The organism is Kitasatospora sp. NPDC033851, from assembly GCF_055576085.1.
Window position 1 is genome coordinate 230,687 of record NZ_JBVIRL010000010.1, and the last position, 55,139, is coordinate 285,825.

A 55,139-nucleotide genomic window follows, 5' to 3' on the forward strand; every position below is an offset into this window, starting at 1 on the left:
CCTTGCCCTTGTGGTCGGCCAGCGAGGTGGGCTCGCCGGCGAGGGTGCGCAGCGGGATGTCGTACAGGCTCACGGTGGTGGTCCTTTCGGCAGGTCGGCAGCGGATTCGCGCCCGGGCACACGGTAGCGGCCCCGGACGGGTCAACCGTGCCGGCGCCGCCGGTGTTCCGGGCGCGAGGGGGCGTACGGAGCGGCTCGTACGCCCCCTCGCGACAGGTCGGAGCGCTACGTCAGAGCGCGAGCGGCTTGACGGCCGTCGGCGCGTGCTCCGGGAGGGTGGCGAGCTCCTCGAACTCGTTGACCTTGTCGATGTCGCTGCCGCTCATCGAGATGTTGGTGACCCGCTCCAGGATCGCCTCGACCACGACCGGGACGCGGAACTCGGCGGCCAGCTTCTTGGCCTCCTCGAACGCGGGCAGCAGGCCCTCCGGCTCGGTGACCCGGATCGCCTTGCAGCCCAGGCCCTCGGCGACCTTGACGTGGTCCACGCCGTAGACGCCCAGCTCCGGCGCGTTGATGTTCTCGAACTCCAGCTTGACCTGGAAGTCGATGTCGAAGTTGCGCTGCGCCTGGCGGATCAGGCCCAGGTAGGAGTTGTTGACCAGCACGTGGACGTACGGGATCCGGTGCTGGGCGCCGACCGCCAGCTCCTCGATCATGAACTGGAAGTCGTAGTCGCCGGAGAGCGCGACGACCTGGCCCTCGGGGTCGGCGGTGGCGACGCCCAGCGCGGCCGGGATGGTCCAGCCGAGCGGGCCGGCCTGGCCGCAGTTGATCCAGTGCCGCGGCTTGTAGACGTGCAGCATCTGCGCGCCGGCGATCTGGGAGAGGCCGATGGTGGTGACGTAGCGGGTCTCCGGCCCGAAGGCCCGGTTCATCTCCTCGTAGACGCGCTGCGGCTTGAGCGGCACGTTGTCGAAGTGGGTGCGGCGCTGCAGCGTGGCCTTGCGCTCCTGGGTGGAGGCGGCCCACGCGCCGCGGTCCTTGAGCTGCCCGGCGGCCTTGAGCTCCTCGGCGACCTGGACGAAGAGCTCCAGCGCGGCCTTGGCGTCGGAGGCGATGCCGAGGTCCGGGGCGAAGATCTTGCCGATCTGGGTGGGCTCGACGTCGACGTGGACGAACTTGCGGCCCGCGGTGTAGACGTCCAGGCCGCCGGTGTGGCGGTTGGCCCAGCGGTTGCCGATGCCGAGGACGAAGTCGGAGGCGAGGAAGTTCTCGTTGCCGTAGCGGTGCGAGGTCTGCAGGCCGACCATGCCGGCGTTCAGCTCGTGGTCGTCCGGGACGATGCCCCAGCCCATCAGGGTCGGGATCACCGGGACGCCGGTGAGTTCGGCGAACTCCAGCAGCAGCGCGGAGGCGTCGGCGTTGATGACGCCGCCGCCGGCCACGATCAGCGGGCGCTCCGACTCCTGGAGCAGCGCGATGGCCTTCTCGATCTGGATGCGGTTGGCGGTCGGCTTGTAGACCGGGAGCGGTTGGTAGGCCTCGGGGTCGAAGTCGATCTCGGTCAGCTGGACGTCGATCGGCAGGTCGATCAGGACCGGGCCGGGGCGCCCGGAGCGCATCAGGTGGAAGGCCTGCTGGAACATGCCGGGGACCTGCGCGGCCTCCAGCACGGTGGTCGCGGCCTTGGTGACCGGCTTGGCGATCGAGGCGATGTCGACGGCCTGGAAGTCCTCCTTGTGCAGCCGGGCGACGGGCGCCTGGCCGGTGATGCACAGGATCGGGATGGAGTCGGCGATCGCCGAGTACAGGCCGGTGATCATGTCGGTGCCGGCCGGGCCGGAGGTGCCGATGCAGACTCCGATGTTGCCGGCCTTGGCACGGGTGTAGCCCTCGGCCATGTGGGAGGCGCCCTCGACGTGCCGGGCGAGCGTGTGCCGGATCCCGCCGGAGGCCTGGAGGGCGGCGTAGAACGGGTTGATGGCGGCACCGGGCACGCCGAACGCGACCTCAACGCCTTCGAGCTTGAGGATCTCCACGGCCGCGCGGGCGGCTGTCATACGAGGCATCGGGTTTCTCCTGCGTCGGCCCGCAGTGGCTCGGAGGGCTCATCTCCTGAATTCCACCATACGGAAGAGCGGTTTCTGTATGTGGAAACAAGGTAGGGCGGGCCTCGTCGGGGCGTCAAGGGGGCTTCAACAGAATGTGTCAGTCCGCGCCCGAGGGGAATTGGCGGGTCGACCAGGAAGATTCCGTACGAACGGGCGACGATCGTGCGGGCGTACGGAGGGAAGCGATCGTTCCGCGCGGGAAAGCGTGCCCGGTGTGCAGCTCACGTGAAGGGGCGGTGACCGAGGTGGGTCCGCCCCGACCCCCTGGGTACCGTCGGTGGCACGCCGGGCCCGTGACGTCCAACTGAGGCCGCGGCAGGGGGGTTCGGGAGCGCCGGGGAGCGGGGGAAGTCCGCCGGCGGCCCCGTCCAGGACCAGCGCGCCCGGTCCGCCGCACCCGAGCGAGGGACGCACCCCCCGGCCGCACCGTGGTCCTCCGCCCTTCCTCTCCCGCCTTCCCTCGTCTCCCGCTGCGACCAACCGCTGCGGCCTTCTTCTGCTGAGACCTGCTCCCGCACGGCACCTTTCTCCCGCACGGCACCTTTCTCCCGCACGGCAACCGGCGTGCCCGCAGCGGCGGGCGCGCGGAAGGAACGTCCCCATGCGCTGCTGTACCCCTGCCCGACCCCCGGCGGTGACCGGGTGAACCGACCGCCGCACCGGAGCGAGAGCCCGCCGGGCCGCCCCCGGAAGAACGCCCCGCCGGGCCGGACCCGGCTCTCGATCGCCGCGCTGCGCGCCGTGCCCTGGCGCCGGGACCTGCCCGCCTCGCTGGTGGTGTTCCTGGTCGCCCTCCCGCTCTGCGTCGGAGTGGCCGTCGCCTCCGGCGTCCCGGCCGAGCTCGGCCTGGTCACCGGCATCGTCGGCGGCCTGGTGGTCGGCGCCCTGCCCGGCAGCAGCCTCCAGGTCAGCGGGCCCGCCGCCGGGCTGACCGTCCTGGTCGCCGACGCCGTCCGGCAGTACGGCACCGGCGCCCTCGGCCTGCTGGTGCTCGGCACCGGCCTGCTCCAGCTGGCGATGGGCGCCCTGCGGCTCGGCCGCTGGTTCCGGGCGATGTCCGCCTCGGTGGTGCACGGCATGCTGGCCGGCATCGGACTGACCCTGGTGTTCGGCCAGCTCTACGCGCTCGCCGACCGCCGCTCCCCCGCCACCGGACCGGAGAAGATCGCCGGACTGCCCGGCCTGCTGAAGGACGTCATCACCGCCGCGGCCGAACCGAGCGCGGTCGCCCTCGGCCTCGGCACCCTGCTGGTGCTGGTCGGCTGGAGGTACCTGCCGGAGCGGGTCGCCCGCGCCGTCCCCGCGCCGCTGGCCGCCGTCGGCCTCGCCGCCGCCGTCACCGCCGCCGCCGACCTGCCGGTCGCCCGGATCCGGGTGGCCGGCCTGCTCGACGTCGTCCGGCTGCCCGACCGTGACTCCCTGGGCGCGCTGGCCGGCACCGCCGGCATCGGCACGGTCGTCGCCTTCACCCTGATCGCCTCCGCCGAGACGCTGTTCAGCGCCGCCGCCGTCGACCGGATGCACCACGGCCCGCGCACCGACTACGACCGCGAACTCACCGCCCAGGGCGTCGGCAACACCGTCTGCGGCCTGCTCGGCGCGCTGCCGATGACCGCGGTGATCGTCCGCAGCGCCACCAATGTCCAGGCCGGCGCCAAGACCAAGGCCTCCCGTTTCCTGCACGGCTGCTGGCTGCTGCTGTTCACCGCGCTGCTGCCCGGTGCGCTCGGGCTCGTCCCGCTCACCGCGCTCGCCGCCGTGCTCGTCCACGCCGGCGCCAAGCTCGTGCCGCTGCGCCGGATCGTCGCGCTCTGGCGCGGCCACCGGGGCGAGGCGCTGGTGCTCGTGGTGACGGCGGTCTCGATCATCGCCACCGACCTGTTCGAGGGGGTGCTGATCGGCATCGGCCTGGCGGTGGTCAAGTCCGCCTGGCAGACCTCCCACCTGCAGATCGCGGTGGAGGAACTGGTGCTGCCGAGCGGCCAGGCGCTGCACCGGGTCCGGCTGAGCGGCAACGCCACCTTCCTGCGGCTGCCCCGGCTGCTGGACACCCTGGAACGGCTGCCGGACGACCGGCCGGTCGAGCTGGACTGGTCCGGGCTGCGCCACCTGGACCACGCCTGCACGGTCGCCCTCACCTCCTGGGCCGCCCAGCACCGGGCCCGCTCCACCGCACCGCTGGCCGTCGAACCGCCGCTGCCTTCGGTGGCCTGACGGGCTGTCCGGCTAGCCTGGTCGCCGGTTCGGGAGGGTCCGAACCGGCGACCAGTGCCGTCGACACAAGGAGCGCAGAGCCGTGATCGCAGCCTTTTCGGTGACCCCGCTGGGGATCGGCGAGGACGTGGGGGAGGCGGTCGCCGCCGCCGTCCGGGTGGTCCGCGCGAGCGGGCTCCCGAACCGGACGGACGCGATGTTCACCAGCATCGAGGGCGAGTGGGACGAGGTGATGCCGGTGATCCGGGAGGCGATCGAGGCGGTGAAGGCCCACAGCAACCGGGTGAGCACGGTCATCAAGATCGACGACCGGGCCGGGGTCACCGACGGCCTCACCGCCAAGGTCGCCTCCGTGGAACGCCACCTCGCCGAGGGTTAGCGCGTGCCCCGTTCGGCGACCGGCTCCGGCCGGCGCCGGGCACCACGCGGGAGCGGCCTCAGTCCAGGACCAGCACTGCTTCCCGCTGCACGGGGATGCCAGTGGCCTGCGCGGCCTTCGCCTCCACCGTCCACACGCCCGGCGGGGGCGAGAAGGTGGCACTGTAGCCGCCGTCGCCGTCGGGGCGCAGCCGCCGCCGCTCGACGGTCTCCCCGCCGGCCGCCGAGACGAGGCGGGCCTCCAGGAGGAGGCCGGGGTCCTCGGACACCGCGGTCACCGGCAGCGGGGTGCCGGCGGCCACAGCCTCCGGGACGTCGATGCCGAACCCGGTGCCGAGTGTCTGGTACGGGCGGTGGTCCAGCGCTTCGTATCGGTCGTACAGCTGGCGGTGGAGCATGGCGTCATTGGGCAGGGCCGTGTGCCCGAGACGGAACCAGTCGACCCGGGCGGCGTCCTCCCACTCGGGTGGCGTGGCCGACAGGCACGGCACGGTGCCGTCCCCCTGCCAGCGGTCCTGGTCCCCGAAGCGGTCCGCGTAGGTGACGGTCCCCCCGCTCACGCCGAGCGCGACGTCGGTCGGCTCCCCCTTGCCACCCGAGGCGAACACCCGGTACGCGGCGGGGCGGCCCGCCATCAGGTCGGCCGCGGCGTTCCGGCGCACCGCCTCGTCCAGCTCGCGGCGGAAGGCGAAGGCGTCGTCGACTATGGCGCTGTCGAGGTCGGGAAGGGGCACCGCGTTCAGCCGCGTCCCCGAGGCGTGGTCCGTCACGCACTGGTAGGTGGGCAGGAGTTGGTGGACGGACGGCATGGTGCGGGCAGCTGTCACGAGGGCTTCGCGCAGCCTGGTCCCGATCCCGAGGAGCTTCCTGCCGGACAGGGTCCCGGTGAGGATCCGTACGGCTTTCACCGCACCCGAGTACGGCGTTCCGATGGTCACCAGTGACCGGGCGGTCTCCCGCCCGCCCAGTACCTCGAGGTAGTAGCGGGTGACCAGGCCCCCCATGGAATGGCAGACGAAGACCACGCGGGGTTCCTCCTCGTCGCCCGCCGCCCGTCGTTCCTCGCGCCACCGCGCGAGTTCGCGGCCGGTGAACTCCTTCAGCAGGGCCGCGGAGTGCCGGTTGGACAGCCGCCAGTCGTAGGGGAACACGGCGACCCGCCCCTCGGCCAGCTCCCCCAGGTGCCGGGCCAGCTCCCGGTACGCCACGTGGGGCAGCAGCCCCGGGTAGATGCGCGGTTCCCGCAACAGGCCGGCGGGCGTCAAGGCGTACGGCCCGTCGGGCGCCTCGTCGCCCAGTCCGGGAGGCAGTGTCAGACGTTCGAAGAACCGTTCGGCGCCCAGGGCCAGTCTGCCGCCGACGCCGAACGACAGGTTCCACACGTCGCGACCGTCTCCGTCGCGCAGAACGCTTCCCATCACCCCGGGGACGAACACCACAAGATCGTGTGCCACCTGCTGATCCTCCTTCACTTCGCCGGTTCGCTGTCGGTGCCGACGTTCAGGCCGGAACGGCGCCGCCGGGCGGGGACACCGTCAGGACGTCCATGCGTTCCAGGCCCACGGACGCCACGACGAGCTCGGATCCCCCCGGCGCGGCCTGTGCCATCACCTGGTAGACGGCGAAGCCGCGATCGGGTACGCCCGGCGCGGGCCGATCCGCGTGCACGTCCCACAGGTGCAGCACGTGCGAGGCGTCGGCGGCCAGGACCACCACGCGGTTGCCCGGCAGGCTCCGGCAGACCAGGGAACGCACCGCCGTCACCGTCGTGCTCAACGGGCGCAGTTCCACGGCGCCGCGCGCCGCCTCCAGTGCCGCCGGCTGTGCGACGAAGACACCCTTGTCCGTCGCCACGGCGACATGCCTGCGCCCGTTGTCGTCGTGCGTGCCGGACAGGGCGCGGACGGGTGCACGGTCCGACGGCCTCAGCGGCACCGGGGTGCCGGGCTCCTCCCCGTCCCACAACCACACGGTGTCGCCCGCACCGGCGATCAGGAAGGAGCGGCCCAGCGGCGACTCGACGAAGGAGAGGCTGCGCACCATGTCGTTGGGCACGTGCAGGGGCGGCAGGGCCGTGGCGGACCGTACGTCCCAGCGCCGGACATGGCGGTTGTCGGCGGCGAACACCCGGACGGCCCGGCGGGCGGCCAGAGTCACGGCCCTCACCGTGCCGTCCTCACCGGGCGCGACGGGCAGGGCGGTCGCCGCGCCGGCCCCGAGCCGGCGGACCACGACGGTGGGCCCGTGCGCCGTGCTCCGCCCGGCTGCCGCCAGCCACAACGCACCCGAGGTGTCAGCGCGCAGATCCACGGCCTTGTAGGCGGCGAGCTCCGACTCGTCGTGGACGACCCGCCCCCGCAGGTCCCACACCCGCACGGCTCCCCGGGCGGCGACGACCACGGCACCCTCGCCGGGAGCGGTGCACACCAGGGCCCCGGCGTGCTCCAGGCCCGGTGCGGGCAGCCCCGTGCGGCCGCTCGGGGAGCCCGCGTCCGCGGCGGGCCCGTGCTCCCACACCCGTACCCGGCTCCCGTCGGCCACGGCCACCCGGCCGCGCTCGCCGCGCAGTACCGTGACGGAGGTCGGCCGCGACCGGAGTCCGGTCAGCGGGGCGAGCTCACGGCGGGCTGCCACGTCCCACTGGCGGATCCGCCCGCCGTCCACCGCGAAGAGCAGCGGGTTCGTGGAGTCGGTCAGGGCGGCGGTCGCTCCCGAGGGGTGCCGGAGACGGGCGCTGAAGACGGACTCCGCCCGCAGCTGCCGGCCCTCCTCGTCGAGCCGCCACACGCGAACCTGCGGGCTCGACGTGGTGACCGCGGCCACCCAGGGACGGTCGCCCGCCGTGGTGACGGCGAGGCATTCCACCCGGCCGGCGTCGGAGCCGAACGCGCCGCGCCCCACGCCGACCCACGGATCCAGGGCGACCACCCCCCGCTCGCCGCCGACCAACAGGCAGGGCGAGCCCCCGACGGTGGTGACGGCCGTGGCGTACACCTCGCTTACTTGGCTCCGCCAGAACCCGAGATGCCGAAGCCGGCCTTCCCGCCAGTCCCAGACGGCCACATGGGTGCCGAAAGCGGCCGCGACGATCTCCCGGCCGGCCACGATCCCCACGGCGACGGCGCTGATGGGCGCCGCCCAGCCGAGCATGTGGACGAGTCCCGGCCCGCGCCGCGGCCAGACCAGGACGCGTTCGGCGGCTGCCGCCACCGCTGCGATCCCGCATTCGTGGGAGGGAGCGGCCAGTGCCGTCAGCCGAGGGGTCGCCGCGCCGAGTGCGGCGGGTACGTGGCCCCGTACGAGGTCGGGCCGACCACCGAGGGTGCTCCAGTGCCACAGGCGTTCGGCGGCGGCGTAGAGTCCTCCGTCCGGGCTTGCCGACACGACGAGGACGTCTCCGAACGGCAGGCCCAGGCTGCGTTCGGGGGCGGACCGCTCAGCGGTGGTCCACTCGTCCGTCCAGTGCAGGTGTGCGGCGGAACGCGCCCAGGGCATGAGTTCCGGCTGCTGACGCAGGGCCTCCGCCTGCAGCAGGGCGGCGCGTTCGTCCGGCGACCTGCGCGCCAGGTCCTCGGCGATCGGCCGGTACAGGTCCACCTCCGCCGAGGCGGCCGCGCCGGGCTGGTCGAGTTGGGCCACGAGCCGCTCGGGATCGAGCCGGACGAGCAGTTCGGCGTCCTGGAGGAGACCGGCCAGCCGACCGGCCCGGGCGGCGTGCGCGGCCGCGTACCGCGCGATGTAGGAGTTGGTGGCGCCGCGGCCTCGGTACAGCTCGTGGTGGACCTGGTGGAGCACCGCGGCCATCGTGGCGTGCGTCTCGGCGTCCGGGAGGCCGGCGGCGCGCAGCACGTGGCTGACGAGCGCCTCGTGGTTCAGCCGGAAGACCGGCTGGCCGGCCTCACCGTGCGCCACGATGTGCGCGCCGCCGAACTTGCGCATCGCGACGATGTCGTGGGCCTCGTAGTGATGGCTCTCTCCTCGCGCCTCGGCCAGTGCCCGGGCCGCCAGGAGCCAGATCCTGTCGTCCTCCGGCAGACCGGCTCCGAAGGAGAGCGCCAGCGGGATCAGGAGTCCAAGAGCCCAGCCGGCGGCGCAGGTTGCGCCCGGTGCGGCCGTGTCCAGCGCCCGGATCTCGTGGTCCAGGGCCTCGTCCAGTCCCGAGGCCAGCACCTGCCGGAACTCCTCGTCCTCCGGTCCCACCGCCCGGTTCAGCCGCAGCAGGGCGGAGCAGTGCAGCTTCGCCACCAGGAAGGTGCCCGCGCTCCGGTGCCCCAGGGCGCGGCACACCGCGTCGAGTGTCCCCTCGGCGTCGCGGTACAGCCCTTCCGGGCCGCCGAGGCGGGCGCGCACATAGCCGAGGATGTCGTCGTCCCGGTCCGGCGCGCGGTCGAGGTCGAACCTGAGTGCGCCGTCCAGGAGCGCGGCGGCACCCCCTTCGGGCAGGGGTCGCGTGCCGATCAGGACGCGGACGGTCGGCTCGTGGGAGAGCGGGATCAGGACCTCGACGATGAGCGAGTCCAGGTGGGCCGGGTCGGTCTCGTCGAGCCCGTCGACCAGGAAGGTCGTCGACGCGGCGTCACGGCACTTCGTCAGCAGGGCGTCCATCAGCGCCCGCAGATCCGGCCAGCCGTCCCCGGGTTCCTCGAGTTGCAGGCCCTCGGCCAGCTCACGCGCGCATTCGAGGGCGCTGCGGCCGCGGCACTGGATGCCGGCGTCGATGGCGCTGAGCATCGCCCGTCGGCGGATCGGCGAAAGCCCTCTGAACTGCGGGGTGTTCGCGATGGTCATCAGGGCCAGCTGGGCGAGTAGAGCCGACTTGCCGCTGCCCGGGCCCCCGGTGACGATCAGCGCGCCGTTGCGGCCGGATGAACCGATCCAGTCGACGAGGCGGCCGAGGTAGTTCCGCCGTCCGGTGAAGAAGCCGGCGTCGTCCTCCACGAGCAGCCCGGTGAAGCGGCTGCGCAGCATCGTCTGCACGTGGGCGTCGAGCAGCTCCTGCCGACGCGACCGGGCAGCCGTGGACAACGGCCGGGCGAGCGCGTCGTAGTACGGGTTGACGATCAGGCCGACGAGCCTGCTGCCGCCGTGGAACTGCGGGAACACCAACTCGTCGGCGAGCACACTGCTGACTGCCTCGACCACCTCGGACGCGTGCAGTGCCTGGGCGTACGGCGTCCACAGCAGCCGCTCGCGGAACTCGAAGCGGGGATCGTCGCAGACGCGGCGGAACGCGTTCAGCCAGGCGCCGAGCTGCGCCCGCTGGTCGCCGTGCACCGTGCCGAGGACGCCCACCCCGCGGAAGTCGGGTGAGCCCTTGGCGGCCGGCCGCGGGCCGAGGTGGTCGTCCTCTCGGTCGAAGAAGCCCGCGTGCACCTCGCGGGCGGCGTCCGAGGCGTGGCAGGTGTCGAGGACCACCAGGATGTCGCCGCTCGCCTGTCTGAGCAGTTCGGCCATGTCCTCGGTGGTCAGGCTGCCGTCGTACTGGTCCGGATCGAGGTCCCGGCAGGGCAGGACGACCGCCCTGCTCCGGCCCTTCTTGATCCCGTGACCGATCCAGTAGAGGATCTTCCGCCTGGCGGGCGAGGCCGCGAAGCGGCGCAGCCCCTGAAGGACCTCGTGCCTCGTGCCCGTGACGGGCGGGGCGTCGGTCGTGAAGCCCAGCCGACGCGCCAGTGAGCGGAACTCCTCGGCGTGCTTGCGGGCGCCGGGCAGGTCGAAGTGCGGGTGGTGATCGTAGGTGTCCAGGCACACCACAACGGCCTCGCCGTGGTCCCCGCCCATCCCCACTCGACCTCCCCCGTCCGTGGCAGATCATGTTGCCGCTCGTCACACCGGTGTGCAACTGTCATGTATCAGAAGCGGATTGACGGATGGGGGAACCCTTGCACGACCGGGAGCACTTCCGTATCGGGCCACTGCGCACCACCTGTTACGTCTACGAAGGGGACGGCACCCGGCCCATCAGCGAGCGGAACCTCAGGATCTACTACGAGGCCGACGATCCCGTGTTCGTGCCGGAGGAGGTGCGGCGCTGGCGCCAGGAGATCGAGGACGAGCAGCGCACCCGTGCGGTGGCGGGCCGTGACCGGCGCTGGAACCATCCGCTGTTCGCGGTGGAGACGGTGGCCGTCACCCGCAGCGACGACCGCGAGGACCCGATCGTGGAGATCAGGTTCTCGTCGGCCGACTACTTCACCTTCCTCGCCGCCCAGCAGCTGGATCGGGCCCTGGAGGACGGCGAGGGCGCGGGAAGGACGCTGCGGGAGCACTACCTGGACGGCCAGGACCCCATCCTCGTCAACGGCTTCCTCTCCGCCAGCTTCGGCGCCAATGTGGCCGTCGTGACGGGCCGCGACCAGAAGATGCTGTTCTCCCGGCGCAGCGCGACCGTCGGCATGAACGCCGGGAACTGGAACTCCTCGGCCAACGAGGGGCTGTCCGGGCGGCACGACCTCAAGGACGGGGTGCCCGACCTCTTCGGTGCCGCCCGCCGTGCCCTGCGTGAGGAGCTGGCCGTCCACGAGGACGACCGCTGCGAGCTGGAGCTGCTCTCCTTCGCGATGGACACCGAGCTGCACCAGTGGGCCGCGTTCTTCCTGGCCGTGCTGCCGGATCTCAGCGAGGAGCAGCTGCGCGACCGGTGGAGCAGGGGCATCGACGACAAGTGGGAGCACAGCGAGTTCCGCTTCGTCCCGGCCGAGCCCGACGACGTGCTGGCGTTCATGCTCAGTCCCGAGGTCCGGGGCCGTTGGACGGCCTGCGGCCCGGCCCTGTTCCACCACGGGCTGGTCCGCCTGATGACGCGGCGGCTCGGCGACGCGGGCAAGGGGCGGATAGGGGTGGAGAAGGCCATTGACCGCGCCGTGGCCGCACTCGCCGACACGGGGGGAGCAAGCGGGCCCGCCTGATCGGTGCGCCGTCTCGGCCGGCCGGGGCCGCGGCCGGCCGAAAGCAGCCGCGGCCGCCGGGGGGTTGTGCGGCTCGGGACCAGGGGCGGTCGTCCTCCCGTGCGGGTGACTTCCGCACCGTCGGGGCTGGGCTCAGGTCGTGGTGCTCGGGGCTTCGGCCGGGGCCGGTTCGGCCGGTGCGCCGGCGGCGGAGCGGCGGGTCAGGGCGCGGTCCAGGGCGTACGGGCCGGAGCCGAGCACGGCGATGGTGAGGAACGCCCAGCAGAACATGACCGAGGCCTCGCCCCCGTTCTGCAGCGGCAGCAGCGCGTGTTCCTGGTGGACGGTGAAGTAGGCGTAGGCCATGGAGCCGGAGCAGAGCAGGGCGGCCGACCGGGTGCCGGCGCCGAGCAGGACCAGGGCGCCGCCGACGAGTTGGATCAGGGCAGCCCACCAGCCGGGCCACTGGCCGAGCGGGAGGGTGCCGCCGCCCTTGGCGCCGCCCAGGACGCCGAAGAGCGAGGCGGCGCCGTGGCAGGCGAAGAGCAGGCCGACGACGATCCGAAAGGCCGTCAGCACCACGGGTCTGGCGGCCTCGGCGGCCTGGCGGGGGGTGGTGGGGAAGTGTGCGGACATGCCGGAACGCCTCCTGTGGGGAGGAGGGATGGGGCGGTAAGGCTAGCCTTGGTCTAGTCCACTTGGCAATGCCCTGTCAGATGTTCGGCGCGGGTCGGAGCTCGGCTTTTCTTGACCGATCATTCTTGAACTGGCTAGGGTGTGCGACATGGCCAGAACGAAGGAATTCGACCCGGACGCGGTACTGCAGGCGGCCCTCGAGCTGTTCTGGCAGCGCGGCTACGAGGCCACCTCGATGGCCGACCTGGTCGAGCGCCTCGGCATCGCCCGAGCCAGCATCTACGCCACCTTCGGCAGTAAGCACGAGCTCTACCTGCGGGCGCTGGAGCGGTACGCCGAGCAGACCGACCCGGTGCTGCTGGCGGAGCTGTCCCAGCCCGGTCCGGTGCTGCCGGCCGTCCGGGCGCTGGTGCGGCGGTACGCGGCGGAGTCGGCCGGGGGCCGGCGGGAGCGCGGCTGCTTCGTCATCAACACCGCCGTCGAACTCGCCCCGCACGACCCCTCGGCGGCCCGCCGGGTGGGAGCCAGCCTCGCCCACCTGGAGACGGTGCTGACCGCCGCCCTGGTGCGGGCCGAGGCGCAGGGCGAACTGCCCGCTGGGCGGGAGCCCCGGGCGCTCGCCCGGATGCTGATGGTGCTGATGCAGGGCATGCGGGTGATGGGCAAGACCGCCGACGGCGCGGCCCGGGTGGGGGACGCCGCCGAGCAGGCGCTCACGCTGCTGGACCCGAGGTGACGGCCGGCGACTGACGACCGGCGGCCGAGGCCTGACCGGTCGCGTCCCCTGCTGTCCATAATCTGGACCGAACGGTCTTTATAGAGAAAGGGGGTTCTCATGAGTGCCGCTACGGCGGGTCGGTTCGGATTCGCACTGCTGGGCGTCGTACAGGCGGTGCTGATCTTCACGATCACGATCCTCACCGTTCCGCTGCCACTGGTGGCCCGGGAGTTCGGGCTCGGCCCGTCCGGAGTGCTGCTGCTCAGCGCCTCCTACGGGCTCACCTTCAGCTCCCTGCTCCTCCTCGGCGGTCGGCTGGCCGACCGTCACGGCGGGCGCCGGATCCTCCGAGCGGGCCTGCTCCTGCTCGGCGCCACCTCGATCGCCTGCGCCCTCGCGCCCGGCTACCCCGTCCTGCTCGCGAGCCGCCTCGTCCAGGGCGCCGGCGCGGCCCTCACCGCCCCGGCGGCGGTCGCGGTGGTCCGCGTGCTCCACCCCGAACCCGCCGCCTACCGACGGGCGATGGCCACCTGGGGCGGCCTGTCGGTGCTCGGCGCCACCGTCGGCAGTGTGCTGTCCGGCGCGGTCGCCGCCGCGGTCTCCTGGCGCTGGCTGTTCGCGGTGCCCGTCCTGGTCGCCCTCACCGGACTCGCCCGCTCCGGCACGCTGCCCGCCGCCACCCCCGCCGGGCGCCGCCCGGCCCTGGACCTGCGCGGCGCGGCCCTCGCCACCGCCGGTGTCTGCGCGGCGAGCTACGCCCTGGTCGCGTCCACCGAGCGCGGCTGGGCCGACCCCGAGGTGTACGGGCCACTGCTCGCCGGACTCGCCCTGCTGCTCGCCTTCGCCGCCGCCGAACGCCGCACCGCCGACCCGCTGCTGCCGCCCGGTTTCCTGGCCGACCGGCGCCGCGCCGTCGCGCTCGCCGCCGTCATGGTGACCGCCGCCGGCACCACGCTGACCTTCGTCCTGCTCTCGCTTTACCTCCAGCAGCAGCGCGGCTGGAGCGCCGCCGCCACCTCCGCGGCCTTCCTGCCGTACGCGGCCGCCCTGCTGCTGTCCGGCCGCCTGGCCGGCCCGCTGACCGTCCGGTACGGCCCGGCGTCGGTCACCGCCGGCGGGCTCGCCGTGGCGGGTGCCGGACTCGCCCTGCTCGCGGGCCTCGCTCCCGGCAGCGGGTACACCCTCGGGCTGCTGCCCGGACTGCTCCTGCTGCCCGCCGGAGCCGCCGCGGCCTTCGCCGGAGCGGCCGTCCTCGCCACCGGCGGGGTGGCCCCCGAGCGGACCGGCCTGGCCGCGGGCGTGTACAACACGGCCATGGAGCTCGGCCCCACCGCCGGGTTGGCCGCCCTGATGGCGCTCGCCGCCACCCGCGCGAGCGTCGTCGGCGGATACGCCACGGCCTTCGCGGCGGCCGCCGCCGGGCTGGCACTCACCGCCGTCGCGGTCGCCGCCCTGTCCCGAACCACCAGCGCGCCGGAACCAAGCACCACCGCACCGGATCGCATCACCACCGGACCGGAACCAAGCACCACCGCGCCGGAGCCAAGCACCAGCGCGCCGGAGCCAAGCACCACCGCACCGGAGCCAAGCACCACCGCACCGGAACGAACCAGCACCGCGTCAGAACGCACCACTCGGATCAAGGAGTTCACCTCATGACCACGCGTTTCGCCGACAAGTCCGTCCTCGTCACCGGTGGCGGCAGCGGCATCGGACGGGCCATCGCGCTCGCCTTCGCCCAGGAGGGCGCCCGGGTCGCGGTCGCCGGCCGCTCCGCGGGCCCGCTCGCCGAGACCGTCGAGCTGATCGAGCAAGCCGGCGGCAAGGCGGTCGCGCTGACCGGCGACGTGACGAACAGTGAGGACGCCGCTCGGCTGGTCCGCGAGACGGTCGAGCGGTTCGGCGGGCTGGACGTCGCCGTCAACAACGCCGGGGTGCTCGGCGCCCTCGGCCCGGTCGCCGACATCGACGAGGCCGAGTGGCAGCGGGTGATCGACATCAACGTCACCGGCACGCTGCTCGCGATGCAGCACCAGATCGGCCACCTGCGGGCCCACGGCGGCGGCGCGATCGTCAACGTCTCCTCCAATGTCGGTGCCCACCGGCGGATCGCCGGCATCGGCGCCTACGCCGCCAGCAAGGCCGCCGTCACCGCACTGACCCGCGCCGCCGCCCTCGACCACATCGCCGAGGGCGTGCGGATCAACCTGGTGAGCCCCGGCCCGGTGGACACCCCCATGTCCTCCCGCCCCGGCGAGAGCGCCGCCGACAAGGGTGAGCGGATGAAGGCCCAGGTCCCGCTCGGCCGGGCCGGCGCGGTCGAGGAGATCGCCGCCGCCGTGCTCTACCTCGCCTCGCCCGAGGCGGGCTACACCGTCGGCGCCGACCTGGTGCTGGACGGCGGCGCCACCGCCTGACCGCCGCCGGGCCTACTCGCCCAGCCAGTCCCCGGGCACCGCCTCGTACAGCGCCTCCAGCGCCTGCGGGGTGCGTGCCCGGGCCGTCATCCAGGCGTCCTCGACCACCCCGACCAGCACGTCCGGCCCCTGGTACCAGCGGCAGTTCCGGCCGAGTGCGGGCAACTCGCGGAAACCGGCGGGAAGTTCGTCCTCCGACTCGATGACGTCGGTCAGCTCGTGGTCCTCCAGTAGCTTCTCCGTCATCGCCATCACCGCGGCCGCCGTCGAGAAGCGCTCCTCCCAGGGCTCCCACCGCTCCGCCGACTTGTCGGCGAGGTCCGGCCGGATCACCGTCGGCGGGTCCTTGTGGTCGAGGCTGTCGCGGTCGGCGCCCTCCTGCTCGTGGCCGACGCCCTCCTGCTCGACGCCCTCCCGCTCGTGGCCGACGCCCTCCCGCTCGACGTCCTCCCGCTCGAGGTCGGTCAGCAGCACGCCCCAGTGCGCGCAGCCCTGGTTCTCCGCCCGGTAGACCAGCGCCCCATCGAGTACGAACAGTTCGTCCGGCGTCAGCAGCACGTCCTGGTTGCTGGTCAGGTCCGCCCGCCGGCCGAACAGCCGGTACGCCTCGCGCAGCGCCGTCGGCAGCCGCAGGCCCAGCCGCTGTTCGGCGGCGTCGAGTTCGGCGTCCGAGAAGCCGTCGTCCGGCCCGAGTGGCTCGCCCCAGTACGCGGCGAAGCCCCTGACGAGTGCCCAGGAGCCCGCGCGGCAGCGCAAACTTTCGGCCATTGCGGCCCGTATGTCGAATTCCGTTTCGTCCACCCGCGCACCGTACGACACCCCTCCGACAACGCGGTGAACCGCTCAACCGCCGTCCGGGAGCCCGTCCGGGCACGACCGGCCGAATCTGACGCGAACGCGTAATCCGGGTGACACCCGTTGATCACCACGAGGTTCCCGCCGCGTCGTGTGGGCAAGACACGGTTTCGGCCGGAACCGACATCACGAAAGGCGGACGCGCACCGCATGCCGACCGCACCGCACACCGCGCCCCGGGTGGGCCGCCGAAGCCGCTGGGGAGAACACGGGCTCGCCTGGGCCTTCCTGCTGCCCTCCCTGGTGGTCTTCGTCCTCTTCATCGGCTACCCGCTGGGACGGACGATCTACCTGAGCGGGCACGCCAACGACCTCTTCGGCGCGCCCTCCCGCTTCGTCGGGACGAAGCACTACACCGACCTGCTGACCTCGGCGGACTTCCGCCGCACCCTCGTCACCACGGGGCTGTTCACCGTGCTCACCGTGGTGCCCGGGGTGCTCGGCGCGCTGGCGCTGGTGCTGCTCCTGGAGAACCGGATCCGGGGCGTGCGACTGCTGCGCTCCGCCTTCGCGCTGCCCTTCGCCTTCTCGGTGGCCAGCGCGTCGGTGGTCTTCGCGGTGTTCTTCAACCCGGCCAGCGGGGTGCTCAACGGCCTGCTCTCGCACGTCGGCCTCGGCCCGATCGGCTGGCTGACCGACTCCCGGTACGCGCTGGTGTCGGTGGCCGTCACCACGGTCTGGATGAACCTCGGCTACAACGTGCTGGTGCTGTCCGCCGGCATCGGCTCGATCCCGGGCGAGATCGTGGAGGCGGCCCGCATCGACGGCGCGTCGGGCCTGCGGCTGGCCCGCTCGATCACCATCCCGATGCTCGGCCCGAACCTGTTCTTCCTGACCGTGGTCTCCACCGTCCACGCGCTGCAGAGCTTCGGCCAGATCCACATCCTCACCAAGGGCGGGCCGGACGGCTCCACCCGGACCCTCGTCTACTCCGTCTACGAGAAGGCCTTCGCCTACGGCTCCAGCGACTTCGGCACCGCGAGCGCCCAGGCCGTGGTGCTGCTCGTGGTCGTCCTCGCCTGCACGGCCGTCCAGTTCGGCGTCCTGGAGCGGAAGGTGCACTACGCATGACCACCATCGCCACCGGAGCCGAGGCGCCCGAGGCGTCGAAGGCGCCCCGCCCGCGCACCCGCCCCCTCGCCGGGCGCTCCCCGCGCGACCTGCTCGGCCGCGCCGCGGTCTACCTACTGCTCGCCGTCGCCGTCGTCACCGTGGCCTTCCCGGTGTACTACGCGATCGCCGGCGCCTTCATGGGCCCGTCCGAACTCTCCTCGTACCCGCCCGCGCTGGTACCGCACTCGGTCACCGGACGGAACTTCTCCGGCGCCGTGGACGCGATCCCGCTGGCCCGCCAGTACGCCAACTCGGCGATCGTGGCCACCGCCATCACCCTCGCCCAGCTGTTCACCTCGATCCTGGCCGCGTACGCCTTCGTCTTCCTGCCGCTGAAGGCCCGGGCCGCGGTGTTCGGGGTGTTCCTGGCGACGCTGATGGTCCCGTGGGAGGCCATCATCATCCCCAACTACCTGACGCTGTCCGGCTGGGGTCTCGGCAACACCTACTTCGGCCTGGTGCTACCCTTCCTGGCCTCCGGCTTCGGCACCTTCATGCTGCGCCAGGCCTTCCGCCAGCTGCCCGGCGAACTGCGCGACGCCGCCCGGATCGACGGCGCCGGCCACTGGCGGTTCCTGTGGCGGATCGTCGTCCCGCTCAACAAGCCCGCGCTCGCGGCGCTGTCGATCTACGTCTTCCTCTCCGCCTGGAACCAGTACTTCTGGCCGCTGATCATCACCCGCACGGCGAACATGCAGACCCTGCAGATCGGCCTCACCTCGCTGCGCGACTCCGAGATGGCCGACCCCGGGCTGATCCTGGCCGGCGTCGTGCTCTCCCTGCTGCCCACCCTCGCCCTGGTGGTCTTCGGCCAGCGCTTCATCGTCCGCGGCCTCACCGCGGGCGCGGTGCGCTGACCCTCCGTCCCGCGCACGTCCGTCCTGCCCGCGTCCGTCCCGCCCGCGTCCGTCCTGCCCGCGTCCGTCCTGTCGACGTGCGCCCCCTCCTACCAGAGAGAGAACCCTCGTGAAGAAGAGTGCACGCGCGCTCGCGGCCCTGCTGGTGGCCGGCCTGTCCCTGACCGCCTGCAGTTCCTCCGGTGGCTCCGGCTCCGGCGGCTCCAACGACGCCGCCGCGCCCGGCGCCCAGGCCCTCGACCAGGCCTCCGGCGTCACCAGCGTCGAGTTCTGGCACTCGATGACCGGCAAGAACGCCGAGGTGCTCACCGGGCTGGTCGACCAGTTCAACGCCGCGCACCAGGGCAAGATCGAGGTCAAGGCGCAGTTCCAGGGCAAGTACGACGAGCTGGTCACCAAGTACAAGGCCTCGGTGCAGCAGAAGGGCACGCCCGCCCTGGTGCAGGTCTACGACATCGGCACCCGGTTCATGATCGACTCCAAGCAGACCGTCCCCGCCCAGGCCTTCGCCGACAAGGACGGCTACGCGCTGGACGACCTGGACGCCAACATCCGCAACTACTACTCGGTCGGCGGCAAGCTCCAGTCGATGCCGTTCAACTCCTCGATGCCGCTGCTCTACCTGAACACCGACGCCTTCAAGGAGGCCGGCCTCGACCCGGCCCAGCCGCCCAAGGACCTCAACGAGCTGGGCGAGCTGGCGAAGAAGCTGACCAAGAAGGACGCCGACGGCAAGACCGTCCGCTACGGTTTCGGCGCCGCCATCTACGGCTGGTTCGTCGAGCAGCTGCTGGCCGAGTCCGGCTCCATGTACTGCGACAACGACAACGGCCGCAGCAACAAGGCCGGCAAGGTCGTGTTCGACTCCGCGCAGGGCGCCCGGATCGTCCAGTGGTGGGCCGACCTGGTCAAGGGCGGCTACGCGGCCAACACCGGCCGCACCACCGACGACGCCCAGGCCGCCTTCAAGGCCGGCACCGTCGCGATGCACCTGGAGTCCACCGGCGTGCTGCGCGGCTACACCGAGGCGGCGAAGTTCGGCGTCGGCACCGCGGCCTTCCCGAAGGTCACCGCCGCCGACCAGGGCGGCCCGGCGATCGGCGGCGCCTCGCTGTGGATCAGCGGCCCCGGCCACTCGGACGCCGAGAAGCGCGCCGCCTGGGAGTTCGAGAAGTTCGTGACGGCTCCCGAGCAGCAGGCCGTCTGGCACACCGGCACCGGCTACTTCCCGGTCAACACGAAGTCCCTGGACGACCCCAAGGACAAGGAGTGGGTGGCCAAGTACCCGCAGTTCCAGACCGCGATCGACCAGCTGAAGACCACCAAGCCCACCCCGGCCACCGCCGGCTGCCTGCTCGGCGTGATGCCGCAGGCCCGCAAGGGCGTGGAGACCGCGATCGAGCAGGCCATCTCGGGCAGCAAGTCGGCCCAGCAGGCGCTGGCCGACGCGGCCAAGGAGCTGCAGCCGGCGATCGAGAGCTACAACAGCTCGGTCGGCTGAACCAGCACCAAGGCCACGGCCAGGACGACGGCCCGCCCCGCGCACCACGCGCCGGGCGGGCCGTCGTCCGTCATGCCGAGAGCGCCTCGCCGTGCTCGCCGTCCGCCGGCACCGCGCAGGCGGAGGCGAGCTCGTCGAGCGACAGGTCGAGCGCGAAGGCCAGCGCCGCGATGGTGAAGAACGACGGGGTCGGCGCCCGCCCCGTCTCGATCTTGCGCAGCGTTTCCGCCGAGACACCGGCCACCGCCGCCACCTCGACCATGCTGCGCTCACCACGCGCTTCGCGCAGCAGCGCCCCGAAGCGCTCCCCACGCGCGTGCTCCCACGGGGTCAGCGGAGTCCTCACCATGCCCCAGAGTCTAGGGCCTGTGGCTCGGACTCAGGCCCGTGGCCGGACGACGGGGGCTCGAAGACGGACCCTAGGGCTTCGGCGCGGTGGAGTCGGCGGGCCAGTTGGGGAGGTCGGCCGGGCCGCCCGGCCGGTCGCGGTTCAGGGCCAGGCAGAGGATGACGACGGTGGTGTTGCGCTCCTCGGAGTAGGAGCCGAAGACGTCATCCGCCTCGGAGTCGCACGCGGCCTGGGCGCCACCGTCGTGGACGACCTTGGTGACCTTGTAGTCGGCGGTGGGCTTGGTGCAGGTCACGAGCTCCATCTTCGGCTTGGAACCGTGGCCGATGTCGTGCACGCAGTCCCCGGCCTGGGCGGCTTCCGGCTCGGACTTGCTGGCGAAGTTGGCGACGATCAGGCCGCCCGTGATCAGCGCGACCAGGAGGAGCGGGCCTCCCACGCGGCGGGTGATCCGGCGGAGCCGCGAGGGCTCGGCGGGGGCGGGGAGCTCGGCCGGGGCGGGGAGTTCGGCGCCCTCGGGCTGCTGGGGGAGCGGCTCGGCAGGCTGGGGGGTCTCGTCGACGGGGGCGGTCGGCGGGGTCGTCACGTGGGTTCCTCATGGTCAGATCATCGGATTGCGCGGCCGAACACTAGCGGATCGCGAGCCACCCGATCGCCACATATTCCCTGGCAGGCCGTCTGCGGCCGCCGCCCCGCCCCGCCGCCGGCTTCCTCGCGGCACGTGCCGGGTGGATGCTCGTCCACCATCGACCGTGATACAAATACCGGTATAAGAATTGGATCCAGGGGAGTGGTTCACCATGGTCGAAATCAAGTCGGACGCCGCCCTCGAGGCGATGCGCGAGGCCGGGCGGGTGGTGGCGGACGCGCTGGCCGCCGTGCGGGAGACGGCGGCAGTCGGCGTCAGCCTGCTGGAGCTGGACGAGGTCGCACGGGGCGTACTGAACGCGGCCGGGGCGAGTTCGCCGTTCCTCGGCTACCGTCCGTCCTTCGCGCCCGTCCCGTTCCCCGCCGTCATCTGCGCCTCCGTCAACGACGCCGTCGTGCACGGCATCCCGAACGGCTACCGGCTGTGCGACGGCGACCTGGTGAGCATCGACTGCGGTGCGGTGCTGGACGGTTGGGCCGGCGACTCCGCCGTCAGCTTCACCGTCGGCACCGCCCGCCCCGAGGACACCGCGCTGATCGACGCCACCCGGCGCGCCCTGGACGCCGGCATCGCCGCCGCCGTGGTCGGCAACCGGACCGGCGACATCTCCCACGCCATCGGCCGCGTCATCCGAGGCGGACGGTTCGGCACGCCGGAGGGCTTCGGCGGGCACGGCATCGGCCGCCGCATGCACGAGGACCCGCATGTGTCCAACGTCGGCCGCCCGGGCCGGGGTTACCCGTTGCGGCCGGGCCTGGTGCTGGCCATCGAGCCGATGCTGATCGCCGGCGGCCGGGACGACTACGACACCGACCCGGACGGCTGGACCCTGCGCACCACCGACGGCACGCGCGCCGCCCACATCGAGCACACCGTCGCCATCACCGAGGACGGCCCGCGCATCCTCACCCTGCGCTGAGTCCTCACGACCCCTCGCCGCGTCGAACACGCAGCTAGGCTCGACGCCATGACCAAAGGCGTGATGTTCGACTTCTCCGGCACCCTCTTCCGGGTCGTCTCCACCGCCGAGTGGCTGGCGGCCTTCACCGCCGCCACCGGCCTCGACCTGCCCGCCCGTGAGCAGGCCGAACTGGTGGACCGGCTGGAGGAGTTCGGGGCGCTACCCGGGGGTGTGCCGCCGCGCCGGATCCCGCCGGAGGTCCAGGAGGCATGGGACACCCGCGACTTGACCCCCGAGCTGCACCGCGCCGCGTACACCGCGCTGACCCGCGCGGCCGAACCGCCCGCCGGCCTCGACGCGGACGCCCTGTACGAGACCCACATGGCGCCCGCGAGCTGGCGCCCCTACCCGGACGCCGCCCCCGTGCTGCGCGAGCTGCGCCGCCGGGGCGTCCCGGTCGCCGTGGTGAGCAACATCGGCTGGGACCTGCGCCCGGTCTTCCGCGCCCACGGGCTGGACGAGCTGGTCGACACGTACGTCCTGTCCTACGAGATCGGCGCCCAGAAGCCCGACCCGATGATCTTCGAGACCGCCTGCGCCCGGCTCGGCCTGGCCCCGGCCGACGTGCTGATGGTCGGTGACGACCGGACGTGCGACGGCGGCGCGACCGCCCTCGGCTGCGGCTTCCACCCGGTCGAGCACCTGCCCGTCGACCAACGGCCGGACGCCCTGGCACCGCTGGCGGCGACCCTGCCGGACTGACGGGTCCGGATTGACGGGTCCCGATTGACGTGTCCGGGGTGACGGAAGACACGAGGTGGCACCCCTGCTGCCAGGAGTAGCGTGCGGGCATGACCGATCAGGACTTCACCACCCGCATCACCGTCCGCGGGTACGAGACCGACACCCAGGGCCACCTCAACCAGGCCGTCTACCTCCAGTACGCCGAGCACGCCCGCTGGGAGTACCTCCAGGCGGCCGGGATCCGCCAGGCCGACCTGGTCGCCAAGGGCGTCGGCCCGGTCGTCCTGGAGACCACGGTCAAGTACCTGCGGGAGCTGCGCGCGGGCGACTCGGTGGACGTGAGCTGCTCGTTTACCTGGCGGGACGGCAAGACCTTCCAGGTGGTGCAGCGCCTGATCCGCGAGGACGGCGTGCTGGCCGCCGAGATCACCGGCGTCGGCGGCATCCTCGACCTGGCCGGGCGCAGGCTGGTCGCCGACCCGCGCGAACCGCTGCGCGCCCTCGCCGCCGACCCGGCCCTGCTCGGTCTCTGACACACCCTCTGACGCATCCCGCTGCCGGCCCGCCGGAATCCTCTCTGAGGCACCCTCACCATCCGCCGGTCCCCGGCGTCGGAGGCCGCACCCGGTTGCGGCCTCCACCCGGTGGACGGGGGTTTCCCCTACCCCCGACCGGCCCGCTGCCCGGATGGGGCCAAGTGCGGTGCCGCAGCAGACTCTTGGGCATGCCGAAGAACACGATCACCGTCACCGCCGCCGCGACCGCGGCCGCCGCACTCGCCGTCACCGCGCTGACCGCCCTGCCCGCCTCCGCCGACGCCCCGAACGCCGGGAAGGACCGCCTCACCTGGACCACCTGCCAGGGCGACGCGGACCCGCGCCAGCGGTGCGCCACCGTCACCGTCCCGCTGGACTACCGCGACCCGTACGGCGAGCAGATCACCCTCGCGATCTCCCGCATCCCCGCTGCCCGGCCGGGCCAGCGCCACGGTGTCCTGCTGACCATCCCCGGCGGACCGGGCGGCTCCGGCCTGGACGTTCCGAGCAGCGCGGCCAAGCGCCTCCCGCAGTCCGTCCTGGACCGCTTCGACCTGGTCGGTTTCGACCCGCGCGGCGTCGGCCGCTCCACCCCGGTCAGCTGCGACCTGGACCGCTCCGACCTGACGATGGTCAAGCTGCGCTCCTGGCCCGCCGCCGACGGCTCGATCGACGGCAACGTCGGCTACGCGCGCCGCCTCGCCGAGGCCTGCGCCAGCAACGGCGGCCCGGTACTGCGCAGCATCTCCAGCGCGAACGAGGCCCGCGACATCGACGCCATCCGCGGGGCCCTCGGCGAGCGCAAGCTCTCCGCCTGGGGCGTCTCGTACGGCACCTACGCGGGTGCCGTCTACGCCACCATGTTCCCGCAGCGGACCGACCGGATCGTGCTGGACAGCAACGACGACCCGAACCCGACCCGGGTGGAGCGCGGCTGGCTCGCCGCCTTCGGCCAGGGTGCCGAGGACCGCTTCCCGGACTTCGCCAAGTGGGCGGCGTCGCCCGGCAATCCGGACCGGGTCGCGGACACCCCCGAGGAGGTCCGCCCGCTCTTCCTCGACCTCGCCGCCCGCCTGGACCGCGCTCCGCTGCCCTGGCCCGGGGCCGAGCCGGCCGAGCTGAACGGAAACGTGCTGCGCGAGACCATGATGCAGAGCCTGTCCGCGGACGCCGCCTTCCCGCACCTGGCCCGGCTGATGCTGGCCGGTCTCGGTCGCCGCCCGTTGCCCGCCCCGATGACGCCGCCGGAGCAGGTCATGCAGAACACCATCGCCGTCTCGGTCGGCACGCTGTGCAACGACGTCAACTGGCCCACCGACCCGGCCGCGTACGTGAAGGACGTCGCCGCCGAGCGTGCCGCCCGTCCGCTCACCGCGGGCATGCCGGCGAACGTGACGCCCTGCGCCTTCTGGCCGTCCGCGCCCGCCGAGCCGCCGGTGAAGGTGACCGACCGCGGCCCGGCGAACGTCCTGCTGGCCCAGAACCTGCGCGACCCCTACAGCCCGTACACCGGCGCGCTCAAGCTGCGCGCCGCGTTCGGGCAGCGGGCCCGGATGGTGGCGGTGGACTCGGGCGGCCACGAGACGTACGTGGCCCACGGGAACGCCTGCGGCGACGCGGTGGTGACGGACTACCTGGTGACGGGCCGCCGCCCGGCCGAGGACGTCTTCTGCCCGGCGGAGTGAGCGCGGGCGGAGTGGGCGTGCCCGGAGTGAGCGTGGGACCGGTGCGGGCCGGGTACCGGAAAGCCGGGCGCGGGCCGGGGAATTGCTGAGCGGGAGCCGGGCGCGGTCCGAGCCCGCCGGGTGGCACGCGGGGCCAACAGGCCGTGGACGAACGGCCCTTGTCCCTGCGTGCACGTCCGTTCGACTCTCGTGAATGAGTCGAATCTGTCGCGATTTTGTGACAATCCCTCGCCGACACCCCGCCCACGCGGGGTGTTCACGGCCTTAATGTTCGATCTATGTCACCGAAGAGCCGCCGCATATCTTCCCCGGACCCGGGCGACACCTGGGTGCCGCGCCCGAGGCGCCGTGAGACCCCGATCGGGATCCTGCGCCACGCGGCCAAGTTCCTCGGCGCCAGCGTCCTCGGCGGGGTGCTGCTGGCAGGCCTGATCCTCCCGGCGGCCGGCGCGGTCGGGCTCGGGGCGAAGAGCGGCGCCGAGGGCTTCGAGAGCATCCCCGACGACTTCAAGACGCCGCCGCTCACCCAGGCCACCCAGATCTTCGACGCCAACGGCGGTCTGATCGCCAAGGTCTACGAACGCGACCGCACCGTCCTCACCGCCGACCAGATGTCCCCGCTGATCCGCCAGGCCCAGGTGGACATCGAGGACGCCCGGTTCTACGAGCACGGCGCGGTGGACCTCAAGGGCGTCCTGCGGGCCGTCACCAAGAACGCCGAGAGCGGCGCCACCGTCCAGGGCGCCTCCACGCTGACCCAGCAGTACGTGAAGAACGTCAACGTGGAGAAGGCCGGGGACGATCCGGAGGCGGTGCGCGAGGCGCAGCGCAAGACGCTCGGCCGCAAGATCCAGGAACTCCGGTACGCCATCAAGCTGGAGGAGGACCTGAGCAAGGAACAGATCCTCACCAACTACCTGAACATCACCTTCTACGGCCACCAGGCGTACGGCATCCAGGCCGCCGCGCAGCGCTACTTCAGCAAGGACGCCAAGGACCTGAGCCTCCCCGAGGCGGCGATGCTCGCCGGGCTCGTGCAGAACCCCACCCAGTACGACCCGAAGCTGCACCCGGTGGCCGCCCAGAAGCGCCGCGACACCGTCATCGACAAGATGGTGGAGAACAAGCACATCACCGCGGACCAGGCCAAGGAGGCGAAGGCCGCCCCGCTGGGCCTCACCTACAAGGACCCGCAGAACGGTTGCATCACCGCCAAGGCCGGCATGGGCTTCTTCTGCGACTACGTGCGCCACGTCGTCAAGCAGGACCCGGCGTTCGGCAAGAGCGCGGCCGAGCGCACGAAGCTGTGGGACACCGGCGGCCTCAACATCTACACCACCCTGGACCCGGAGAAGCAGGCCGCCGCCCAGAACGCCGTCTCCACCAAGGTGTACGTCACCGACCCGGTCTCGGCCGCGATGACGATGGTCGAGCCCGGCACCGGCAAGATCCTGGCGATGGCGCAGACCCGCCCGTACGGCCTGGCCAAGGAGAAGAACGAGACCGTCGTCAACTACAACGTGGACGCGGCGATGGGCGGTGGCATCGGCTTCCAGCCCGGCTCCAACTTCAAGCCGATCGTGGCCGCCGCCGCCCTGGAGGCCGGACTGTCGTCGACCCAGCGGTACGACGCGCCGAACCGGATGGACTGGCCGACGATGAAGACCTGCGACGGCACCTGGAAGAACCTCAGCAAGGGCAAGAAGGAGGGGACGATCCCCAACGAGAGCGCCTCCGAGCAGGGCCCGTACGAGCTCAAGCAGGCCATGGCGCTCTCGGTCAACACCTACTTCGTGCAGATGGAGCAGGAGATCGGCCTCTGCGCGGTCAAGCAGATGGCCAACAAGCTGGGCGTGGCGGGCAAGGCGGACGGCTCGCCGCTGCAGGAGGTGCCCGCGCTCGGCCTCGGCACCCAGGAGGTCAGCCCGCTGACCATGGCCAACGTGTACGCGACCTTCGCCGCCCGGGGCAGCCACTGCGCGCCGATGGCGATCAACCGGATCACCACGGTCGACGGCAAGGACGTGCCGGTGCCGTCGGCCCAGTGCACCCAGGTGATGTCGGAGGACACCGCCGACGTGGTCAACAGCGTGCTGCTCGGGGTCACCGAGAAGGGCGGCACCGCCCGGGACCTGGGCCTGGACGACGGCCGCCAGATCGCCGGCAAGACCGGTACCACGGACGAGAAGAAGTCGGCCTGGTTCACCGGCTACACGGGCAACCTGGCCGGCTCGGTCTGGCTGGGCAGCCCGGGCACCAAGGTGCCGATGCGCAACATCCGGATCGGCGGCAAGTACCAGGCCGAGGTGTTCGGCGCGACCGGCCCGGGGCCGATCTGGCAGCAGGCGATGAGCGACGCGGTCCGGAACATGCCGGAGCAGCGGTTCACCACCGTCTACATCCCGGACCCGCCCAAGCGCGACACCGGCTGCAGCACCCCCAGCGGCTCGCCGAACCCGGTCACCTGCACCGGCGCCCCGGCCACCGGCAGCCCGGGGGCCAACGGGAACAACGGCAACAACGGGAACAACGGCAACAACGGGAACAACGGCAACAACGGGAACAACGGCGGCCAGGCCAAGCCGCGCGGCGCCAACCCGACCGGCCGCTCCGCGCCGTCCACCCCGCCGGACCCCGAGGACCAGTAGCCGAAGCCCGGTCCGCACCGGCCGGCCCCGCCTGAGTACCCGTACTCATGCGGGGCCGCGCCGCGTCGGCGGACGATGGCGCCATGCCGCACAGCATCCTCGGCGTCCCCGCCGTCTTCTGCCCCTCGATCGGCTACCTGGCCGGCTCCCTGGTGATCGGCCTCGCGGCCGCGCACGAACGGCGCGCCGCGACCGGCCCCGGCGCCGCCAAGGCGGTGCGGCAGTGGACGGCGGTGGTCTGGACGATGCCGGGCTTCCTGCTCGCGATGACCGTCAACCCGTTCCCGGACGGCACCGCGGCCCGCTTCCTCTCCGCCACCGCCCTGGGCGCGGCCGGCAACGCCGCGCTGCTGGCGCTCGCCGCCCACGCCCTGGGGCTCGGGTGAGCCGTTCTGGCATGCCTCGGGCCTACCGGGCCTCGACCGGCTCGCCGCTGTCCTCGTCGAGGTTGAACACCCGCCGGTAGGAGTCCGTCACCACGGTGATCTGCTCCCGCCCGGTCCAGCTCGCCTCCACCAGCCGGGCGTCGTCCGGGCCCCCGCCGATGTCGGCCAGTGACCAGCGCCGCGCCGTCCAGCCCTCGCCGGACTCCAGGAACACCTGCCAGTGCTCGCCCGGCGTCGGCCCGGTGGCGTACGAGCGGTGCACCACCACCAGCGCCTGCTCCGCCCCCGCCGGGGCGGCGTCCCGGCTGCGGGTCTCGGCCGCCGACACCTTGTGCGCGGCCAGCACGCCGAGCAGGAACACCACGCCGGCGGTCACCGTGACCGCCCGGGTGGCCGTCCGCAGGGCGGCGCCGCGCAGGTCGCCCAGCCAGGCGGCCGCGATCAGCGTGGCCAGCGCCGCGCCGAGCAGCAGTTCGGGCCGGTTGAGCAGGTCGGCGACCAGCATCCGGCCGCCCGAGCGGCTCTCCCACTGCCCCTCGGTGTACAGCAGTACGGCGGCCAGCCCGCCGGCCGCCAGCAGCCGGACCAGGACGCGCCTGGTCCGGGACGTCCGCTTGTCCATCGTCCCCCCGTTCACGGTGTCACAGCTCGGCGAGCAGTGTGCGGCCCTCCGGCCAATCGCCCAGTCCGGAGGCGGAGTTGAGGTGCCCGTACGCGCCCGGCTCGACGTACCGGGCGCCCCAGGCCGCGGCGAAGGCACGGGCCCGCTCGGGGGAGACCCACGGGTCGTCGGTCGAGGAGACCACCACGGTCGGGAACGGGAACGGCTCCAGCGCCACCGGCCGGAAGCCCACCAGCTCCGGCACCTCCGCGGCGTCGACGTCGGCCGGGGCGACCAGCAGCGCGCCCCGGACGGCCGCGGTCCGCTCGGCGGGCGCGGTGGCCACCCAGCGGGCCGCGGTGACGCAGCCCAGGCTGTGGGCGACCAGCACCACCGGGCCCTCGGCGGCTGCCGCCGCCACCGCCGCGTCCACCCGGGCCACCCAGTCCGCCCGCTCCGGCTGTTCCCAGTCCGCCTGCTCGACCCGGCGGAAGGACTCCGGCTCGGCGGCCTCCCAGTGGGTCTGCCAGTGCTCGGGGCCCGAATTCTGGTAGCCGGCGAGGACGAGGTAGGTGGTGCGTTCCGGCATGGGTTCCTCCGGCGAAGGTCGGTCGTGGGCAGCAGGATTCTAGGCCGCGCATCGCCGGGCGCCGCAGCCGGGCGGTCGCCCGGCGCGCAGTCTCCGCAATCGGCGCGCGCACCTCCGGATGCGCCGTCGTACGCCCGGTGCGTCCTGTTGCCAACGACGTGACGGGTGCGGCACGTTGGACCGGGCCCGGCCGGCCGCCACCGATCGGAGCCCGCACGAGACCTGACGACCGATCACATGAAGGGATGTCGGCGATGACATCGAAGATCCTGCTCGTCACCGGGGACGCCGCCGAATCGCTGGAGGTGTTCTACCCGTACCAGCGGCTGCGCGAGGAGGGCTACCAGGTCGACATCGCGGCCCCGACCAAGAAGCGCCTGCAGTTCGTGGTGCACGACTTCGTCGAGGGCTACGACACCTACACCGAGAAGCCCGGCTACAGCTGGCCCGCCGACATCGCCCTCGCCGACGTCGACCCGGCCGACTACGTGGCTCTGGTCATCCCGGGCGGCCGCGCCCCCGAATACCTGCGCAACGACCCCGACGTGCAGCGGATCGCCCGGCACTTCTTCACCGGGGACAAGCCCGTCGCGCAGATCTGCCACGGCCCGCTGATCAGTGCCGCCGCCGGGGTCCTGGAGGGCCGCCGCACCTCGGCCTACCCGGCGCTGGCCCCGGACATCAAGGCCGCGGGCGCCGAGTTCGTCGAGGGCGAGGCCGTGGTGGACGGCCTGGTCGTCTCGGCCCGCGCCTGGCCCGACCACCCGGCCTGGCTGCGGGCCTTCATCGAGGTCCTGCGCAAGCACGCCCCGGTCGCCTGAGCGGCCCCGCCTGACCGGCCCTACCTGACTCAACCCCGGAGCCGTACCCCGAGCCGTCTCGGGGTACGGCTCCGGGTCCGTTCCGGGTTCGTTCCGGGTCGGACTCCGTCCTGCGGCGCGACGACGGCCGACCGGATGCCTGGCAGGGTGTCAGGAGCCCCGGGCAGAAGCCCGGTTGAACACCTCCACGACCCAGACCAGGGAGGCCGGCATGACCGCCGCCCCGACAGTCGCCCAGACCGCTCCGACGACGGGCCGCCACCGTCCGGCCCTGCGCACCGTCGTCGTCGCGGCCGTCGGCGCGGGCCTGCTCGCCGCGCTCGCCCCGGCCGCCGTCGCCCGGCCCGCCACCGGTCCGGTCGCCGCCGGGTGCGGCGGCCGGCACACCGCCGCCACCCGCCCCGGCGCCGTGGACACCCCCGGGCGACACGCCGACTGGGCGGCCGCCGACGCCGCCCTCGCCGGGATGACCGACACCGGCTACTCGACCTCCGCCCTCGCCGCCGTCCGCGAGGACGGCCGGCTGGTCTGGCGCAACGCCACCGGCGTCGCCGAACTCGCCACCGGCGAACCCGCCGACCCCCGCGGCGCCTTCCGGATCGGCAGCGCCACCAAGACCTTCGTCGCCACCACGCTGCTGCAACTCGTCGGCGAGCACCGGCTGGACCTCGACGACCGGCTGGAGTGCCTCCTGCCGGGCATCGTCCCGAACAGCACCGCGATCACCGTCCGGCAGCTGCTCAACCACACCAGCGGCGTCGCCGACTACACCCAGGACCCGGCCTTCGACTACCGGCGGCCGGAGTGGCTCGACGGCGGACGCTTCACGCACTACGCCCTCCGGGACCTCGTCGACATCGCCGGCCGGTACCCGCCCGCCTTCCCGCCCGGCGCGGACTGGCAGTACTCCAACACCAACTACGTCCTGATCGGCATGATCATCGAGAAGCTCACCGGCCGCAGCTGGAACGAGGAGGTGACCCGCAGGATCATCCGCCCGCTCGGCCTCACCGGCACCCTGATGCCAGGCGACTCGCCCGTCATCCCCGCTCCCCACGCCCACGGCTACCACAAGGCGGACACCGGCCCGGTCGACGTCACCCTGCTCAACCCGACGATGGCGGGATCGTCCGGCGCCGGCATCTCCACCACCGCCGACCTGACCACCTTCCTCGCGGCCCTGCTCGGCGGCCGCCTGCTGCACCCGGCCGAACTCGCCGCCATGCAGCAGACCACCGCCCACGGCGAGGGCCGGTCCTACGGTCTCGGCCTGCAGAGGCTGGACACCCCCTGTGGCACCTTCTGGGGCCACGCCGGCGGCTTCCCCAGCTACGTCACGATGATGCTCGGCTCTGCGGACGGGAAGCGCCAGTTCGCCGGGAGCACCACCATCTACGACATCCCGGACCAGGACACCGCCAACGCCGCCTGGAACAGGGTGATCACGACCGCCCTGTGCGGCCCCCGGCCCGGCACGGCCGTTCCCGCACCCGGGCTCGCCCGCATGGCACCGTGACCGACCTCCTAGGCTGACCGGCGACACCACGGCCCACCGCCACCAGGAGGACGAGACATGGCAGAGCCGCTGATCGCCGCAGTCGGGGGCAAGGTGCCCGCCGTCGACCCGGGCGCCTTCGTCGCGCCGAACGCCGTCGTGGTCGGGGACGTGACCGTCGCCGCCGGCGCGAGCGTCTGGTACGGCGCGGTGCTGCGCGGCGACGCCGAGTCGATCCGTGTCGGCGCGGGCAGCAACATCCAGGACAACTGCACGCTGCACGCCGACCCCGGCTTCCCGTTGGTGGTCGGCGAGCGGATCTCGGTCGGCCACAACGCGGTGCTGCACGGCTGCACGGTCGAGGACGACGTCCTGGTGGGCATGAACGCCACCGTGCTGAACGGCGCCCGGATCGGGGCCGGTTCGCTGGTCGCGGCCGGCGCGGTCGTGCCGCAGGGCATGGTCGTCCCGCCGGGCTCGCTGGTCGCGGGCGTCCCGGCGAAGGTCCGCCGGGAGCTGAGCGAGGAGGAGCGGACGGGCATCAAGGCCAACGGCGAGGGCTACCGGCTGCTCGCCGGGGCCCACCGGGAGATCGAGGTCCTGTAGAGGTCCGTCAGGCGCCGGTCATCGCGGTAGCAGCACCGGCACCGGCACCAGCGGCAGGGGCGGTGGCGGCGGCGGCCGGTTCCGCGACGACGGGCGCCGGCCGAGGCCGGTCGGCCGCCCAGGCGAGTACCGCGACCAGCGCGCCCGAGGCGGCCAGGCCCGCGCCGACCAGGGTCGGCGAGGTCCAGCCGAGCCCGGCGTCCAGCGCCAGCCCGCCGAGCCAGGCGCCTTGCGCGTTGGCCAGGTTGAAGGCGCCCTGCACGGTCGCCGAGGCGACTGCTGGCAAAGGGATCTGTCGAATGGTACAATTCGGACATAATGAGGCATGTAATTATGCCAACTGTCCCAATTCTGGCAGTACAACAGGCTCTCCAACGGGTCGCTGACTACGCGCGGCTGTCGGACGACGACGCCAAAGATCCACAGCTTCGTGGCGAGAACGTCGCCATCCAGTTGGACGAGTGCGCGACGTTCCGCATGGGGAGGCCGGATTGGCTTCACGTCGCCAGCTTCAACGACAACGATGTCTCGGCCTCGTCCTACAGCAGCGAGGCACGGGAGGGCTTCGACAAGCTCATGGCGCTGGTGCGCGCCAGCGGGGTCGACGTCATCCTGTGCGTCGAGGTAACTCGTCTGTTTCGCAAGCCACTTGAAGCTGAAACCCTCATCGACCTCGTTTGGTCGAACAAGACCAGCCTCCACACCATCATCACCACCCGGGGCGGCTACTACGACCTGCGCACCAGCGTCGGTCGCAAGGCCATCCGCGACGCTGTGAATACGGCGGCCGGCGAGAGCGACAACATCTCGGACCGAGTCCGCAGCAAGAAGGCTGCCCAGGCTCGCAAGGGGCTGCCGAACGGCGGCTGCCGGGCGTATGGGTTCAAGTCGGACGGCATCACACATATCCCGCATGAGCGAGCGATCTGGCTGGAAGGGCGTCGACGGGTCATCCAGGGTGAGTCACTGCGGTCAATTGTGACCGACCTCAACGCCCGTGAGATCCCGACCGTCATGGGCAGACGGTGGGAGCGTCAGATCTTGGTCAGGATGCTGAGCTGGCCTCGCTATATGGGGAAGCGACAGCATCATGACGCGCTGTACAAAGCTTGCTGGGACGGATTCGTCACTCCAGAGGAGTGGGAAGAGCTCCAGATTGCCCTGGAGGCGTACCAACGCCTCATCCGTAGCCGGGGCGCTCCGTACAAGTATCTGCTAAGTGGCTTCGCCGTCTGCGGCGAATGCGGCAAAAGGATGTATGGGAAGCGGAAGCGTGACCCCGGAGGCGATGCTCCTAAGCCTCGCTATCAGTGCAAGAAGTTTGATAACGCCGGATCGCAGCGAGCGTGCGGCCATATACCCCGTCTAGCGGAACCGTTGGAAGACTTCGTCACCGAGGCGATGCTGTATCGCTTCGACAGCGAGGATTTTGCCCGGGCGCTGGCGGAGACGGCGGACACTGCCGACGGGCTGGGTGAGGCGCTCGCTGAGCACCAGGCGAAACGGCAGCGACTAGACTCCCTGATCGCGGACTACTACGGCGACAATCCCGACGGTCTCAGTCGGGCCCAGTTCATGCTGGCCAAGGAAGCTGCTGAGGCCAGCATGCGTGGTGTGGCGCAGCAAGTCGAGAAGCTGAGTGCCAAGCGTTCGCTCGTCGCAGTGCCAATTGGCGTGACGCTCCGAGAGGCTTGGAACAATAGGTCAGACCTCGGTTGGCGTCGCCAGATCATTGGGCTAGTCATCGACAAGGTGATCGTGAAAAAAGCCGGCGGAAAGTATCGCTGCAAGCGGTGGATTTTCGACACCAGCCGGATCGAGATTATCTGGAAGGTCTAGCGTCAGCCGCGGCCTTTGATGAGTCGGGCTGCTTCGCGCAGCGTCGCCTGATCGGTGATTTTATCCGGCAGGCCTTGCGCTGTCGTGGAGCGGCGAACCAGGGCTACGGCCGCTTCATGAGCCGCATCAGCCTTTCGGCGTAGTTCATGTATAGAGGGCTGCTTCATCGGGCGGGGCCTCGTTAATACATTACATTCTACGCCCGTTTATCGGCCCCGTGAATCCCACTCAACTGGTGGTAGGCGCCTTGCGCCACCTTCAGATGCTCGCCGCTGAGTCCAGTGGGATCACTCAAAGCCTCGTGGTTGCGACTTGAAGGTCGAATTGGCTCGCCTGAACGAATCCAGGCGGCCTGGGTGTAATCAGGTAGTTGCTCGTCAGGATGCTTGTGCCATACGCCAGGTAGAAGTCCAGCATGCGGAGTAGCTTTCCTTCATCTCGCGAAAACCGGCTAAGCGAGGACACCACCAGCAGCGGTAACTTGCCGGCTGCGGCCGCGGTCATGCGAGCGAGCGCGTCCTGGTCGAAGCGTCGGTCAATAGCACTCAGAAGGACGCCTCGGCCGTCCTGGGAACGCCAGACCGCGATTTGCTCAATCGGCCCAGGTAGGGCTGGACGGGTTCCCGCCGGCAGCTGGTAGTTAAACTTGCCGCCTTCGCCAAAGGGGCGAGCGAGTTGGTGCAGCACTGCCCAGGCGCGCGGGTAGCGGCTATCCAGGTCATCAAAGAGGCTATGGTCGTATGTGGCGGCCGGACTACCATGACGATGGCCGATGAGATGGGATAGCGGGCCTGTGGCGTAGGTCGTGATGTCCTCGATGCCCCCAGCATTGAGCTGGCGCTGCACATGGAGATCTTCCAGCAGGCTGTTGCGAACCACTACCGTCACTGCTGCTTTAAGGCGAGCCGGGGCATTATCCGGTTCATGGAAGTACGCCTCCTCCAGGAATGGCGCTGCGAGAAGCTCCTGATGATCGCGAGATTGAGCCGCAAACGCTTCAGCTCGGGTCTTGATGTCTTTGGCGATCCGCTGCCCGCGTTTGACCGTGCAGCCACTCACGTGCACAAGCAGATCCGGGAGCGTGTTGCAAAAGTCGGCCATGGCCTTGGGATCGGCGCGTTCCTGCATGTCGGTACCTATTTAGCTACCGATAGTTTGCAGGTTTAAGAAAAGATCGTCAAGGAAGAGGCCGGCAAGCCAGAGAAGCCGCTGAAATTGTGGTGTCCCTCTACGAGGCTTACTCTGCCGCGCGCGATCTTCGGCTAAAAGCAGCCTCACATTGCAGGGGCCATGGGGGTTGGCTCAGGAAGCAACAATGTAGTCGATCTTCTCTGAGCGGGTGGTCTTGAACTCCAGCCTGTATCGGTCGGCATACTTTAGGCCCGTCGCCAGGGTGACCCAGTCCCTGGAAAGGCCCTCCCAAGGCGTGCAGGAACGAGTTGTGGACCCGTCGGGCGTTTCAAAGCAGGCGTGGCCCTGGACGTCGGCCCCAGATTCTGTGGCTTTGAGAAGTAGCTTCACTTTGGTGCATTTGCCGGTAACAAAGTATGGACCAATTAGTTGAACGGGGGCCACGATCAAACTTGGTGGACCCTCCACAGCAAAGCACGGGTCTGCTGGCGCACTATCGCCGGAGGATCCTGCCGGCTGGGCAGCCCCTGGTGTGTGCTGTCCACTATCAATGCACGTGGACTCACCGCTACAGATGAATGTATTATTCCCCGCTCGCTGGTCAGTTCCAGAGCATGCGGCAAGGCTCGCCAGCGTGGCGAGAACAGCCGAAACCTGTTTCAGGGCGAGTGATCTCACTTAGTGCATTCCGAATGATTGCAAATAAAGCTGTCGCCGCCGGACTTCTGGGTTACGCCTCCAGCATGGAAGAGCCCCAGCCCCGCGGCGATGATGGTACCCAGGGCGCCGATGATCGCAACGAGCAGTGCGATCTTGTGGCCTGGTCTCATGATTCCCACCCTGGAGTTGAGATCGCGGTTCGCTCAAGACGTTAGATGATCCAGCCTCCTCGCGGGTTGCGCATGTGCGGGCATGAGCCGGAGCACGGGAGTGCAAGAGGCGCGACCGGATCCAAAGAGGGGCGCTTTTCCGGCGTCGCGCGCCGGGTATGCGAACGGAGTACGCGATGATCTGGGCACAGCCGCGGCTTTGGTACTGCTCTGAGCCTGCACTGCCGGCGTCTCGCGGGCCACCGGTCCTCTCGGAAGATCACCCAGAGGCCATGGCCCCATGATCACGCGAACCTGCAAGGCAGCCGGCGCCGCCTATTCACGCGAGTTCTGAGCCGTAGGGCCGTAAGGCGGTGTGCGACGCAAGCACGGAATCTGAGGGTGCGAATCGCACCGAGTGCCGCCACGATCCGACGGGTCGTCAACCTGGTCTGCCCCGGTGGCCTGGCCGACCTGACCGGCGCCGATCCCGGCGGCGCGGACTCGGTGGCCGTGGACGGCAAGGCCGCCCGTGGCTCCCGGCACGGCCAGACAGGCCGTCACCATGCGCGCCCTGGCCGACGACCTACTTCAGGGCGACGGCCGGAACCACGACGTCATCGTGCTGGGCGACCTCAACGACGAGTGGCAGGCCGCCACTACCCAGATCCTCTACGGCCCGCCCGGCTCGCAGATGGGCACCGGTGGCTTCGACCACCCCGACCAGGGCGACGCCAAGCGATTGTGGAACCTGGCCCCGAAGATCCTGGAGCAGGGCGGCTTCTCCCGCATCTTCGAGGGCCAGCCCGAGCTCATCGACCACATCCTGATCAGCCACTCGCTGCTGGCCAAGTTCCAGAAGGTCTCCATCGGCGTTGAGAAGCTGCCGAGCGTAGTGGCGGCCCGGCCAGCCGCACCGCACGACAAGCCGTCGGACCACTCACCGGTAGTGGCGACGTTCAACCTGTAGGAGCAAGCAGGGCCAGCGCCTCCAGGCCGTACCGGGCGACGTGGTCCGGATTGTTCAGGTCGATCGTGCGGATGCCGGCGGCGGCCAGCTGCTCGTTGATCACGTCCAGGTGCTGCTGGACGAGCTGCTTCTCGGCGTCGGTGGTTCGGCCCTTGTGAGGCTTGCCGGCGTGCTCCAGGCTGGCGTAGTTAACCCGCTCCTTGGCACTGACCGGCGCTGCCGGGCTGGGAATGGTGCGAGCCACCCGCTTGGCGCCGCGCAGCACCTCGGCCATCGGGGTGGCTGAGGCCAGTTGGTTGAACGCCGTGGCCTCCATGACCACCGTCTCAGCTTCGTCGGCGTCCGGGTAGTGGAGCTCAACCGTCACCAGGTCAAGCGCCAGTTCCTCCACCGCGGTCAGCTCGCTGCTGAGCGCCTCGATCTCGACCGGGCCGTCTTCCAGGTCGGGGTGCTGGCGAACCACGATGCGCACCAGGTCGTCGTCGTTCTCCACGTGCGTGCCGGTCAGGTCCGAGAACCGGATGATCTTCTGGCCCATCTCTACCTCTCTTGGCGGCTGCCATCAGGCGAGAGCCTACGCCCGGATGGATCACTACCGACGCACCGTCCGGACCTGCGGTCAGCAGCCTCAAGATGCGCCGACTCGGCTCTCACGGCAAGGACAGGCATATGAACAGCGTGATCGTCCTTCTGGGGTTGGGAGCCCTCCACCGTGACGCTTCCGGACGCGACGAGGCCAACATCGGCGCTTCGAGTTCGATGGGTCCATGCTGCCGGTGCCGACCCGGACGCCCCACAAGATCCGGTCCCTCAACCTTGTGCGGCCTGGAGAGCCCTGGTACTCGCGGCGACACGCCACGCGCAGGCGTCGAGAGTGCGACGCGATCTCGGCTACTCCATCTGATCGTCCCTAACAACAGGATCATGCCAGCTAGTTGACGCCCCGACATCCATGAACCGATCTATGTAGAAAGTGGTTGCGGACAACATCCGAGCTATGTAGATTCCTGCCCGTGAACTCACCACGAATGACGGTGAACACCCAGTCAGCGTTGCGCGCGCTGCTGGGGCGGATGTCCGACGGCACACGGCGACCCAGTGCGATCACTGAGGGCCTCTACGGTCTGGAGCTGGCTGAGCTGACCGGCATGCCGACCGGCACCCTCTTCCCGCTGCTGGAACGCCTGGTGAAGGCCGAGTGGGTGGAGCGGTACTGGGAGGAAGACGCACTGGCGGAAGCTGAAGGTAGACCGCGTCGGCGCTACTACCGGCTCACGCCGCGAGGGCGTGAGCTCGCTCCGCAAGCGCTCGCCGAAGCCTCCGAGAGACGTCCTCTCTATGGCCGCAGTCCGGCTGGTCGCCCCGGCCTGGCAGGTGGTCGCTGATGCGCACGAGGCGAACAGCGCTAGATGCCCACGGCAGCCGCGCCAAGCGGAGCGCCAGTGGCGGACTACCGTCAGGACGTGACCCAGGCGAGAGCAGGCCCCAGAGCGCCATAGCGATCACGCCCAGCGAGGTTTCCGTCGAGCCTGAACACGACGATGATGACCACCCTTGGGGAGACACGCGGACAAGGCTTCCCGTAGGCGAATACTCCCACTCGGCAGGGCCGCTCCCTCTCCTCGGTGACGAGCCGATGCCGGCACCGTTTGCGTCGCCTGTTCTCGGCCTTCTCTCGCGGGTGCTACCAACAGAAGCACGGCGAGACTGGCAAGAGGAGCACCTTTGCTACCTCCTGGACACGACCGGCCGATGGAAGCGGTTCCGGCTCCTGATCAGCTTGCTGCGGGGCCTCCCCGCCATGGCCTACCTGACACGTGACAGCGAATGGCGGAAGAACGCATGACAACTCAGCTGCCCCAGCGGCAAGAGTCTGAGGTGAGCCTCTCGGCGTTGCTGAGGAAGTGGTTCGACATCGCGACTGCTCGCGGTGTCATTCTCGCGACGGTGGTCGCAGGCGTGGTCCTCTGGTTCATCACGGACGTGCTTGCGACGCATCTCGTGGTCGGCTGGAAGTGATTTAGAGACTATGAGGATCACGTAATCCGCTGTGGAGGCATGGTCAGTCGCTTGGATCGACCAGGGTGTCGTCCATGTAATCCCGCACCGGCTCGTACAGCCGTACGGCACATACTCGGCGATCTGGTCGTGAGTGATCCACGCCAGCTCGGCCAACTCCTCGATGTCGACAATCGTGGCCGCACCGCTCGCCACCCGCAGGCGGTGTAGGACATCCGCCGGCCAGTCTTCGGGTGGATGCGCTCGCCCAGGAGCTTGGTGGCGTTGACTGTCAGGCCCAACCTCCTCGGCAGTCTCACAAACGACAGCTTCCTTGGCCGCCTCGCCCGGCTCAACCTCGCCAGCCGGGAACTGCCAGGACAGCTCGCCTCCCTGGATGCGGTGCTGGACCATCAGTACTCGGCCGTCTTGAGCCACTACTGCGGCGGCGATGCCAGGCCGCTCCAGATCAGGCTGTTGCCTCATTCCGTCGTCCTCGGCTTGTACTGTCTGGGAAGCCATATGGCACGAGGGCCGGAAGCCCAATCGAGGCTCCCGGCCCTCGTGCGTATACGAGGCAGTCGCCGAGGAGCCAGCCCTCGAATTCGTACTCGTAGACGTTGAACTCCTCGATCAGAACGGTCTTCAGGAGTGTCGGTACGACCTGAATTTCAAACAGGGTGCCCGAGAATCCGTTGCCACGTACCAGATCTTCGGAGGTGGTTAGCTTGACGCCAACGGGGCTGAATCGAGACCCGGAGCGCATTGCCTCGAAGAAGTCGTCAAGGCTGATATCCGATGTAATGTCGTATGTGCCTGTGAAGGTGTCATTGGTGTTGCACATAGCCAGGCCTCCGGCTAATTGAGGCCTGGTGTCTCCAGGCCGCACCTCTGCCGCGAGGCAGGGGCTCGGCCGGAATGGTTGCATTATACAACAGATATCTGAAAATTGCAATACCCGTGCGGAATTCCGGCGAATTTCGAGTGGTTGGTTTCAATTCCGTTTGGAAACCCCGCCGGTATTAGTGCTCCACTGGATATCGACGAACTCCGGGTCGAACCAGAATCCCCGCCAGGTCTGCTGCCCGGCTGGCCGTCGGGGACCACCGTGACCCGCTCGACCGCCAGCTTCGGCACTGGCCTTGCCCTGGGCGAACTGCTGCCGGGTGAGGGGGGTCCGCGGCGTATCGGTGACGGGCTGGTCGACCTTGGCCCGCCGGCTCGACTACGCGTCGGCCTACGCCTCGGCCTACGCATCGGGCAGGGGAGTCAGAGATCTGACCTGCGGAAACGGGCAAGTTTGCCGCGGACAGACCCTGCGGGTCTCCTGCTAACTACTCACCGATCGTTAGCCAGTCGTCGCCTATGCCATCAAGGTCGTTCGTCCTCCCTGCCGCTGCGCTCTCGGTGTGGGCGCTCCACCGTGACGGCGGCTCCGGCTGGCTCGTATCGGATGAGTAGTTAGCAGGAGACCCGCGCCATGCGGTACGTGAACACCGTGACCGGTGAAATTGTCGACCTCGTCCCCTATGAGCCAGAGCTACAGCGCAAGCAGGAGCGGCTGCGCAGGCTGCAGCGAGTTGGCCAGCGGCGCACGGGCCGGCAGATGCCGTACGGGCTACGCCGATACCGGCTGGAGAAGGCCCTTGCTGGGCGCGGGTGGTTCCGGGTGATGAACCACGTTGTTCCCGTGGTGGTGCTCTTCGTGCTGGCCTGTGTCCTGCTGGCTCGCCAGTAATTCAAAGGAGGTTCGAATGAATCAGATCAACGTAGCCGAGCAAGAGCGTGGCGGATGCCTGCATCAAGGCTGTCTTGATGAGATAGGAGAGCGGCGGTTCTGCCCCGATTGCCAGTGTGATTGTCTCTGCACCCTGAACGACGCCCGCGTGTACATCGAGGCCATGGTGCCTGCTCGGGAAGATGGCAGTGGCGACCTACGCGACATTAGTGAACGCTGTTATGTCCCATATACTGCCTACTGCTGTCAGAGCTGTGGGGATGAGTTCCACGATTGGCGGTATCTGCTGCTGCACATCCGCCGGGGGACGGCCTGATGAGTGTCATGTTGTTTGGTGCGGAGACGTTTCAAGCGGTTGCGGCCACGCTTATCGCCAAGGCGCAGAGCGACAGTGGGCGCTCACGCCTGTACTACGCCTTCGGTCAGCCCGGAGAATATGACGCCTGGACCAGGCAGCGGGCAATTAATCACATCTGCCGGTTTGCTGCTCGTCTGCAACGTGCCAACGAGTTGGCGGCCGATGCCAGGTACAACGAGACCAACAAGCCGAAGACCTTTCATCTGGATGACCGATTACCCTTGCTACCCATCGTGCTCATAAAGTCGCTGCGGAGTATCCGATACAACATCGTCGAGGCCGAGGATGCGCTGCTGACGAGCCAGCTGAACCAGCTCCTGCTCGCCCTACTGGAAGACTATGTCAGCGACCTGCCGGCCTACGAAGCGGCACCTTGGAGCTGACCGGAGGGATCACATCTCCGCCGACGGCGTGAGAAATGCGTCGGCGGGGTGGACTCCTCAGGTAGGCCGCAGTGTTCAGGCTTTCGGGATCGACCGGCGGTGTCACCCGACAGCGAGCGAACACGCAGCCCTTGTCGTAAAACGCCGGGCGCTGATCGACGCCGACGCTACCGAGCTACGCTGTTAGACGGGCGGCCGATGTGGGCGCCACCATCGTGGTTTTGAGAGGTCCCTTTCGGTACAGTCGCCGAGGCGAGCGTCGGCGCGGTGCGCGCCTTCTGCAGCACCAGGGTCTGCACCGCCGGCACGATCGCGAAGCCGAACAGCCCGATCAGCACCACCGTCACGGCCGCCGACCACCGGGCGTGCGCGGTCACCGCGAACAGGGCCAGGGTCGCGGAGAGCAGGACGAAGGCCGCGCAGACGGTCGGCCGCAGGGCCCGGTCGGCGGCGAACCCGCCGAGCACGTTGCCGATCGTCATCCCGACGCCGAACAGCGCCAGCACCAGGGTCACCGAGCCGGTGGCGTACCCGGAGACCTCGGTGAGCAGCGGCGCGATGTAGCTGTAGCACGCGAAGAAGCCGCCGCAGCCGAACACGACGGTGGCCAGCGCCAGCCACAGCTGCCCGCTGCGGAAGGCCCGCAGCTCGTGCCGGAGCCCGGACTGGCCGGGGGAGGGCAGCGCGGGCACCAGCTTGGCGATGGCGAGCGTCCCGGCTGCGGCGATCAGCATGACCACGATCATGGTCGCCCGCCAGCCCAGGTGCTGCCCGAGGAGGGTCGCGGCGGGCACGCCGACGATGTTGGCGACGGTCAGCCCGGAGAACATCACGGCCACCGCTCGGGCCCGCCGGTCGGGCGCCACCAGCTCGGCCGCGGCCACCGCGCCCGCCCCGAAGAAGGCCCCGTGCGGCAGTCCGGTGACCAGCCGTGCGGCGGCCAGGGTCCAGAAGTCCGGTGCGAGCGCGCACAGCAGGTTGCCGGTGGCGAAGAGCCCGGCCAGTGCCACCAGCACCGCCTTGCGCGGCCGTCCGGCGGCCAGCGCGGTGAGCAGTGGTGCGCCGATCACCACCCCCAGTGCGTACGCCGAGATCAGCCAGCCCGCCTGCGGGATGGAGACGTGGAGGCTGTCGGCGACCTGGGGGAGCAGCCCCATGGCGGCGAATTCGGTGGTGCCGATGGCGAACGCGGTGACGGCCAGCGCGAGCAGCGCGAGAGGCAAGGGGGTGACTCCGGGGTGATGCCGAGGACCGGGGGAGCACGCGGCGGATGAATTCGTTCGTCCGGCATCCTAATCCGGTCGGATGACGCCCTCGTGAGGCGTATATGACGAATGGGGGTCGCCAGTAGGGCGTGCGCGCGCGAGACTGGGGGCATGTGCCGCAACATCAAGACGCTGCGACCGCCAGTGACGCCCGACGCCGACGAGGACGACTTCCGCGCCGCCGCACTGCAGTACGTCCGGAAGGTCTCCGGTTTCCGCGCCCCGGCGGCGCACAACCGGGAGGCCTTCGACCGGGCCGTGGACGCGGTCGCGGAGGCCACTGCCCGGCTCCTCGGCGAGCTGGAGGTCCGTGGCTCGCACGCCCCGGCCGCCGAGGTCGTCGGGTAGTTCCGGCGCCCTCGGGCAGGGAGTATCCGCGTACAGGGAGTAGGAGCAGGAACCGGTGATGAACCCCGCCAAGCGTTACGCCCTCACCTTCCCCGGCACCCCCGGTACCCAGGCCCCGCAGGACGTCGTCGTGGTCACCCGCACCAGCGCGACCGGCCCGGGCGGCCATCCGGTGTACGAGGACGAGAGCGGCATCGTGCGGGCCGAGATCAGCGACTCCGGCGAGGTCCGGATGCTCGCCAGCGGCGGCCACCAGTCCCCGCACCTGCCGGTCCACGCGCACCCGCTGCCCTGACCACCCGGTCCGCCTTGACCGCCGCCCTGACAGCCGCCTTGGCCGTCCGCCTCGGCCGGCGGTCCGCCCGGTCCCGCCGGACCGCTGGCGGAGGCGATCGCCGCTCGGGCACAATCACCGCATGACCACAGCGAGTTGGCAGGGCATCGTCATCGCCGAGAGCGAGGACACCGTCCTCGTCGAGGGCAACCACTACTTCCCGGCCGAGTCGGTCCGCACCGAGTACCTGCGGCCCTCCGGGACCACCACGGTGTGCGGCTGGAAGGGCACCGCCGGCTACTACACCCTGGACGTGGAGGGGCGGACCAACCCCGACGCCGCCTGGTTCTACGCCGACCCGAAGCCCGAGGCCGAGCACGTGCGCGGCCGGGTGGCGTTCTGGCGCGGGGTGGAGGTCACCGAGTCGGCGGCGGTCACCGCGTAGCCCCCGACCCGTGGGGGTAGTGGATCCCCATGGCAGTCTTCCGCAGACCGGGCCGCTCCCGGTCCACCCCCGAGCCGGACCTGGCCGAGCAGCTCGCCGAACTGGTCGAGGAGGCCGAGCAGCCCGTCGGCAAAGGTCCGGAGGCCGCGTACGCGGCGAAGCAGCGCAGCCGCGGCCGGGCCGTGGTGGTGCACGCCTCCCGGCTGCTCGGCAGCGGTGGGCGGGCCGCTCAGGGAGTGGCGCGGGGGGCGGTGTACGGCGGCAAGGCGCTCACCGAGCAGCTGCTGCGGGCCGCCCCCCGGATCCCGGTGCGCGACCTCGCCACCCTGCGGGCGCAGCACCCGGGCGCGGCCTTCCCCGAGCAGTTGGCCGATCTGCTGGTCACCGGCGCCGTCCGGGCCTCCGGCGCGCTCGGCGCGGGGGTCGGCGCGGCGGCGATGATGCCGGTGCCGCCCGCGATGCCGGTGGAGATCGCGGCCGAGACGCTCGCGGTCGCGGCCGTGGAGATCAAGCTGATCGCCGAACTGCACGAGGTCTACGGCGCCCCGGCGCAGGGCAGTGCCGGCCAGCGGGCCGGGGCGTACCTCGGCGCCTGGGCCAACCGCCGCGGGATCGACGCGACGCTGCTGGTCCGGCCGGCCGGCTTCGCCGCGCTGGCGATCGGCGCGGAGGTGCGCCAGCAGGTGCGCCGCCGGCTCACCCGCAGTTCGCTGCGCCACCTGCCCTCGCTGATCCCGCTGCTGGTCGGCGCGGGCATCGGCGCGACGATGAACCGGAGCGACACCCGCCGGCTGGCCGACGAGGTGCGGGCGGACCTGCGCGCCCGCCCGTCGGCGGGCCGCGCCTACTGGGCCGCGGCCGCGCCGGCGGTGCGGGGTACGACGGTGCCGGAGGGCGAGGAGGCCCCGTAGGGCTCCTGTGCCCCGGCACCTCGGGGCTCCGCTACGGGGTCGGCGGCGGCGGGGCACCCGCGCCCCGGCCCGCCTTGACGCCGTTCACCATCGCCTGGTGGATCGCCCGCGCGGTGATCTCGTCGGCCGCCGGCACCGGACTGCCGGACACCGTGTACCAGTCCAGCGCGCCGGTGTACTGGACGGTCAGCCGCGCCTCGCCGTCCACCCAGGTGGTGTGCACGGTGAGGTCGCCGGAGATCGGTCCGACCTCGGTGGTGGTGACCCCGCCGGGGCCGCTGATGATCGATTGGGTGGTCCAGGTCGCCCACGACGCGCGCGGGTCCGCGGGCGGCCGGGCCTGCCGATTGCCTTGGTCGTGTTCGGTCATGCGCCTATCCTCCCCTGCCGGTGGGTCGCCGCCCGGGCAGCGACACCTGCGGTCGTGGCGACCGCCCGGTTCCACCGGGCGGTCGAGTCGGTACGGCGGACGGTCAGTCGAGCCGGCCGGATTCGTCCAGCATGGCGTCGCCTTCCGCCTGCGAGGTGTCCTGCGCGTGCAGGTTCTGCATCGAGGTGATGCCCTCCTCGGGGTCGGCGGCGCGGACGTCCTCGTCGCGGTCGGTGCTCACCTCGGACCGTTCGCTCATGTCGGTCATCGCGGGCTCCGTCTCCTCGGCCGGTCCGGGGGCGCCGGGCCGGAGGCGCGGCTGGGCCGGGTGTCTCTTTCGCCCTTCCAGCCTGCCTCCGCCCCGGCGCAGGGGCCAGCCGGGTGACCGGCGATCCGTGATTCCGCGCCCGGATCCCGACATTTCCGGCCCGGCCCGACGTTTCCGATCCCGGACCCGACGTTTCCGGCCTCCGGGCCCCGACCGGGCGGCGTCACCGTGAGGTCACCAGGTCACGGGCAGTGACCGCATGCCGTAGATGAACGAGTCGGTACGGAAGGCCAGCTCGTCGCGGGGGATGGCCAGCCGCAGCCCGGGCAGCCGCCGGAACAGGGTGGCCAGGGCGATCTGCAGCTCGGCGCGGGCCAGCGGCTGGCCGAGGCACTGGTGCACGCCGAAGCCGAAGGCCAGGTGCCGTCGGGCGTCCCGGTCCAGGTCCAGCTCGTCGGCGGGCGTGCCGTCGGCGCCGCCGAACACCGTCTCGTCCCGGTTGGCAGTGGAGAGCATCGCGATCACGCCGTCCCCGGCCTTGATCGTCGCACCGCCGAGCTCCACGTCCTCCAGGGCCACCCGGGGCAACCCGGTGTGCACGATGGTGAGGTGGCGCAGCAGTTCCTCCACCGCGCCGGGCACCGCCGCCGGGTCGGCCAGCCTGGCGACGTGGTCGGGCCGGTCCAGGAGCAGGGCGGTGGAGAGCGAGATCATGTTCGCGGTGGTCTCGTGCCCGGCGATCAGCAGCAGGATGCCGGTGCCGGCGACGTCGCGCGGGGTCAGGTCGTCCCGGACGGCGAGCCGGCTGAGGATGTCGTCCTCCGGCTGCTCCCGCTTGCGGGCCGCCAGCCCGCTCAGGTAGTCCAGCAGCTCGTCCCGGGCCTCGGAGAGCTTTTCCAGCGTGCTGGTGTTGCTGAGCAGTGTCCGGCTGACGCTCTGGAAGAACTCGCGGTCCTCGTACGGGACTCCGAGCAGCAGGCAGATCACCAGCGAGGGGACCGGCAGGGCGAAGCCGGTGACCAGGTCGGCCTCGGTGCGCCCCTGGGTCATCCGGTCCAGCGCCTCGTCGACGATCTGCTGGACGGCGGGGCGCATCGCCTCGACCCGCTTGACCAGGAAGTCCCCGGTGACCATCCGGCGCAGCCGGGCGTGCTCGGGGTCGTCCAGCCGCAGGAAGTTCGGGTTCTCGGCGATGATCTCCCGGCGGCCGGGCAGCAGCAGCGGGAAGTTCGGGTGACGCACGTCCGCGCTGAACCGGCGGTCGGACAGGATGGTGCGGACTTCCGCGTAGCCGGTGGCCAGCCAGCAGGACTCGCCCTCGGGCAGGTCGGCGCGGGTGACGGCGGCGGTGGCGGCGGCCTCGGTGTACGCGGGCGGCGGGCCGAACGGGCAGCCGGCGGAGTGCGGTGCCGGCATCGGGACGGCGGTGGTGGGTGGTGTGCTCGTCAAGGTGGGGTCTCCTTGCGTCGCGGTGTTCTCCGGTGGGGGATGGTGATGACTGGCGTTGCGTCAGGAGCCGTTGTTGCCAAGGAAGTTGTCAGCCGTCGAGCTCGGCGGGCTCGTCCTCGGTGACGGTGATCGCCCCGCCCGGGCAGAGCTGGGCGGCCAGTCGCAGATCGGCGAACTGATCGGGCCGGAAGGTGGTCTGACGAAGTCTCACCAGGCTGTCCTGGTCGTCCTGGTCGAACACCGCGGGCACGGTCGTGACGCACATCCCGGAGCTGCAGCAGCGGTCCCGGTCGACGTTCACCTGCATGGTCGGGCACCTTTCGCCAGTACGCCGCCGGCTGCCGGCGGCTGCCTCTCGTTGTCATTGCCAACCTAACCGCCGCTGCTCCGTCCACGGAGGGTGCGGTGCGGGATCGTCGAGAATGGCCGATTCGGCTTCCGCCGGAGGGCCGGCGCGGTGCGGCAGGTTTGAATGGACGCGACCCCGACAGGCGGCGGGTCCCGCCGCCCCGACGGCGAGCTCAGGACGACAGGCCCTCGGCTGCGGCGATCTCCCGCACGGTCGCGACGGTGTCGGCCTCGGCGGCGCCCTTGTCCGGCCGGTAGCGCACCACCCGGGCGAACCGCAGGGCGAGGCCGGCCGGGTAGCGGGGGCTGCGCTGCAGGCCGTCGAAGGCGATCTCGACCACCAGCTCCGGACGGACCCGCACCGTCCAGGCGTCCCGCTCGGTCTCCCGGGCGAGCAGTTCCTCGGTCTGCCAGGCGAGCGTCTCGTCGGTGAGGCCCTTGAAGGTCTTGCCGAGCATCACCCACGGGCCGAGCCCCGGCTCGCCCGCCGCCCGGGCGCCCAGGTGCAGGTTGCTGAGGAACCCGCGCCGCCGCCCGCTGCCCCACTCGGCGGCCAGCACGACCAGATCGAGGGTGTGTCGAGGCTTCACCTTGATCCAGCCGATTCCGCGCCGCCCGGCCGCGTACGGGGCCGCCGGATCCTTGACCAGCACGCCCTCGTGGCCGAGGGCCAACGTGTCCCGGAAGAAGGCCAGCGCCCGGTCGCGGTCCCCGGTCTCGGTACGCGCCACCCGCAGGTCCGGCGGCGCCGCTCCGGCCAGCGCCGCCCAGCGCTCCCGGCCCGGCCGGTCCACCAGGTCCTCACCGTCCCGGTGCAGCAGGTCGAAGAAGTAGACGCTGAGCGGGACCTCGGCGCGCAGCCGCTCCGGATCCCGCCGAGCCGCGGTACGCGCGGCGGTCTCCTGGAACGGACGCGGCCGCCCGTCCGGACCGAGCGCGATCGCCTCGCCGTCCAGCACCGCCGAGCGCAGCGGCAGCGCGAGCGCGGCCTCCGCCACCTCGGGGACGCGCGCGGTGATGTCGTCCAGGCTCCGGGTGAACACCGCGACCTCGTCGCCGTCCCGGTGCACCTGCACCCGGATCCCGTCCAGCTTCCACTCCAGCGCGGCCGCACCGGTGCGCTCCAGCGCCGATGCCACGTCCGGCGCGGAGGCGGCCAGCATCGGCCGCACCGCCCGTCCCACCTCCAGCCGGAACGCCGCCAGCGCGGCTTCCCCGCCGGTCAGCGCCGCCTCCGCCACCGCGCGGGCCGAACCCCGGAACATCAGCGCCCGCCGCACCGCCGCCGCCGGGACCCCCGCCGCCTGCGCCACGGCGTCCCCGACCACCGCGTCCAGCGCCCCCTGCCGCAGGTCCCCGACCAGCACCGCCCGCAGGAACCCCTGCTCCACCTCGGTCGCCCGCGCGAACAGCCCGTGCAACAACCGCCGCCGCTCCGCCTGCGCCCCGGCCCCGTGCACCCCGGCGATCCGCTCCAGCTCCCGCTCCACCTCCCGCACCCCGAGCGAGGCCTCCCCGGCCGGCTCCGGCAGCCCCCGGAGAGCCGCCGGCCCGACCCCCGTGCGCAGCCGCTGCGACTCCCCGGACAGCAAGGCCACCGCCGCCGGCGCCTCCACCGGCCCCAACTCCCGCAGGCACCCGGCCAACAGCCCCGTCTTCGCCCGCCGCCCCGGCTCCGCCGCCACCGCCCGCGACACCGACGCCAACCGCCGCAACCCCGCCACCACACCACCTCCTCCACCCCAGCATCCGCGCCCCCGGGGGCCCGCGCCTCAGCAGAGCTGCAGGTGCGGTACTCCGGTGTGACGATGAAGAGAGGACGACTTCCCGAAGAGCGGTCGGATTGGTCGGATCGACATGAGTGAGAACGTCCTTGCCCACGGAGCCGACGCGACCGGCACGACGGACTCCACGACCGCCTTCCGGAAGGCGATCGACGCACTCGGCAAACGCGGCGGAATCGTCGAGATCCCGGTCGGCCGGTACCGGATCGACCAGGCTCCCATCGAGGTCACCACCCCGGTCCACTTCCGGGGGGACGGCGGGATGGTGCGCACCGCCGTCGACGAGGGCGGCGTCAATGTGCCGGGCAGCGTCACGACCCTGCTGTTCCCGCCCGACCAGGACGGATTCGTCGTGGTGGCGCCCTCCTCGGCCAACGCCCACTTCGAGGGCCTGGCCCTGATCCGTACCCGCGCGAGCGGCCCGGCTTCGGAGCGCTTCGCGCGGCGCGGCATCCACGCGGAGAACCGGATCTGGGCCGAGAGCCTGTACCTGCTGAACTGGGAACGCGGCATCGACCTCGACGGGCGCACGAACCACCCCGCGGAGCCGGACCACATCACCGCCTTCGCCACGAACGACTCCTACGTCTCCCGGATCTTCGCCGAGGACTGCTTCTGGGCGACGTACGCCCACGGCCAGGACGCGCAGGCGAGCCACTTCGAACACATCGTGACGCTGAGCTGCGAAGCGGGCATCTACGACTCCAGTCTGGCCGGCAACGGCTACGTCGACTGCTACGTCGACGGCGGGTTCTCCGAGCCGCCCTACTACATGGACACCAACCAGTCCGTCCTGCTGAACTGCCGGTGCGAATCCCACCTCCCGCCCCAGCTCGGACCGGGCGTCACGGTGGTGGGCGGCGGGTTCAACGTCGCCGGGCTCCCGGCGCAGGTGGCGAAGGCGCTGGGCGTCACCGGTGCCCCCTTCCGGCAGATCAACGGCGTCCCCGCCCGGCATGAGGGAGCCCCGTTCCCCGGCGGGACGGCGAACTTCGCGGCCGGGGAGCAGATCGTGGTGACGGTCGACGGGGTCGCACGGACCGTCGCCTTCGCCGCCGGTGCGTTCACGCCCCGCCAGGTGGCCGAGCGGATCAACGCCGCGTTCGCGGACCTCGCGCTGCCCCGGGTCGCCACCGGGTACGGGTTCGACAACTCCCTGACCGTCGAGGGCTGGCGGGGGCACGTGACGGGGACGGTCACCGTCACGGGAGATCCCGCGACCCTCGCGAAGATCGGCTTCCCGGCCCCGAGCCCCACGAACGGCCTGAACTACGGTCAGCTGCTGTCGGCACCGGAGACCGCGCACGTCACCTTCCGCGCCCATTCGGGCCTGAAATCGGACGGGACCCCGGGAATCAACGAGCCCGGCTTCGAGGAGCAGCTCGAAGTCGTCATGGCGTACGACGGCATCCGGCCGATGTTCTGGCAGGCCAGGGGCGACACCGGTGACGCCCACGAATTCGGCATCCTCCGGGACGTCGGAAAGGGCGTGCGGCGCTGGGCGTTCACCCGTGCGTCCCTCCCGAGCCTGATCTCGCTCGGGTTCACCATGCCCCAGGACTCGCTCGGCGCCGACCAGGTGGTGGCCTACGACGGCCTCTGGATCCAGGCCCCCCGTGGCCGCCGGATCCTCCTGTGCAGCGGCGTGCCCAACGCCAGCCAGGGAGCGCTCGAGGACACCCAGCCGCCCACCCCTCCGCACGACTTCGCCTGGGACCTGGCCGCTGACCCGCCGAAGCGGTACGTCCGCACGGTGACCGGCTGGGTGGCGGACCCCGCCGCCGTCGGCAGCACCTCTGAGGGCAGCACGTCTGACGGCAGCACATCGCAGCCGGCACCGGCCCTCGACCTGACACTGGACCAGCGCAGCCTGGTGACCGTGGACGACGCCGCCGGGCAGTGGCAGTTCGAAGGGGGTGAGGTCCTCCGGGCGGGGAGCCGGGTCGCGGACTACGCGAGCAGCAAGCGGGTCGTGACCGGTGGGACCGACACGCTGCACGTCGCCATGCTGACGCTGTCCCTCTTCTTCGTCGACCTGGCCGGGGCGCCGACGGAGAACCTGACCCTCCAGGGAACGCACAACCTCTCCTCGGGGGAGGCGAACGGCAGCGTCAGCGCCGCCTCGCCCGGATTCGCCGACCGCATCGGCGCGGGGTTCCGGCAGGTCGGCCAGGCACTGACCATTCACTGAGCACCCTCCTCGGTGCACCCGCCATCGCGGCCCCCGGCGGGTGGCGGCACCCCCCCCGGGGCCGGATCGGCGCTGTCCGGTTTCCCAAGTGACGGAGTGGAGTGTGAGGTTGCCGATCTTGGCCGGGATGGAGATCGGTGGCGGGGCGACGGGGCGTCATGCTGGGGGCCCGCACCGCGCCGTGACCCCGAGGAGACCGAGATGAGCGACACCCCCACCGCCCGCTGGAGCGTGGGCGCACCCGAGCCCGGCGAGTTCGCCGCCTGGCGTGAGCTCTTCCGCGGGTACTGCGAGTTCTACCGCGTGCCGTGCCCGGAGGAGAAGGCCGAGCTGGTGTGGTCCTGGCTCACCGACAAGGACCACGAGGTGGAGGGGCTGCTGGTGCGGGACGGGGACGGGACGCCGGTCGGGCTCGCCCACTACCGGCCGTTCGCGCGGCCGCTGCACGGGGCTGTCGGCTGCTTCCTGGACGACCTCTTCGTCGCTCCGGACGTGCGGGGCGGCGGGGCGGTGGACCTGCTGCTGGCCCGGTTGCGGGAGATCGCCGCCGAGCGCGGCTGGAACACCGTCCGCTGGATCACCGCCGAGACCAACTACCGGGCCCGCAGCAAGTACGACCAGGTCGCCACTCGGACCCCGTTCCTCACCTACGACATGGCCCCGGACGCCGCGCTGCGCTGAGGATGCGCTGAGCCCCGCTGCGCTGGGGCCCGCCCCGCTGAGGCCTGATGCGCCGAGCTCTGATGCGCCGAGCTCTGATGCGCTGAGGCCGCGACCGGGCCGCCGGACATTCGTTCGGACTTTCTGTTATCGGCGCGCTGCCGGGAGGTCTCCCAGGTGTCGGCACCCGACCGGCCGACCCGGAACAGAAAGCGTGACCACGTGAACAGCGACGACAGGACGACCATTCGCCCGGCGACCGGTGGCGACGGCGGCGCGGGCGGCGCCCACGGCCGGTCCGGTGGCCGGGCCGCGCGGCGGGCCGCCGAACGGCAGGCCGGTCAGGGCCGTCGCCGGCGGCGCGGCGGGTTCGTGCCGGTCACCGCTGTGGTCGCGGCCGTGGCCGGTACCGGGCTGATCGCCGCGCTGGCCGGTGCGGGGTATGCCGCGTACGGCGGCAAGCAGACCGATCGGGACGCCGTCGGCCAGGCGATGGCCGCCGACGCGCTGATCGCCGCCGAGATCGGCACGCACGAGGGCATCCAGGTCCCCGGCGCCGGGGGAGCGGACCCGGCCGCCCCGGTGCCGCCGGCCGGCCCGGCCGCGACCGACCCGGCGGCCACCCCGAGCGCCCCGGACACGCCGCCCGCCACCGCCCCGGCCACCCCGACGGCTTCGGCCACCGCCACCCCGACCCCCACCGCCTCCGCCTCCGCCGCCAAGGCGACCGCGAGCGCGACCCGGACCACCGCCGCGCCGACCGCCGCCAAGCGGACCGCCACCGCGCCGGCAGCCCCGGTCGGCGGCGGCGCGGCCCCCTCGGATGCCCAAGCGGTCGTGGACCTGGTCAACGCCGAGCGCGCCAAGGCCGGCTGTGGGCCGGTCACCTCCGACCCCCGGCTGGCCACCGCGGCCCAGTCGCACAGCGACGACATGGCCGACCGCAACTACTTCGACCACGCGAGCCCCGAGGGTTACCACGCCGACCACCGGATCGAGGCCAGCGGCTACCGCTGGAGCACCTGGGGCGAGAACATCGCCCGGGGCCAGAAGGACCCGGCCGCCGTGATGGACGCCTGGATGAACAGCCCCGGCCACCGCGCCAACATCCTGAACTGCGCGTTCAAGCAGCTCGGCGTGGGTGTGCGGACCGGCTCCGGCGGCCCGTGGTGGACCCAGGTGTTCGCCGCCCCGGCCTGACCGGCCCTCGGCCCGAGCCGTTCGGGCACGCCCTTCCCGACTCGATCCGGTCGCCGATCCAGCCTCCGCCCCGGCCTGATACGGCCGCCGATCCGGGCCGATTTTCCGATTCCGCGCACATTGTTGTTATCTGATCACTCCCCACAGGTCTCCGAGGAGGCAGCGGCGGACGGAAACACGGCAATGCGGAGTGCGGACCATGAACGCTGATGTGCAGAACAGGACCGGGAGCACCCTGGTGCTCGCGGCGCAGGCCGGCGACCGGCAGGCCCAGGAGGCGCTGGTCGCCACCTGGCTGCCGCTCGTCTACAACGTGGCCGGCCGCGCCCTCGGCGGCCACGCCGACGTGGACGACGTCGCGCAGGAAACCATGATCCGTGCGCTGGACGGCCTGGACGGGCTCCGCGACCCGGACTCGTTCCGCTCCTGGCTGGTCGCCATCACCATGAACCAGGTGCGCCGCCGCTACGCCGCCGGTCAGCAGCAGGCCGTCGGCGGACTGGACGAGACCTGGGAGGTCGCCGACCCCACGGCCGACTTCACCGACCTCACCATCCTGCGGCTCGGCCTCTCCGGCCAGCGCCGCGAGGTCGCCGAAGCGACCCGCTGGCTCGACCCCGACGACCGCGAACTGCTCGCCCTGTGGTGGCTGGAAGCCGCGGGCGACCTGACCCGCGGCGAGCTCGCCGAGGCCCTCGACCTGAGCCCGCAGCACACCGCGGTCCGCGTCCAGCGGATGAAGAAGCAGCTCGAGGCAGGCCGCGTGGTCGTCCGCGCCCTCAGCGCCTACCCCCGCTGCCCCGAACTGACCGAGCTCACCGCCGGCTTCGACGGCACCCCGAACTCGGTCTGGCGCAAGCGCATCGCCCGGCACATCCGCGGCTGCGCCGACTGCGACGGCCTCGGCCGCGACCTCTTCCCCGCCGAGGGACTGCTGGCCGGTCTCGCCCTGGTGCCGATCCCGCTCGGTTCACCCGTCCTGCTCCACTTCCAGCACACCGCGGCCGCCGTCGCCGCCCAGTCCGCCGCCACCGGAGCGGGCTCGGGCGCCGGCCTGGGGGCGGGCTCCGGCGCCGGGCCCGGTACGGGAGGCGGCGCGCACGCCGCTGCCGGAGGACACGGCGGCTGGGCCGGCACCGCCGCGCGCAAGGCCGTCCTGGTGAGCGGCGCGGCCGCCGCGGTGGCCGTGACGACCCTCGCTCTGGTCTGGCCGCAGCACAGCGAGTCTCCGCTGGCGGCCGCGCCGGAGCCGACCGCCCCGGCCGCCGCCCAGGACACCCCGAGCGTCGCCGCCGCACCCGTGGCGGTCGTCCCGACACCTGTGTCGATGCCGACGCCCACGGAGACGCCCACGGAAACCCCCACCCCCACACCCACAACCACGCCCACACCGACCCGTATGGTCACCGCCGCACCGGTGCCCAACCCGGAACGCCAACTGGTGGACCTGGTCAACGCCGAACGCGCCAAGGTGGGTTGCGCCCCGCTGCGGATCGACCCCCGGCTGCACTCCGCCGCGCAGAAGCACACGGACGACATGGCCACCCGCGGTTTCTTCGACCACGTCAACCCGGACGGCGTCCGCACCGACGCCCGGATCACCGCCGCCGGCTACCGCTGGTCCCAGTGGGGCGAGAACATCGACCGGGGCCCGACCACCCCGGCCGCGGTCTTCGCCCGCTGGATGGACGGCGGCATCCACCAGTCGAACATGCTCGACTGCGGCTTCAAGGACATCGGCGTCGGCGTCGCCACCAACCAGGCCGGCACGCCCTACTGGACCCAGGACCTCGGGGCACCGATGTCCTGAGCAGACGGGAGCCCGGGTCGCCCCTGACGCGGCGGCCCGGCCCCGACACCGTGGCCCGGACTAGGCGGGGGTGACCCCGACCAGCCCGTCCGCCGATCCGGTCACGAAGCCCGTGGCGTGTCCGACGACACCGCCCGCGTCGCCGACGTGGCCGGGCACCACGTCGGGCGCGCTGCTCAGCGGCCCGGGCAGTCCCTCCTGGCCGCCCACGGCGCTGGCGTGCGCACTCGGCGCGGTGAGAGAGGCCACGACACCCACGGCGAGCGAGGCGACGGCGAGCATGCTGCGCTTCTTCATGGCCCGTCCAACGACACTGCGCCGGAAGGGTTACGGGGGCGGCCCGCACGAACCACCCCGTGCTCTCCGTCGCCGCCGTGCCGACAGCGCGTCAGACCCGGTAGAACGTCCGCCCGGCGGAACCGGAGGAGACCGACCACACCTCGGTTATCAGCCCGCCGCTGAGTCGCAGGACGTCCGTCCCGCTGCGCGCCACGATGCCGCCCTCGCCGTCCGAGAAGCTTGCCAGGTACGGCCGGGCCACCAGGCCGGACACCACCCCGTCGACCGACTCCAAGTCCACCACGGCGACGCCCTCGGCCTGGAACCGCAGCTCCGACCGCTTGGCGTGCCACTGCCGGATCACCTCGGCCAGCGCCGCCGGCGTCCGCACCTCGTCGAACACCTCCGAGCCCGCCTGCGTGTACCGCAGGGTGAAGTCGGGCTCCATGATCTTCTCGGCCAGCCCGAACTCGCCGTTCCACAGCGCCGTCCAGCGGTCGTAGACCTCGACCCCGAACTCCCGCAGCTCAACACCCATGAGAAGGCCCCCCGTTCGTTCCCCGACCGTTCGTCGATCGTGCTGGGGACGCTAGCACCGGCCACTGACAATCCGGCCGGGGAGCGCGGCGAGGGCCCGCGCGGAGACATTGGACGGCCCGCGCGCCGACCGG

At 71.5% G+C, this 55,139-nt stretch carries 55 protein-coding genes and 1 pseudogene (1 of these 56 cut by a window edge); 33 read left to right on the top strand and 23 right to left on the bottom strand.

Annotation, left to right across the window (positions count from 1 at the left end; genetic code table 11):
• Both ACZ51D_RS21150 and gcl read right to left on the bottom strand, forming a co-directional pair.
• Positions 1–73 carry the start of a glutathione peroxidase gene (locus tag ACZ51D_RS21150; protein WP_360491506.1) on the bottom strand. 416 nt of this gene lie to the left of the window's left edge, so only the first 73 of its 489 coding nucleotides appear in the window; the start codon lies at positions 71–73; its stop codon lies off the left edge, out of view.
• A gap of 157 nt (positions 74–230) precedes the next feature.
• Entirely contained in the window at positions 231–2,003 is a 1,773-nt protein-coding gene (gene gcl, locus ACZ51D_RS21155; protein WP_465619242.1) for a glyoxylate carboligase, read from the bottom strand.
• A gap of 774 nt (positions 2,004–2,777) precedes the next feature.
• Here gcl and ACZ51D_RS21160 point away from each other — a divergent pair.
• Entirely contained in the window at positions 2,778–4,268 is a 1,491-nt protein-coding gene (locus ACZ51D_RS21160) for a SulP family inorganic anion transporter (protein WP_465663286.1), read from the top strand.
• A gap of 82 nt (positions 4,269–4,350) precedes the next feature.
• Positions 4,351–4,647: an MTH1187 family thiamine-binding protein gene (locus tag ACZ51D_RS21165; RefSeq protein WP_360491503.1), complete on the top strand. Its 297-nt coding sequence runs from the start codon at positions 4,351–4,353 to the stop codon at positions 4,645–4,647.
• A 58-nt stretch (positions 4,648–4,705) separates the two neighbouring features.
• On the opposite strand, the gene ACZ51D_RS21170 is transcribed toward ACZ51D_RS21165, so the two are convergent.
• Together ACZ51D_RS21170 and ACZ51D_RS21175 are read right to left on the bottom strand one after the other, a co-directional pair.
• Entirely contained in the window at positions 4,706–6,100 is a 1,395-nt protein-coding gene (locus ACZ51D_RS21170) for a lipase family alpha/beta hydrolase (RefSeq protein WP_465663248.1), read from the bottom strand.
• A 46-nt stretch (positions 6,101–6,146) separates the two neighbouring features.
• Positions 6,147–10,427 carry a hypothetical protein gene (locus tag ACZ51D_RS21175; protein WP_465663249.1) on the bottom strand — a complete coding sequence of 1,427 codons (4,281 nt, stop codon included), beginning with the start codon at positions 10,425–10,427 and terminating at the stop codon, positions 6,147–6,149.
• Positions 10,428–10,516: 89 nt separating this feature from the next.
• Here ACZ51D_RS21175 and ACZ51D_RS21180 point away from each other — a divergent pair, with 89 nt between their 5' ends.
• On the top strand, positions 10,517–11,554 hold the full coding sequence (locus ACZ51D_RS21180; protein ID WP_360491494.1) for a translation initiation factor 2: 1,038 nt from the start codon (positions 10,517–10,519) through the stop codon (positions 11,552–11,554).
• Between the two features lie 132 nt (positions 11,555–11,686).
• Here the strand turns inward: ACZ51D_RS21180 and ACZ51D_RS21185 are convergent, their stop codons facing one another.
• A complete protein-coding gene (locus ACZ51D_RS21185) occupies positions 11,687–12,169 on the bottom strand; it encodes a DoxX family protein (RefSeq protein ID WP_465619112.1) in 483 nt (160 codons plus the stop codon).
• 148 nt (positions 12,170–12,317) lie between these two features.
• On the opposite strand from ACZ51D_RS21185, the gene ACZ51D_RS21190 reads away from it, so the two are divergent.
• The 3 genes from ACZ51D_RS21190 (at position 12,318) to ACZ51D_RS21200 (ending at position 15,304) form a co-directional block, all read left to right on the top strand.
• On the top strand, positions 12,318–12,905 hold the full coding sequence (locus tag ACZ51D_RS21190; RefSeq protein WP_465619114.1) for a TetR/AcrR family transcriptional regulator: 588 nt from the start codon (positions 12,318–12,320) through the stop codon (positions 12,903–12,905).
• Between the two features lie 99 nt (positions 12,906–13,004).
• Complete coding sequence (locus ACZ51D_RS21195; protein WP_465663250.1) at positions 13,005–14,546, top strand: MFS transporter; 1,542 nt, start codon at positions 13,005–13,007, stop codon at positions 14,544–14,546.
• Positions 14,543–15,304, top strand: coding sequence for an SDR family NAD(P)-dependent oxidoreductase (locus ACZ51D_RS21200; protein ID WP_465619118.1), 762 nt, complete (start codon positions 14,543–14,545; stop codon positions 15,302–15,304). Before ACZ51D_RS21195 ends, ACZ51D_RS21200 begins: the two co-directional genes overlap by 4 nt.
• Before the next feature lie 12 nt (positions 15,305–15,316).
• On the opposite strand, the gene ACZ51D_RS21205 is transcribed toward ACZ51D_RS21200, so the two are convergent.
• The gene (locus ACZ51D_RS21205; protein WP_465663251.1) at positions 15,317–16,072 is read right to left on the bottom strand and encodes an SMI1/KNR4 family protein; all 756 of its coding nucleotides are present in this window, start codon (positions 16,070–16,072) and stop codon (positions 15,317–15,319) included.
• 237 nt (positions 16,073–16,309) lie between these two features.
• Here ACZ51D_RS21205 and ACZ51D_RS21210 point away from each other — a divergent pair, with 237 nt between their 5' ends.
• The 3 genes from ACZ51D_RS21210 to ACZ51D_RS21220 all read left to right on the top strand — a co-directional run bounded on the left by ACZ51D_RS21210 (position 16,310) and on the right by ACZ51D_RS21220 (position 19,630).
• Entirely contained in the window at positions 16,310–17,230 is a 921-nt protein-coding gene (locus ACZ51D_RS21210) for a carbohydrate ABC transporter permease (RefSeq protein WP_465619122.1), read from the top strand.
• Positions 17,227–18,129 (top strand): carbohydrate ABC transporter permease, encoded by a 903-nt coding sequence (locus ACZ51D_RS21215; RefSeq protein WP_465619124.1) that lies wholly within the window; start codon positions 17,227–17,229, stop codon positions 18,127–18,129. Before ACZ51D_RS21210 ends, ACZ51D_RS21215 begins: the two co-directional genes overlap by 4 nt.
• A gap of 109 nt (positions 18,130–18,238) precedes the next feature.
• Positions 18,239–19,630, top strand: a complete 1,392-nt coding sequence (locus ACZ51D_RS21220) for an ABC transporter substrate-binding protein (RefSeq protein WP_465619126.1) — start codon at positions 18,239–18,241, stop codon at positions 19,628–19,630.
• A 70-nt stretch (positions 19,631–19,700) separates the two neighbouring features.
• Here ACZ51D_RS21220 and ACZ51D_RS21225 read toward each other — a convergent pair whose 3' ends face one another.
• Together ACZ51D_RS21225 and ACZ51D_RS21230 are read right to left on the bottom strand one after the other, a co-directional pair.
• Entirely contained in the window at positions 19,701–19,979 is a 279-nt protein-coding gene (locus tag ACZ51D_RS21225; protein ID WP_360491467.1) for a helix-turn-helix domain-containing protein, read from the bottom strand.
• A gap of 70 nt (positions 19,980–20,049) precedes the next feature.
• Positions 20,050–20,565: an LppU/SCO3897 family protein gene (locus ACZ51D_RS21230; RefSeq protein ID WP_465619129.1), complete on the bottom strand. Its 516-nt coding sequence runs from the start codon at positions 20,563–20,565 to the stop codon at positions 20,050–20,052.
• A gap of 214 nt (positions 20,566–20,779) precedes the next feature.
• Here ACZ51D_RS21230 and map point away from each other — a divergent pair, with 214 nt between their 5' ends.
• The 6 genes from map (at position 20,780) to ACZ51D_RS21260 (ending at position 27,528) form a co-directional block, all read left to right on the top strand.
• On the top strand, positions 20,780–21,547 hold the full coding sequence (gene map, locus ACZ51D_RS21235; RefSeq protein ID WP_465619131.1) for a type I methionyl aminopeptidase: 768 nt from the start codon (positions 20,780–20,782) through the stop codon (positions 21,545–21,547).
• A gap of 48 nt (positions 21,548–21,595) precedes the next feature.
• On the top strand, positions 21,596–22,291 hold the full coding sequence (locus ACZ51D_RS21240; protein WP_465619133.1) for an HAD-IA family hydrolase: 696 nt from the start codon (positions 21,596–21,598) through the stop codon (positions 22,289–22,291).
• An 89-nt stretch (positions 22,292–22,380) separates the two neighbouring features.
• Positions 22,381–22,806, top strand: coding sequence for an acyl-CoA thioesterase (locus tag ACZ51D_RS21245; RefSeq protein WP_360491455.1), 426 nt, complete (start codon positions 22,381–22,383; stop codon positions 22,804–22,806).
• 191 nt (positions 22,807–22,997) lie between these two features.
• A complete protein-coding gene (locus ACZ51D_RS21250; protein ID WP_465619136.1) occupies positions 22,998–24,494 on the top strand; it encodes an alpha/beta hydrolase in 1,497 nt (498 codons plus the stop codon).
• Between the two features lie 278 nt (positions 24,495–24,772).
• Positions 24,773–27,142 carry a transglycosylase domain-containing protein gene (locus ACZ51D_RS21255; protein WP_465663252.1) on the top strand — a complete coding sequence of 790 codons (2,370 nt, stop codon included), beginning with the start codon at positions 24,773–24,775 and terminating at the stop codon, positions 27,140–27,142.
• A gap of 83 nt (positions 27,143–27,225) precedes the next feature.
• Positions 27,226–27,528: a hypothetical protein gene (locus ACZ51D_RS21260; RefSeq protein WP_465619140.1), complete on the top strand. Its 303-nt coding sequence runs from the start codon at positions 27,226–27,228 to the stop codon at positions 27,526–27,528.
• A gap of 22 nt (positions 27,529–27,550) precedes the next feature.
• On the opposite strand, the gene ACZ51D_RS21265 is transcribed toward ACZ51D_RS21260, so the two are convergent.
• Together ACZ51D_RS21265 and ACZ51D_RS21270 are read right to left on the bottom strand one after the other, a co-directional pair.
• On the bottom strand, positions 27,551–28,150 hold the full coding sequence (locus ACZ51D_RS21265) for a hypothetical protein (protein ID WP_465663253.1): 600 nt from the start codon (positions 28,148–28,150) through the stop codon (positions 27,551–27,553).
• A 19-nt stretch (positions 28,151–28,169) separates the two neighbouring features.
• Entirely contained in the window at positions 28,170–28,718 is a 549-nt protein-coding gene (locus ACZ51D_RS21270; protein ID WP_465663254.1) for an RBBP9/YdeN family alpha/beta hydrolase, read from the bottom strand.
• A 254-nt stretch (positions 28,719–28,972) separates the two neighbouring features.
• Here ACZ51D_RS21270 and ACZ51D_RS21275 point away from each other — a divergent pair, with 254 nt between their 5' ends.
• The 3 genes from ACZ51D_RS21275 to ACZ51D_RS21285 all read left to right on the top strand — a co-directional run bounded on the left by ACZ51D_RS21275 (position 28,973) and on the right by ACZ51D_RS21285 (position 31,640).
• On the top strand, positions 28,973–29,539 hold the full coding sequence (locus ACZ51D_RS21275; RefSeq protein ID WP_465619146.1) for a DJ-1/PfpI family protein: 567 nt from the start codon (positions 28,973–28,975) through the stop codon (positions 29,537–29,539).
• A 175-nt stretch (positions 29,540–29,714) separates the two neighbouring features.
• Complete coding sequence (locus ACZ51D_RS21280) at positions 29,715–31,055, top strand: serine hydrolase domain-containing protein (protein WP_465663255.1); 1,341 nt, start codon at positions 29,715–29,717, stop codon at positions 31,053–31,055.
• A 57-nt stretch (positions 31,056–31,112) separates the two neighbouring features.
• A complete protein-coding gene (locus ACZ51D_RS21285; RefSeq protein ID WP_360491431.1) occupies positions 31,113–31,640 on the top strand; it encodes a gamma carbonic anhydrase family protein in 528 nt (175 codons plus the stop codon).
• Positions 31,641–31,647: 7 nt separating this feature from the next.
• Here ACZ51D_RS21285 and ACZ51D_RS21290 read toward each other — a convergent pair whose 3' ends face one another.
• Positions 31,648–31,926 carry a hypothetical protein gene (locus ACZ51D_RS21290; protein ID WP_465663256.1) on the bottom strand — a complete coding sequence of 93 codons (279 nt, stop codon included), beginning with the start codon at positions 31,924–31,926 and terminating at the stop codon, positions 31,648–31,650.
• Between the two features lie 47 nt (positions 31,927–31,973).
• Between ACZ51D_RS21290 and ACZ51D_RS21295 the strand changes: the two genes are divergently transcribed.
• Positions 31,974–33,479 (top strand): recombinase family protein, encoded by a 1,506-nt coding sequence (locus ACZ51D_RS21295; RefSeq protein ID WP_465663257.1) that lies wholly within the window; start codon positions 31,974–31,976, stop codon positions 33,477–33,479.
• 291 nt (positions 33,480–33,770) lie between these two features.
• Here ACZ51D_RS21295 and ACZ51D_RS21300 read toward each other — a convergent pair whose 3' ends face one another.
• The gene (locus ACZ51D_RS21300) at positions 33,771–34,607 is read right to left on the bottom strand and encodes a hypothetical protein (RefSeq protein ID WP_465663258.1); all 837 of its coding nucleotides are present in this window, start codon (positions 34,605–34,607) and stop codon (positions 33,771–33,773) included.
• Between the two features lie 1,344 nt (positions 34,608–35,951).
• Here ACZ51D_RS21300 and ACZ51D_RS21305 point away from each other — a divergent pair.
• Entirely contained in the window at positions 35,952–36,389 is a 438-nt protein-coding gene (locus ACZ51D_RS21305) for an endonuclease/exonuclease/phosphatase family protein (protein ID WP_465663259.1), read from the top strand.
• Here the strand turns inward: ACZ51D_RS21305 and ACZ51D_RS21310 are convergent.
• The gene (locus ACZ51D_RS21310; protein ID WP_465663260.1) at positions 36,379–36,927 is read right to left on the bottom strand and encodes a hypothetical protein; all 549 of its coding nucleotides are present in this window, start codon (positions 36,925–36,927) and stop codon (positions 36,379–36,381) included. The two genes, ACZ51D_RS21305 and ACZ51D_RS21310, sit on opposite strands and share 11 nt — an antisense overlap.
• Positions 36,928–37,417: 490 nt before the next feature.
• Between ACZ51D_RS21310 and ACZ51D_RS21315 the strand changes: the two genes are divergently transcribed.
• Positions 37,418–37,774 carry a PadR family transcriptional regulator gene (locus ACZ51D_RS21315; RefSeq protein ID WP_465663261.1) on the top strand — a complete coding sequence of 119 codons (357 nt, stop codon included), beginning with the start codon at positions 37,418–37,420 and terminating at the stop codon, positions 37,772–37,774.
• Positions 37,775–38,231: 457 nt separating this feature from the next.
• Positions 38,232–38,408, top strand: coding sequence for a hypothetical protein (locus ACZ51D_RS21320; protein ID WP_465663287.1), 177 nt, complete (start codon positions 38,232–38,234; stop codon positions 38,406–38,408).
• A 180-nt stretch (positions 38,409–38,588) separates the two neighbouring features.
• Here the strand turns inward: ACZ51D_RS21320 and ACZ51D_RS21325 are convergent.
• Positions 38,589–38,909 (bottom strand): annotated as a pseudogene (locus ACZ51D_RS21325) (NUDIX hydrolase); the annotation flags it as partial.
• Positions 38,857–39,231 carry a hypothetical protein gene (locus ACZ51D_RS21330; protein WP_465663262.1) on the bottom strand — a complete coding sequence of 125 codons (375 nt, stop codon included), beginning with the start codon at positions 39,229–39,231 and terminating at the stop codon, positions 38,857–38,859. The gene ACZ51D_RS21330 and the pseudogene ACZ51D_RS21325, both read right to left, overlap by 53 nt.
• 645 nt (positions 39,232–39,876) lie before the next feature.
• Between ACZ51D_RS21330 and ACZ51D_RS21335 the strand changes: the two genes are divergently transcribed.
• Genes ACZ51D_RS21335 through ACZ51D_RS21345 form a run of 3 tightly spaced genes read left to right on the top strand, consistent with a single transcriptional unit; the run spans position 39,877 to position 40,866 of the window.
• On the top strand, positions 39,877–40,125 hold the full coding sequence (locus ACZ51D_RS21335) for a hypothetical protein (protein WP_465663263.1): 249 nt from the start codon (positions 39,877–39,879) through the stop codon (positions 40,123–40,125).
• Positions 40,126–40,141: 16 nt separating this feature from the next.
• Positions 40,142–40,441, top strand: a complete 300-nt coding sequence (locus ACZ51D_RS21340; RefSeq protein WP_465663264.1) for a hypothetical protein — start codon at positions 40,142–40,144, stop codon at positions 40,439–40,441.
• Positions 40,441–40,866 carry a hypothetical protein gene (locus ACZ51D_RS21345; protein ID WP_465663265.1) on the top strand — a complete coding sequence of 142 codons (426 nt, stop codon included), beginning with the start codon at positions 40,441–40,443 and terminating at the stop codon, positions 40,864–40,866. Before ACZ51D_RS21340 ends, ACZ51D_RS21345 begins: the two co-directional genes overlap by 1 nt.
• 167 nt (positions 40,867–41,033) lie before the next feature.
• Here the strand turns inward: ACZ51D_RS21345 and ACZ51D_RS21350 are convergent, their stop codons facing one another.
• Entirely contained in the window at positions 41,034–42,089 is a 1,056-nt protein-coding gene (locus ACZ51D_RS21350) for an MFS transporter (protein WP_465663266.1), read from the bottom strand.
• 153 nt (positions 42,090–42,242) lie between these two features.
• On the opposite strand from ACZ51D_RS21350, the gene ACZ51D_RS21355 reads away from it, so the two are divergent.
• From ACZ51D_RS21355 to ACZ51D_RS21370, 4 genes are all read left to right on the top strand, one after another.
• Positions 42,243–42,479 carry a DUF2277 domain-containing protein gene (locus ACZ51D_RS21355; RefSeq protein ID WP_465619153.1) on the top strand — a complete coding sequence of 79 codons (237 nt, stop codon included), beginning with the start codon at positions 42,243–42,245 and terminating at the stop codon, positions 42,477–42,479.
• A 58-nt stretch (positions 42,480–42,537) separates the two neighbouring features.
• A complete protein-coding gene (locus ACZ51D_RS21360) occupies positions 42,538–42,774 on the top strand; it encodes a DUF6296 family protein (RefSeq protein WP_360491422.1) in 237 nt (78 codons plus the stop codon).
• Between the two features lie 121 nt (positions 42,775–42,895).
• On the top strand, positions 42,896–43,198 hold the full coding sequence (locus ACZ51D_RS21365) for a DUF427 domain-containing protein (protein WP_465663267.1): 303 nt from the start codon (positions 42,896–42,898) through the stop codon (positions 43,196–43,198).
• Between the two features lie 29 nt (positions 43,199–43,227).
• Entirely contained in the window at positions 43,228–44,109 is an 882-nt protein-coding gene (locus tag ACZ51D_RS21370) for a hypothetical protein (protein ID WP_465619156.1), read from the top strand.
• 31 nt (positions 44,110–44,140) lie between these two features.
• On the opposite strand, the gene ACZ51D_RS21375 is transcribed toward ACZ51D_RS21370, so the two are convergent.
• The 5 genes from ACZ51D_RS21375 to ACZ51D_RS21395 form a co-directional block, all read right to left on the bottom strand.
• Positions 44,141–44,479 carry a hypothetical protein gene (locus ACZ51D_RS21375; protein WP_465619158.1) on the bottom strand — a complete coding sequence of 113 codons (339 nt, stop codon included), beginning with the start codon at positions 44,477–44,479 and terminating at the stop codon, positions 44,141–44,143.
• Positions 44,480–44,582: 103 nt separating this feature from the next.
• Positions 44,583–44,747, bottom strand: coding sequence for a hypothetical protein (locus ACZ51D_RS21380; RefSeq protein WP_360491410.1), 165 nt, complete (start codon positions 44,745–44,747; stop codon positions 44,583–44,585).
• A gap of 234 nt (positions 44,748–44,981) precedes the next feature.
• Positions 44,982–46,196 carry a cytochrome P450 gene (locus tag ACZ51D_RS21385; RefSeq protein WP_465663268.1) on the bottom strand — a complete coding sequence of 405 codons (1,215 nt, stop codon included), beginning with the start codon at positions 46,194–46,196 and terminating at the stop codon, positions 44,982–44,984.
• An 88-nt stretch (positions 46,197–46,284) separates the two neighbouring features.
• Positions 46,285–46,503 (bottom strand): ferredoxin, encoded by a 219-nt coding sequence (locus ACZ51D_RS21390; RefSeq protein WP_465619164.1) that lies wholly within the window; start codon positions 46,501–46,503, stop codon positions 46,285–46,287.
• Positions 46,504–46,717: 214 nt separating this feature from the next.
• Positions 46,718–48,268 (bottom strand): ATP-dependent DNA ligase, encoded by a 1,551-nt coding sequence (locus ACZ51D_RS21395; protein WP_465619166.1) that lies wholly within the window; start codon positions 48,266–48,268, stop codon positions 46,718–46,720.
• Between the two features lie 133 nt (positions 48,269–48,401).
• Between ACZ51D_RS21395 and ACZ51D_RS21400 the strand changes: the two genes are divergently transcribed.
• From ACZ51D_RS21400 to ACZ51D_RS21415, 4 genes are all read left to right on the top strand, one after another.
• Positions 48,402–50,519: a hypothetical protein gene (locus tag ACZ51D_RS21400; RefSeq protein ID WP_465619168.1), complete on the top strand. Its 2,118-nt coding sequence runs from the start codon at positions 48,402–48,404 to the stop codon at positions 50,517–50,519.
• Positions 50,520–50,720: 201 nt separating this feature from the next.
• Positions 50,721–51,200, top strand: coding sequence for a GNAT family N-acetyltransferase (locus ACZ51D_RS21405; RefSeq protein ID WP_465663269.1), 480 nt, complete (start codon positions 50,721–50,723; stop codon positions 51,198–51,200).
• Between the two features lie 201 nt (positions 51,201–51,401).
• On the top strand, positions 51,402–52,379 hold the full coding sequence (locus tag ACZ51D_RS21410) for a CAP domain-containing protein (RefSeq protein ID WP_465663270.1): 978 nt from the start codon (positions 51,402–51,404) through the stop codon (positions 52,377–52,379).
• A gap of 199 nt (positions 52,380–52,578) precedes the next feature.
• Complete coding sequence (locus tag ACZ51D_RS21415; RefSeq protein WP_465663271.1) at positions 52,579–54,189, top strand: sigma-70 family RNA polymerase sigma factor; 1,611 nt, start codon at positions 52,579–52,581, stop codon at positions 54,187–54,189.
• A 60-nt stretch (positions 54,190–54,249) separates the two neighbouring features.
• On the opposite strand, the gene ACZ51D_RS21420 is transcribed toward ACZ51D_RS21415, so the two are convergent.
• Positions 54,250–54,486 (bottom strand): hypothetical protein, encoded by a 237-nt coding sequence (locus ACZ51D_RS21420; protein ID WP_360491389.1) that lies wholly within the window; start codon positions 54,484–54,486, stop codon positions 54,250–54,252.
• 91 nt (positions 54,487–54,577) lie between these two features.
• The gene (locus ACZ51D_RS21425; protein WP_465619177.1) at positions 54,578–55,006 is read right to left on the bottom strand and encodes a nuclear transport factor 2 family protein; all 429 of its coding nucleotides are present in this window, start codon (positions 55,004–55,006) and stop codon (positions 54,578–54,580) included.
• Positions 55,007–55,139: the final 133 nt, after the last annotated feature.

Excerpts from the sequence above, each read along its gene's own strand:
- gcl (WP_465619242.1), bottom strand. The coding sequence starts at position 2,003 with ATGACAGCCGCCCGCGCGGCCGTGGAGATCCTCAAGCTCGAAGGCGTT.
- ACZ51D_RS21175 (WP_465663249.1), bottom strand. The coding sequence starts at position 10,427 with ATGGGCGGGGACCACGGCGAGGCCGTTGTGGTGTGCCTGGACACCTAC.
- ACZ51D_RS21180 (WP_360491494.1), top strand. The coding sequence starts at position 10,517 with ATGGGGGAACCCTTGCACGACCGGGAGCACTTCCGTATCGGGCCACTG.
- ACZ51D_RS21185 (WP_465619112.1), bottom strand. The coding sequence starts at position 12,169 with ATGTCCGCACACTTCCCCACCACCCCCCGCCAGGCCGCCGAGGCCGCC.
- ACZ51D_RS21190 (WP_465619114.1), top strand. The coding sequence starts at position 12,318 with ATGGCCAGAACGAAGGAATTCGACCCGGACGCGGTACTGCAGGCGGCC.
- ACZ51D_RS21195 (WP_465663250.1), top strand. The coding sequence starts at position 13,005 with ATGAGTGCCGCTACGGCGGGTCGGTTCGGATTCGCACTGCTGGGCGTC.
- ACZ51D_RS21200 (WP_465619118.1), top strand. The coding sequence starts at position 14,543 with ATGACCACGCGTTTCGCCGACAAGTCCGTCCTCGTCACCGGTGGCGGC.
- ACZ51D_RS21205 (WP_465663251.1), bottom strand. The coding sequence starts at position 16,072 with ATGGCCGAAAGTTTGCGCTGCCGCGCGGGCTCCTGGGCACTCGTCAGG.
- ACZ51D_RS21210 (WP_465619122.1), top strand. The coding sequence starts at position 16,310 with ATGCCGACCGCACCGCACACCGCGCCCCGGGTGGGCCGCCGAAGCCGC.
- ACZ51D_RS21215 (WP_465619124.1), top strand. The coding sequence starts at position 17,227 with ATGACCACCATCGCCACCGGAGCCGAGGCGCCCGAGGCGTCGAAGGCG.
- ACZ51D_RS21225 (WP_360491467.1), bottom strand. The coding sequence starts at position 19,979 with ATGGTGAGGACTCCGCTGACCCCGTGGGAGCACGCGCGTGGGGAGCGC.
- map (WP_465619131.1), top strand. The coding sequence starts at position 20,780 with ATGGTCGAAATCAAGTCGGACGCCGCCCTCGAGGCGATGCGCGAGGCC.
- ACZ51D_RS21240 (WP_465619133.1), top strand. The coding sequence starts at position 21,596 with ATGACCAAAGGCGTGATGTTCGACTTCTCCGGCACCCTCTTCCGGGTC.
- ACZ51D_RS21245 (WP_360491455.1), top strand. The coding sequence starts at position 22,381 with ATGACCGATCAGGACTTCACCACCCGCATCACCGTCCGCGGGTACGAG.
- ACZ51D_RS21250 (WP_465619136.1), top strand. The coding sequence starts at position 22,998 with ATGCCGAAGAACACGATCACCGTCACCGCCGCCGCGACCGCGGCCGCC.
- ACZ51D_RS21255 (WP_465663252.1), top strand. The coding sequence starts at position 24,773 with ATGTCACCGAAGAGCCGCCGCATATCTTCCCCGGACCCGGGCGACACC.
- ACZ51D_RS21260 (WP_465619140.1), top strand. The coding sequence starts at position 27,226 with ATGCCGCACAGCATCCTCGGCGTCCCCGCCGTCTTCTGCCCCTCGATC.
- ACZ51D_RS21265 (WP_465663253.1), bottom strand. The coding sequence starts at position 28,150 with ATGGACAAGCGGACGTCCCGGACCAGGCGCGTCCTGGTCCGGCTGCTG.
- ACZ51D_RS21270 (WP_465663254.1), bottom strand. The coding sequence starts at position 28,718 with ATGCCGGAACGCACCACCTACCTCGTCCTCGCCGGCTACCAGAATTCG.
- ACZ51D_RS21275 (WP_465619146.1), top strand. The coding sequence starts at position 28,973 with ATGACATCGAAGATCCTGCTCGTCACCGGGGACGCCGCCGAATCGCTG.
- ACZ51D_RS21285 (WP_360491431.1), top strand. The coding sequence starts at position 31,113 with ATGGCAGAGCCGCTGATCGCCGCAGTCGGGGGCAAGGTGCCCGCCGTC.
- ACZ51D_RS21295 (WP_465663257.1), top strand. The coding sequence starts at position 31,974 with ATGCCAACTGTCCCAATTCTGGCAGTACAACAGGCTCTCCAACGGGTC.
- ACZ51D_RS21300 (WP_465663258.1), bottom strand. The coding sequence starts at position 34,607 with ATGCAGGAACGCGCCGATCCCAAGGCCATGGCCGACTTTTGCAACACG.
- ACZ51D_RS21310 (WP_465663260.1), bottom strand. The coding sequence starts at position 36,927 with ATGGGCCAGAAGATCATCCGGTTCTCGGACCTGACCGGCACGCACGTG.
- ACZ51D_RS21315 (WP_465663261.1), top strand. The coding sequence starts at position 37,418 with ATGACGGTGAACACCCAGTCAGCGTTGCGCGCGCTGCTGGGGCGGATG.
- ACZ51D_RS21320 (WP_465663287.1), top strand. The coding sequence starts at position 38,232 with ATGACAACTCAGCTGCCCCAGCGGCAAGAGTCTGAGGTGAGCCTCTCG.
- ACZ51D_RS21330 (WP_465663262.1), bottom strand. The coding sequence starts at position 39,231 with ATGTGCAACACCAATGACACCTTCACAGGCACATACGACATTACATCG.
- ACZ51D_RS21340 (WP_465663264.1), top strand. The coding sequence starts at position 40,142 with ATGAATCAGATCAACGTAGCCGAGCAAGAGCGTGGCGGATGCCTGCAT.
- ACZ51D_RS21345 (WP_465663265.1), top strand. The coding sequence starts at position 40,441 with ATGAGTGTCATGTTGTTTGGTGCGGAGACGTTTCAAGCGGTTGCGGCC.
- ACZ51D_RS21355 (WP_465619153.1), top strand. The coding sequence starts at position 42,243 with ATGTGCCGCAACATCAAGACGCTGCGACCGCCAGTGACGCCCGACGCC.
- ACZ51D_RS21360 (WP_360491422.1), top strand. The coding sequence starts at position 42,538 with ATGAACCCCGCCAAGCGTTACGCCCTCACCTTCCCCGGCACCCCCGGT.
- ACZ51D_RS21365 (WP_465663267.1), top strand. The coding sequence starts at position 42,896 with ATGACCACAGCGAGTTGGCAGGGCATCGTCATCGCCGAGAGCGAGGAC.
- ACZ51D_RS21370 (WP_465619156.1), top strand. The coding sequence starts at position 43,228 with ATGGCAGTCTTCCGCAGACCGGGCCGCTCCCGGTCCACCCCCGAGCCG.
- ACZ51D_RS21375 (WP_465619158.1), bottom strand. The coding sequence starts at position 44,479 with ATGACCGAACACGACCAAGGCAATCGGCAGGCCCGGCCGCCCGCGGAC.
- ACZ51D_RS21380 (WP_360491410.1), bottom strand. The coding sequence starts at position 44,747 with ATGACCGACATGAGCGAACGGTCCGAGGTGAGCACCGACCGCGACGAG.
- ACZ51D_RS21390 (WP_465619164.1), bottom strand. The coding sequence starts at position 46,503 with ATGCAGGTGAACGTCGACCGGGACCGCTGCTGCAGCTCCGGGATGTGC.
- ACZ51D_RS21400 (WP_465619168.1), top strand. The coding sequence starts at position 48,402 with ATGAGTGAGAACGTCCTTGCCCACGGAGCCGACGCGACCGGCACGACG.
- ACZ51D_RS21405 (WP_465663269.1), top strand. The coding sequence starts at position 50,721 with ATGAGCGACACCCCCACCGCCCGCTGGAGCGTGGGCGCACCCGAGCCC.
- ACZ51D_RS21415 (WP_465663271.1), top strand. The coding sequence starts at position 52,579 with ATGAACGCTGATGTGCAGAACAGGACCGGGAGCACCCTGGTGCTCGCG.
- ACZ51D_RS21420 (WP_360491389.1), bottom strand. The coding sequence starts at position 54,486 with ATGAAGAAGCGCAGCATGCTCGCCGTCGCCTCGCTCGCCGTGGGTGTC.
- ACZ51D_RS21425 (WP_465619177.1), bottom strand. The coding sequence starts at position 55,006 with ATGGGTGTTGAGCTGCGGGAGTTCGGGGTCGAGGTCTACGACCGCTGG.